Annotated in this window: 44 protein-coding genes and 2 pseudogenes; 25 read left to right on the forward strand and 21 right to left on the reverse strand. The window is 40.5% G+C overall.

The features are described from left to right. Positions 1–814: 814 nt before the first annotated feature. Positions 815–2,086, reverse strand: a complete 1,272-nt coding sequence (locus ACTRWE_RS07120) for a LysM peptidoglycan-binding domain-containing protein (protein WP_462879740.1) — start codon at positions 2,084–2,086, stop codon at positions 815–817. Positions 2,087–2,152: 66 nt separating this feature from the next. Next, entirely contained in the window at positions 2,153–3,016 is an 864-nt protein-coding gene (locus tag ACTRWE_RS07125; protein WP_462879749.1) for a LytR/AlgR family response regulator transcription factor, read from the reverse strand. 184 nt (positions 3,017–3,200) lie between these two features. On the opposite strand from ACTRWE_RS07125, the gene ACTRWE_RS07130 reads away from it, so the two are divergent. Next, entirely contained in the window at positions 3,201–4,481 is a 1,281-nt protein-coding gene (locus tag ACTRWE_RS07130) for an acyltransferase family protein (protein WP_462879741.1), read from the forward strand. A 133-nt stretch (positions 4,482–4,614) separates the two neighbouring features. Next, a complete protein-coding gene (locus ACTRWE_RS07135; protein ID WP_462879742.1) occupies positions 4,615–6,321 on the forward strand; it encodes a tetratricopeptide repeat protein in 1,707 nt (568 codons plus the stop codon). A 57-nt stretch (positions 6,322–6,378) separates the two neighbouring features. On the opposite strand, the gene ACTRWE_RS07140 is transcribed toward ACTRWE_RS07135, so the two are convergent. Continuing rightward, the gene (locus tag ACTRWE_RS07140) at positions 6,379–6,906 is read right to left on the reverse strand and encodes a sugar O-acetyltransferase (RefSeq protein ID WP_462879743.1); all 528 of its coding nucleotides are present in this window, start codon (positions 6,904–6,906) and stop codon (positions 6,379–6,381) included. Positions 6,907–7,068: 162 nt separating this feature from the next. Here ACTRWE_RS07140 and ACTRWE_RS07145 point away from each other — a divergent pair, with 162 nt between their 5' ends. The 5 genes from ACTRWE_RS07145 to ACTRWE_RS07165 all read left to right on the forward strand — a co-directional run bounded on the left by ACTRWE_RS07145 (position 7,069) and on the right by ACTRWE_RS07165 (position 13,991). Next, positions 7,069–7,833, forward strand: coding sequence for a DeoR/GlpR family DNA-binding transcription regulator (locus ACTRWE_RS07145; RefSeq protein ID WP_462879744.1), 765 nt, complete (start codon positions 7,069–7,071; stop codon positions 7,831–7,833). A gap of 46 nt (positions 7,834–7,879) precedes the next feature. Further along, positions 7,880–9,700: a glutamine--fructose-6-phosphate transaminase (isomerizing) gene (glmS, locus tag ACTRWE_RS07150; protein ID WP_462879745.1), complete on the forward strand. Its 1,821-nt coding sequence runs from the start codon at positions 7,880–7,882 to the stop codon at positions 9,698–9,700. A gap of 115 nt (positions 9,701–9,815) precedes the next feature. Further along, positions 9,816–11,006, forward strand: a complete 1,191-nt coding sequence (locus tag ACTRWE_RS07155; protein WP_013466252.1) for an alpha/beta hydrolase-fold protein — start codon at positions 9,816–9,818, stop codon at positions 11,004–11,006. Positions 11,007–11,107: 101 nt separating this feature from the next. After that, the gene (locus ACTRWE_RS07160) at positions 11,108–12,487 is read left to right on the forward strand and encodes a KAP family P-loop NTPase fold protein (protein WP_013466251.1); all 1,380 of its coding nucleotides are present in this window, start codon (positions 11,108–11,110) and stop codon (positions 12,485–12,487) included. A gap of 205 nt (positions 12,488–12,692) precedes the next feature. Further along, entirely contained in the window at positions 12,693–13,991 is a 1,299-nt protein-coding gene (locus ACTRWE_RS07165; RefSeq protein WP_013466250.1) for a DEAD/DEAH box helicase, read from the forward strand. Positions 13,992–14,083: 92 nt separating this feature from the next. Here the strand turns inward: ACTRWE_RS07165 and ACTRWE_RS07170 are convergent, their stop codons facing one another. The 3 genes from ACTRWE_RS07170 to ACTRWE_RS07180 all read right to left on the reverse strand — a co-directional run bounded on the left by ACTRWE_RS07170 (position 14,084) and on the right by ACTRWE_RS07180 (position 18,470). Continuing rightward, positions 14,084–17,305 (reverse strand): S41 family peptidase, encoded by a 3,222-nt coding sequence (locus ACTRWE_RS07170; protein ID WP_013466249.1) that lies wholly within the window; start codon positions 17,303–17,305, stop codon positions 14,084–14,086. A gap of 154 nt (positions 17,306–17,459) precedes the next feature. After that, complete coding sequence (locus ACTRWE_RS07175; RefSeq protein WP_013466248.1) at positions 17,460–18,047, reverse strand: homocysteine S-methyltransferase family protein; 588 nt, start codon at positions 18,045–18,047, stop codon at positions 17,460–17,462. Positions 18,048–18,224: 177 nt separating this feature from the next. Then, a complete protein-coding gene (locus tag ACTRWE_RS07180; RefSeq protein WP_008112798.1) occupies positions 18,225–18,470 on the reverse strand; it encodes a DUF3297 family protein in 246 nt (81 codons plus the stop codon). 300 nt (positions 18,471–18,770) lie between these two features. Here ACTRWE_RS07180 and ACTRWE_RS07185 point away from each other — a divergent pair, with 300 nt between their 5' ends. The 3 genes from ACTRWE_RS07185 to ACTRWE_RS07195 all read left to right on the forward strand — a co-directional run bounded on the left by ACTRWE_RS07185 (position 18,771) and on the right by ACTRWE_RS07195 (position 23,014). After that, entirely contained in the window at positions 18,771–20,360 is a 1,590-nt protein-coding gene (locus ACTRWE_RS07185; protein WP_013466246.1) for an alkaline phosphatase, read from the forward strand. Between the two features lie 11 nt (positions 20,361–20,371). Further along, a complete protein-coding gene (locus ACTRWE_RS07190; protein ID WP_013466245.1) occupies positions 20,372–22,165 on the forward strand; it encodes an alkaline phosphatase in 1,794 nt (597 codons plus the stop codon). 120 nt (positions 22,166–22,285) lie between these two features. Next, entirely contained in the window at positions 22,286–23,014 is a 729-nt protein-coding gene (locus tag ACTRWE_RS07195) for a hypothetical protein (RefSeq protein ID WP_013466244.1), read from the forward strand. Here the strand turns inward: ACTRWE_RS07195 and ACTRWE_RS07200 are convergent. From ACTRWE_RS07200 to ACTRWE_RS07240, 9 genes are all read right to left on the reverse strand, one after another. After that, positions 22,989–24,884, reverse strand: a complete 1,896-nt coding sequence (locus ACTRWE_RS07200) for a monovalent cation:proton antiporter-2 (CPA2) family protein (protein ID WP_013466243.1) — start codon at positions 24,882–24,884, stop codon at positions 22,989–22,991. The genes ACTRWE_RS07195 and ACTRWE_RS07200 overlap by 26 nt on opposite strands. Positions 24,885–24,986: 102 nt before the next feature. Continuing rightward, positions 24,987–25,826: a DUF4097 family beta strand repeat-containing protein gene (locus ACTRWE_RS07205; protein WP_013466242.1), complete on the reverse strand. Its 840-nt coding sequence runs from the start codon at positions 25,824–25,826 to the stop codon at positions 24,987–24,989. Positions 25,827–26,033: 207 nt separating this feature from the next. After that, positions 26,034–28,568: a TonB-dependent receptor plug domain-containing protein gene (locus ACTRWE_RS07210; RefSeq protein WP_013466241.1), complete on the reverse strand. Its 2,535-nt coding sequence runs from the start codon at positions 28,566–28,568 to the stop codon at positions 26,034–26,036. A gap of 275 nt (positions 28,569–28,843) precedes the next feature. After that, positions 28,844–29,689 (reverse strand): DUF4198 domain-containing protein, encoded by an 846-nt coding sequence (locus ACTRWE_RS07215; protein ID WP_008466776.1) that lies wholly within the window; start codon positions 29,687–29,689, stop codon positions 28,844–28,846. Positions 29,690–29,723: 34 nt separating this feature from the next. Then, positions 29,724–30,233 (reverse strand): DUF2271 domain-containing protein, encoded by a 510-nt coding sequence (locus tag ACTRWE_RS07220; protein WP_013466240.1) that lies wholly within the window; start codon positions 30,231–30,233, stop codon positions 29,724–29,726. Then, positions 30,233–30,865 carry a PepSY-associated TM helix domain-containing protein gene (locus ACTRWE_RS07225; protein WP_013466239.1) on the reverse strand — a complete coding sequence of 211 codons (633 nt, stop codon included), beginning with the start codon at positions 30,863–30,865 and terminating at the stop codon, positions 30,233–30,235. Before ACTRWE_RS07225 ends, ACTRWE_RS07220 begins: the two co-directional genes overlap by 1 nt. A gap of 82 nt (positions 30,866–30,947) precedes the next feature. Beyond that, entirely contained in the window at positions 30,948–31,343 is a 396-nt protein-coding gene (locus tag ACTRWE_RS07230) for a YbaN family protein (RefSeq protein WP_013466238.1), read from the reverse strand. A 142-nt stretch (positions 31,344–31,485) separates the two neighbouring features. Further along, positions 31,486–32,772, reverse strand: a complete 1,287-nt coding sequence (locus ACTRWE_RS07235; protein ID WP_013466237.1) for a hypothetical protein — start codon at positions 32,770–32,772, stop codon at positions 31,486–31,488. A 111-nt stretch (positions 32,773–32,883) separates the two neighbouring features. Continuing rightward, a complete protein-coding gene (locus tag ACTRWE_RS07240; RefSeq protein WP_008466785.1) occupies positions 32,884–33,369 on the reverse strand; it encodes a MarR family winged helix-turn-helix transcriptional regulator in 486 nt (161 codons plus the stop codon). A 415-nt stretch (positions 33,370–33,784) separates the two neighbouring features. On the opposite strand from ACTRWE_RS07240, the gene ACTRWE_RS07245 reads away from it, so the two are divergent. The 4 genes from ACTRWE_RS07245 (at position 33,785) to ACTRWE_RS07260 (ending at position 39,698) form a co-directional block, all read left to right on the forward strand. Beyond that, positions 33,785–34,639: a D-hexose-6-phosphate mutarotase gene (locus tag ACTRWE_RS07245; RefSeq protein WP_013466235.1), complete on the forward strand. Its 855-nt coding sequence runs from the start codon at positions 33,785–33,787 to the stop codon at positions 34,637–34,639. 16 nt (positions 34,640–34,655) lie between these two features. Further along, positions 34,656–35,201 carry a PH domain-containing protein gene (locus tag ACTRWE_RS07250; RefSeq protein WP_013466234.1) on the forward strand — a complete coding sequence of 182 codons (546 nt, stop codon included), beginning with the start codon at positions 34,656–34,658 and terminating at the stop codon, positions 35,199–35,201. Beyond that, on the forward strand, positions 35,191–36,741 hold the full coding sequence (locus tag ACTRWE_RS07255) for a PH domain-containing protein (protein ID WP_013466233.1): 1,551 nt from the start codon (positions 35,191–35,193) through the stop codon (positions 36,739–36,741). The genes ACTRWE_RS07250 and ACTRWE_RS07255 overlap by 11 nt, the downstream gene beginning before the upstream one ends. 143 nt (positions 36,742–36,884) lie before the next feature. Further along, a complete protein-coding gene (locus ACTRWE_RS07260; protein WP_013466232.1) occupies positions 36,885–39,698 on the forward strand; it encodes a TolB family protein in 2,814 nt (937 codons plus the stop codon). Between the two features lie 17 nt (positions 39,699–39,715). On the opposite strand, the gene ACTRWE_RS07265 is transcribed toward ACTRWE_RS07260, so the two are convergent. Together ACTRWE_RS07265 and ACTRWE_RS07270 are read right to left on the reverse strand one after the other, a co-directional pair. Next, entirely contained in the window at positions 39,716–40,879 is a 1,164-nt protein-coding gene (locus tag ACTRWE_RS07265) for a tetratricopeptide repeat protein (RefSeq protein ID WP_368485160.1), read from the reverse strand. A gap of 48 nt (positions 40,880–40,927) precedes the next feature. Then, positions 40,928–42,061 (reverse strand): PepSY-associated TM helix domain-containing protein, encoded by a 1,134-nt coding sequence (locus ACTRWE_RS07270; RefSeq protein WP_033103563.1) that lies wholly within the window; start codon positions 42,059–42,061, stop codon positions 40,928–40,930. Between the two features lie 272 nt (positions 42,062–42,333). On the opposite strand from ACTRWE_RS07270, the gene ACTRWE_RS07275 reads away from it, so the two are divergent. Both ACTRWE_RS07275 and ACTRWE_RS07280 read left to right on the forward strand, forming a co-directional pair. Next, on the forward strand, positions 42,334–42,948 hold the full coding sequence (locus tag ACTRWE_RS07275; protein ID WP_016899022.1) for a PQ-loop domain-containing transporter: 615 nt from the start codon (positions 42,334–42,336) through the stop codon (positions 42,946–42,948). A 65-nt stretch (positions 42,949–43,013) separates the two neighbouring features. Continuing rightward, on the forward strand, positions 43,014–43,802 hold the full coding sequence (locus ACTRWE_RS07280) for a PhzF family phenazine biosynthesis protein (protein ID WP_033103562.1): 789 nt from the start codon (positions 43,014–43,016) through the stop codon (positions 43,800–43,802). A gap of 52 nt (positions 43,803–43,854) precedes the next feature. On the opposite strand, the gene ACTRWE_RS07285 is transcribed toward ACTRWE_RS07280, so the two are convergent. Next, a complete protein-coding gene (locus ACTRWE_RS07285; protein WP_462879746.1) occupies positions 43,855–46,365 on the reverse strand; it encodes a zinc-dependent metalloprotease in 2,511 nt (836 codons plus the stop codon). Positions 46,366–46,657: 292 nt separating this feature from the next. Between ACTRWE_RS07285 and ACTRWE_RS07290 the strand changes: the two genes are divergently transcribed. The 4 genes from ACTRWE_RS07290 (at position 46,658) to ACTRWE_RS07305 (ending at position 54,058) form a co-directional block, all read left to right on the forward strand. Next, complete coding sequence (locus ACTRWE_RS07290; RefSeq protein WP_028834707.1) at positions 46,658–47,836, forward strand: efflux RND transporter periplasmic adaptor subunit; 1,179 nt, start codon at positions 46,658–46,660, stop codon at positions 47,834–47,836. A 13-nt stretch (positions 47,837–47,849) separates the two neighbouring features. Further along, positions 47,850–50,981, forward strand: coding sequence for an efflux RND transporter permease subunit (locus tag ACTRWE_RS07295; protein ID WP_013466226.1), 3,132 nt, complete (start codon positions 47,850–47,852; stop codon positions 50,979–50,981). 277 nt (positions 50,982–51,258) lie between these two features. Continuing rightward, positions 51,259–51,834, forward strand: a complete 576-nt coding sequence (locus tag ACTRWE_RS07300; protein WP_013466224.1) for a hypothetical protein — start codon at positions 51,259–51,261, stop codon at positions 51,832–51,834. Positions 51,835–51,985: 151 nt separating this feature from the next. Further along, positions 51,986–54,058: a S9 family peptidase gene (locus ACTRWE_RS07305; protein ID WP_462879747.1), complete on the forward strand. Its 2,073-nt coding sequence runs from the start codon at positions 51,986–51,988 to the stop codon at positions 54,056–54,058. Positions 54,059–54,122: 64 nt separating this feature from the next. Here ACTRWE_RS07305 and ACTRWE_RS07310 read toward each other — a convergent pair whose 3' ends face one another. After that, positions 54,123–54,596, reverse strand: coding sequence for a Dps family protein (locus tag ACTRWE_RS07310; RefSeq protein ID WP_008112861.1), 474 nt, complete (start codon positions 54,594–54,596; stop codon positions 54,123–54,125). A gap of 399 nt (positions 54,597–54,995) precedes the next feature. Between ACTRWE_RS07310 and ACTRWE_RS07315 the strand changes: the two genes are divergently transcribed. After that, on the forward strand, positions 54,996–55,205 hold the full coding sequence (locus ACTRWE_RS07315; RefSeq protein WP_033103559.1) for a hypothetical protein: 210 nt from the start codon (positions 54,996–54,998) through the stop codon (positions 55,203–55,205). Here the strand turns inward: ACTRWE_RS07315 and ACTRWE_RS07320 are convergent. Further along, entirely contained in the window at positions 55,202–55,807 is a 606-nt protein-coding gene (locus tag ACTRWE_RS07320) for a PGAP1-like alpha/beta domain-containing protein (protein WP_028834704.1), read from the reverse strand. The genes ACTRWE_RS07315 and ACTRWE_RS07320 overlap by 4 nt on opposite strands. Before the next feature lie 184 nt (positions 55,808–55,991). Then, positions 55,992–56,528 carry a YaeQ family protein gene (locus ACTRWE_RS07325; protein ID WP_033103558.1) on the reverse strand — a complete coding sequence of 179 codons (537 nt, stop codon included), beginning with the start codon at positions 56,526–56,528 and terminating at the stop codon, positions 55,992–55,994. Positions 56,529–56,790: 262 nt separating this feature from the next. Here ACTRWE_RS07325 and ACTRWE_RS07330 point away from each other — a divergent pair, with 262 nt between their 5' ends. From ACTRWE_RS07330 to ACTRWE_RS07345, 4 genes and pseudogenes are all read left to right on the forward strand, one after another. Then, a complete protein-coding gene (locus tag ACTRWE_RS07330) occupies positions 56,791–57,000 on the forward strand; it encodes an AlpA family transcriptional regulator (RefSeq protein ID WP_235420485.1) in 210 nt (69 codons plus the stop codon). A gap of 188 nt (positions 57,001–57,188) precedes the next feature. After that, entirely contained in the window at positions 57,189–57,365 is a 177-nt protein-coding gene (gene mads1 / locus ACTRWE_RS07335; RefSeq protein ID WP_033103556.1) for a methylation-associated defense system helix-turn-helix domain-containing protein MAD1, read from the forward strand. 20 nt (positions 57,366–57,385) lie between these two features. Further along, positions 57,386–57,499: pseudogene (locus tag ACTRWE_RS07340) on the forward strand (restriction endonuclease); the annotation flags it as partial. Between the two features lie 65 nt (positions 57,500–57,564). Next, positions 57,565–57,657, forward strand: a pseudogene (locus ACTRWE_RS07345) (restriction endonuclease); the annotation flags it as partial. Positions 57,658–57,671: the final 14 nt, after the last annotated feature.

Consider the following 57,671-nt stretch of genomic DNA (forward strand, 5'->3'; position numbering starts at 1 on the left):
TGAGAAAGCCCGACTAGAAATAGTCGGGCTTTTTTACGTCTGCAGGAAAGTGAAACCCCAAAGCCAAGACCCCATGCCGAACTCAGTAGTGGCCGCTCTCGTACATCCTATGCTCCATGGCATTCGTATTTCTATACATCAAACAAAACAGCGCGAAGGCGAGCCCCGCACAAGGCCGCCCCGACACAATAATAGTATCCCATTTGCTATGTGGCTCTCTAGCGCTGTGGGCACTACGACATTCTACTGCGTAGCGCACCGACTCCAAATACAAGCAAGCCCGACTCAAAAGAGCCGGGCTTTTTTACGTCTGCAGGAAAGTAAAAATATTAGCTATCAGCCGTCAGCTATCAGCTATCAGTTGCACAGTGTCAACCTGTACTTCGTAGCGTGGGTTGAGTATTACGAAACTCATGGGTAAAAGAACGCACCGACTACCTCAGAGTCCAATTCATCCCATTAAAAAACATAAGTGTACCTTGCTGTGTGGCTCTAGAGCGCTGTAGGCACTACGATATTCTACTGCGTGGTCACTACGAAGGAACGCGCCGACGCCAAATATGTGCAAGCTCGAATCTAAATTTATACCAATTCGCTTAATTAAGCGGTCTATTTTGAGGCAGGAAAAACGGGTTGATAGCTAGGCAATAAATTCGCTATTTAGTTGTTCTAAATGAGAATTTTTTAACACAGATAGCGACACGTTTAGCCCCGCAAAATGATTGAGTATTATTGCGGGTTGGTATTAGGTCTTTTGAAGGGTATATGGGCTGATAAATTCATCAGTCCATATATTTAATAATTAGCGAGGTCGTTAGCGATTAGATAAGAATACAGTAAGCTTTTTACCTATTTTTAAATGGTCGCTCGAAAGGTTATTCCATTGTTTTAGTTTAGTAATACTGACTTTGTAGTGACTGGAAATTTTCCATAAGCTATCACCCGATTTAACCTGATGTTCAATTTGGGTATCGGCTAATTGAGGGAGCACAAGCTTTTGGCCAATTCTAATGGTGTTACTTTTTAGATCGTTAAACGCTTTGAGTTGGCTAATACCCACTTTGTAGCGTTTCGCTATAACACTTAAGCTATCGCCACGTTTTACTGTGTAGTGTTGCCACTGACTATAATCATTGGAATCAAGATTAGCGAGCATGTCTTTAAATTGTGTTTGTTCAGCAACTGGGACAACAATGTGGGGCGCATCAATAATTGCTGGAAAGCGGATCACACCATGGTTTAAAAATTCAAGTTGCTGCCATTGCTTTTGGTTATCTAAAATAACAGCGTCATCAATAGGCAATACTGCAATTGTTGGGCTGTTTGAAATTGTAGGAAAAGCCATTTTTTGGCTTTTTAATAATTGTGCCGCAGCTAGTAATTTTGGCACGTACTGACTGGTTTGTTTGGGCAGTTTTAAATTGAAAAAATCAGTGGGTTTGCCTTGTTTTTTATTATTACTAATTGCTCTAAGTACACGACCTTCACCTAAGTTATAGGCTGCTATAGCGTGATACCAATCACCATCAAAGCGCCTGTGTAAATATTCCATAAAATCCAACGCTGCTCGGGTACTGTCTATTACGTCCTGACGTCCGTCATACCAAGAGGATATTTGCACTTTAAAATATTTAGCGATGGCAGGCGTTAATTGCCAAAGTCCAGATGCATGCTTGTGCGAATAGGCACTGGCATCAAAGTCACTTTCAATTAGCGGCATTAATGCTAATTCTATGGGTAAGTTCCGCTTTTCAACCTCTGTGGCTATATAATAAAGGTAAGGCTCAGCACGGCGACTAATTTCATCCATGTAATTTGGGTGCGATAAATACCATGCAATACGTTGCTGTACATCTGGGTGGCTAGAATTGGCAAATGTAAGCTGCGTTCTGATGCGTTGCCACACATCATCGAGTTTCTGAGGACTTAAGGGAGCTATTTGCTCAATATTTTCGTTTTGTTCTTTAACAACAATATTCGGGTTAGCTTTAATATCAGGTTGTGAAGATGGCTGTTCGGGTGTGGTTTCACAACCGGATAAAATTAACACTAATGGCAAAATGCGGATAAATCGATTTAAAGGCACGTACTAAACTACTCCGAAAAAATGAATGCGGCTAACCTAAAGTAGGTTAGCTTAACATAGCGTGAGTTAAGAATGACTTGTAGTTGAATTTAACAGTTCCTTAAATTGTTCTTTATAGCGACGTGACAGGTTTAGCACTTTGCCTGTAGTGAGCTTTACTTCACTATCGCCACTTGCTAATGGCGTGATTGATTCAACCGCGTCTAATCTAACCGCATGAGAACGGTGAATGCGGCAAAATCCTTGTGGCTCTAACTGAGTTATAAGTTGTGTCATGGTTGCACGAAAAGGGTAAATTCGAGCGCCAATATGTAGATTTACATAATTGCCATTTGATTCAAGCCAATCTACTTCTGCTACGCGAACAATAAATTCTTTTCCCAGCTTTTTTACCAGTAGCCTGTCTAAGCTTACATGTTCAGCAGTATCTTCGCCTTGACTGATCGGGGCTGCTTCACCTGTTAATTGGCTCACGACATATTGATAGGTTTTAATAACAATAATCAAAAATAAGAATCCCCACAAATCTTTGCGGTATTCATAAAGTAACTCAAACCACACTAACCCAAAGTCATATTGCATACCCTGCATGGTGTAAATGAGTTTGCGGATAGCGACCATAATACCAATATGTAATAACGAAAAAGCAATGCTCGCTACTAAGTACAGTAATATTGAATGAGAGATTTTTTGCCAATTAAAGGGCTTAGCTTTTAATAACCAAACTAAAGCCGGAAACAATAATAAAGTGCCAATAGCACTCGAGTATTCCCACACAAAGGGCTCCCAGAGCATAAAAGGAAGTGCGCCATCACGTTGGGCTTCCATAATATTTGAGCTGGCATTAATGGTGTTGTTTATAAAAATATAACTACATAAAAATAAAGCCGCGTACCAAGTTTGATAGCGCTGAAAGTGCGATAAAGTGATCATTATTATTGTAACTCTTTAAAAGACCGCAATTAGACTAGCAAGAGAGTGATAAAACACCAAGTTTATATCATCCCTGATATCCACCGTTTATCCCTATTGACTGTTTTATAAGCCTTTTGTGATTGCTTAACACAGTGTGTTGTCCATAGTTGTTATTAATTACTCATAAGTTAAATCTTCTATGAATCTTAAAATAGTCATTAAAAATACAACACGTACGCTATTAAAACCTTGGGTAAATGTGTTTAACCAAGGCGAAGAGTTACCATCTCGCCGTTATGATTTAGATTGGCTGAGAGTACTTGCCTTTGGCTTATTAATTTTTTACCACACCGGCATGTTATATAGTGAAAATTGGGGCTTTCATTTTAAAAGTCAGTACTTATCCAGCGGTATTGAAAGCATTATGCTTTTATTGTCGCCATGGCGAATGGGATTAATTTGGTTTATTTCAGGTGTGGCGCTGCGCTTTATTGTTGCGCGCTTTAGTCTAGGTATGTTTTTAACTACGCGAAGTGTAAAAATATTACTGCCTTTATTGTTTGGCATTTGGTTTATTGTGCCTATTCAGCTTTATGCGCAAATGAGCCAAGAAGCCAGTTTAGCTATGGGCTTTTGGCAGTTTTACAGCCAGTTTTTTGATTTAACCAACCCTTTATTCGAGCGCTATCAAGCAGGGATTTGGCCTCATGTCGATGTGAATCACCTTTGGTACTTACGTTCGTTATGGCAATTTACTTTATTGCTGGTGCTAGCAATGCCGCTGCTTCATCACGCTACTGTGCATACAATAATCACGCGTTTATGTGGGCGCTCGTTATTTACAGTTTTTATTGTATTGCTATTGCCGCTGTGTATTTTAAAACTGAGCTGGCCGAGTGATACTTTCCGATACCCCATGGGCGCGCTGTTCTTACTTTATGGTTACTTGCTTGCTTGGCAGCCTGCATTTTATAGCCAGCTACTTCGCCATTGGCGAGTGCTATTAGTGGTATTCACTTTAGGTTATATAGTTGTTGTGCTGTGTTACAACACGATTTGGCAAAACCCTGCTGCTAGCCAATGGCAAATTACCAGCATGGATATGCTGTATACTGCGCAACGATTAATGGGCGTGTTGTTAATGCTGGCACTAGCACAACGTTTTTTGAATCACGATCACCCTAAACTGGCTTTATTAAACGGTGCAGTATTCCCTTTTTATCTATTGCATCAAAGTGTGATTATTGGCCTTGCGTTTTATTTGTCGAAGCTGCAATTAGGTGGTTTTGTGGAGCCATTACTTATACTCAGCCTCACTTTCATTATTTGTTGGTTGGTGTTTATTGCTGCGCGCCGTATCGACTTATTAAGCCCACTGTTAGGAATTAAAGTCACAGGTAAATATAAAGCATGGCAAGTTAAAGTGGGCTTTGGTTGCGGACTAATATTGGTAAGCCCGCTGATCTTTAGGTTGATTTAGCATTAAAAATATAACTTAAAATATTTTATAAATGATTGGTTTTATGTGGTATGTGCTACAAAACTCGGTTAGATTAAAAGGCTACTATGTGGTTATACAACCTGGCAAAGCAAATTTATTTTAGGGATGATTGATGCGTTTTTTATTACTACTTGTTTTTTTATGGGGCTTACCTAGCGTAGCTTTTGCTACAGCAACACCTAATTCAACGCCTGTAAATTCTGCTCCTATTATAGCTAATACGCAAAATAGCCAAGATCTGATGTATCAGCAACTGTTTAGTATGCAAAGCCAGCTTGTTCGGCTAGATGAAAAGCTACAACAACAAAAATCACTCGGTAATGATTTTAAGACCTTAGAAGCGGCGCAGCAAGCACTCAAAGTTCAACTTGCTAACTTACAGACTAAACTCGAAGCGCAAGAAAAGCTGCAAACTAATCAGTTGAATGGGGTTGATAGGCGGATTTCTGACATAGCAAGTAATACTAATAAGTGGGGCTTGGCATTAACTATTTTTGGTTTGATTATCACGGTTGCTGCAATTGCTCTCGGTTTTAGTGCAAAAAACAGAGCGGTATACGAAGCCAAGCAGGCTGCTAATACAGCCTCAGAAAGTCATATGGAAAAATGGTTATTAGATAATAAAGATAAATTAATTTCAGAGACCAAAGTTGAGCTCGAAAAGGTGAGCTTTGAGCTAAAAGAGCGAGCCGAAAAGTTAGCAACAGAAGCGAGTGCTGCACTAAATAAAATTGAGCGTGATCTAATAGAAGAAAGTAAAAGAATTATTACCTCAAATAAAGGGGAAACAGGTAAAGATTTAAGTAAACACAACAAATCTCCTACAAGGGCTTCAGCTAAAGATTGGTTTAAAGTTGGTTTAAGTGCATTTGAAAAGGGTGAATACGATGAGGCTTTAAAAGCTTGGGCAAAAGTATTGCAGTTATTAGATCAAAAAGAAGAGCCCGAACTTTATGCTGTCACACTGATGAACCAAGGTATTACTTATGGTCAGCAAGGCAAGTCTGATGACGAGCTCAACAGCTACGCAACCTTAATTGAGCAGTTCAAAGACTCATCGAATGAAGGGATTCAAATCCAAGTGGCTAAGGCGATGGGTAATCAAGGCGTTACTTATGGTCAGCAAGAAAAGTTTGAAGACGCACTCAACAGTTACGCAAGCTTGATTGAGCAGTTCAAAGCTTCACCGAATGAAGAGATTCAAATTCAAGTGGCTAAAGCGATGTTTAACCAAGGTGCTACTTATGGTAAGCAAGAAAATTTTAAAGACGCACTCAACAGTTATGCAAGCTTGATTGAGCAGTTCAAAGGCTCAGCGAACGAAGAGATTCAAATTCGGGTAGCTAAAGCGATGTGTGGCCAGAGTGCTGTATATTGCCAGAAAAAAGACTTTCCCTCAGCTCTAAAATCGCACTCAATACTATTTAAACAATTCCGCAGCTCAGAAAATAATGAGATTAAAGAAGTAATAGCAGATTTACAGACCAATATTGCAGAACAAGCTTTAATTTATGAAACGCCAGAACAAGTTCTTACTCGTGTTGCAGAGGCAGAAAAATACTCAGATAACCCAGAGAACTTAGCCGTAATGCAGTTTATTCGTTTTTTACTTGACGATAAAACGATTGAAGAGGTGTTTACTGCCCTAACCAAAATCCCGACGGAAATGAAATTAACGTGGAATTTTGGTGAGATTAAAGATTACCTAACCGATAATTTTGAAGGTATAAAGCAACAACAGATTCAAGCTGTTGTACAGTATTTTGAGCAGCATAAAGATATTGAACAATTAAGGGTTGAATTAGGAATTAAAGGCTAGCTCAATATAAATTAAATATCGCCGTAAACGACGACCTTTAGGGCGGGCTTTAGCGTGTTAAATATCCTTGAGCTTTATCGCGGGGTTACCGGCAACAACAGTGTTCGCAGCCACGTCTTTGGTTACTACCGACCCTGCGCCCACAACAGTGTTATCGCCAATGCTAACACCCGCTAAAACGATAACTCCCGCCCCAATCCACACGTTATTGCCAATAGTAATCGGCGCAGTAAAGTTTTCTTTATTGAGTCGCTCTGTGGGGTTAACCGCATGAGATACTGCCAAAAGTTGAACGTTTGGGCCGATTAAACAATCGTCGCCAATGCTTATGGCTCCTTCATTTATTGGCGCATCCAACACAGTGCAGTTAATGTTTATAAAAGTACGATCACCTATATGTATTTGCGAGCCATAGTCACAATGAAAGCCCGCTTCAATAATTACTCCATCACCACAGTGTGAGCATAATTCTTTTATTCGCTTTAAATTACCTTTACTGGGGCTTTTATTAAATAAGCGGCAAATTTCGTGCACAGCTTTTCGCTGCGCTAGATTCTCTTTACTAATACTATTAAATGGCTGCATATCAATTTTGTTTAACTTAAATAATGGTGTCTAGCTTAACCTACTTTGAGCATGATGATAATTTGAATAAAACTGCGCTTTTTTTATGCATTCACTTGCCATTTATTATGTTTCGTTTAAAATCCCCTAACTTTCGAAACGAAACTTAATAGTAGTTACTTAATGACCAAACGAAACACCCAGCAACGCCGTCATCTGATCCTTAGCCAAGTAAATGAGCTTGGTGAAGTGGCCGTTGATATTTTAGCTGAACAGTTTCAAACATCAGAAGTAACTATTCGAAAAGACTTAACCTCGCTTGAAAAAAGTGGCTTATTGCTGCGCCGTTACGGCGGTGCTATTGCGCTACCAAAAGAGATTGTTAGCGATGAGATTGATTCTAAGCGCAAAGTGGCCATTGCCAAAGCGGCAGCTGCGCTTATAAAAGATCATAATCGCATTATTATAGACAGTGGGCGCACCACTGCAGCGATGATCCCTGAGTTGGCTACCAAGCAGGGGTTAGTTGTTATGACTAACGCGATTAAAGTGGCAACGCGTTTATTAGCACTTGAAAATGAGCCAACACTTTTAATGACAGGTGGCACGTGGGATCCGCATTCAGAATCGTTTCAAGGGCAAGTAGCTGAAAATGTTCTATGCTCATATGATTTTGATCAACTATTTATTGGTGCCGATGGCATTGATGTAGCGCGTGGAACAACCACGTTTAATGAACTTGTTGGATTAAGCCAAGTGATGGCTAAAGCGGCGCGCGAAGTTATTGTGCTGGTTGAGTCAGAAAAGATTGGCCGAAAAATACCAAATTTAGAATTACCGTGGCAAACAGTAACCACATTAATAACCGACAGTGGCTTAGCAAGTGATAAACGTGCAGCCATAGAGGCGTGTGGTGTAAAACTAATTTGCGCAGAAATTATGGAATAGCAACTACATCGTGAGTTGCTAGAATTAAAAAATTAATGGAGACACTATGTGTGGAATCGTTGGGGCTGTTGCAGAACGTCCAGTAAATAAAATCTTAGTTGAAGGCCTTAAGCGTCTTGAGTACCGCGGTTATGACTCAGCAGGTGTAGCTTTATTTGAAGGCAATACACTTAATACAGTTAAAGCAGTAGGTAAGGTTGTAAACTTAGAGTCAGCACTTGAACAAGCTGGTGTTAGCGGTCACACAGGTATTGCACACACTCGTTGGGCAACTCATGGCGGTGTAACTGAAGCCAATGCGCACCCACATGTTTCAAGCAATCAATTAGCGCTTGTACATAATGGTATCATTGAAAACCACGCAAGCTTGCGTGCAGCGCTTAAAGGCGACGGTTACGAGTTTTTATCAGACACCGACACTGAAGTCATGGTGCATTTAATTCATCAGTTACGTCAGCAGCACACCACTTTATTAGCGTCAGTTCAAGCAGCTGTTAAACAGTTTGAAGGCGCATTTGGTACCGTTGTGTTCGATAAAGCGAATGATAACGAAATTATTGTAGCGCGCTCAGGCAGCCCGTTAGTTATTGGTTTAGGCCTTGGTGAAAACTTTATTGCCTCTGATCAACTTGCATTATTACCGGTGACTCGCAGCTTTATCTTCTTAGAAGAAGGTGATGTAGCGCGCATTACTCGCGACACCGTAGAAATTTTTGATGCCGATGGCAACGCGGTTGAACGTGAGGTTGTTGAATCAAACATCACACAAGATGCATCAGGCAAAGGTGATTACCGTCACTACATGCTAAAAGAAATTTATGAGCAGCCACTTGCAGTACGTAACACCCTTGAAGGACGTTTAAACGATGACCGCGTAGCTATTGATGCTTTTGGCGATAGCGCACAGCAAATATTTAAAGACGTAAAACACGTACAGATTATTGCCTGTGGTACGTCATACCACTCAGGTATGGTTGCTCGTTACTGGCTTGAGCAATTTGCAGGTGTTAGTTGTAACGTAGAAATTGCCTCTGAGTTCCGTTACCGTCAATCGTTTGTACACGAAAATAGTCTGCTAGTAACGATTTCACAGTCAGGTGAAACGGCTGATACTTTAGCTGCACTGCGTTTAGCTAAAGAGCAAGGTTATATGGGGTCAATGACTATTTGTAACGTACCAGGCTCATCGCTTGTACGAGAATCAGACCTTGCCTTTATGACCAAAGCTGGTGCTGAAATTGGCGTTGCATCTACTAAAGCATTTACTACGCAGCTTGTTGGTTTGTTAATGCTTACTGCGTCTATTGCGCAAGAAAAAGGATTAGATCAAAGTACGATTGTTAACGCTATTAAATTGCTTCCAGCTAAATTAGAAGAAACGCTACTATTAGCTGATGGCATTGCAGACCTTGCAGAAGAGTTTGCTGACAAGCACCACTCACTGTTTTTAGGTCGCGGGTCGCAATACCCAATCGCAATGGAAGGCGCGCTTAAGCTTAAAGAGATTTCATATATTCACGCTGAAGCATACGCAGCAGGTGAGCTTAAACACGGCCCATTAGCGCTAATTGATGCCGACATGCCAATTATTGTTGTAGCCCCAAACAATGAATTGCTTGAAAAGCTTAAATCAAACGTAGAAGAAGTACGTGCACGTGGCGGCATCATCTATGTATTCGCTGATAAAGATTCACACTTTGAGTCAGACGACACAATGCGTGTAATCAACGTAAACCACGTAGATGACGTAATTGCCCCTGTTGTATATACAATTCCACTACAGTTGCTGTCGTACTATGTAGCGGTCATTAAAGGCACAGATGTTGACCAGCCACGTAACTTAGCAAAATCGGTTACAGTTGAGTAAAATCAAATGGTTATAGATTTTTATTAATGTTAAAAAAGCGCTTAAGGCGCTTTTTTTGTGCCTGAAACTCTGTTAGCTTAAGTAACTTATTATTTTATTCTCTAAGGGATTAGTCATGCGTTTATTAACCGTTATTTGTTTTGTTAGCTTTAGTATTTTTAGTTCACAAAGTGCCTTTGCACAATCTGGCACTAAACAGCAAAGTACAGATTACTCTCAGTACACACATACTATTAAATCGGTTGTTTTAAACGAAGAACGCACAGTTGTCGTGCAATTGCCTAAAAGCTACCAAGCTCAGCCAAATAAGGTATACCCAGTTGTTTATCGCTTAGATGGGGCGGGTAATATACCGCTTGCGAGTGCTGTTATTGAGCGTTTACAAAATGATAATCGTGCTCCAGAGGTTATTATTGTCGCTATTGAAAACACTAATCGACTTAGAGATTTTTATCCTACAGTGAATAAAGAGCCGCAAGGTCCTGTCGGTGAAGGGGGCGGCGCAGCAAAATTTTTAGCGTTCTTTGAACAAGAGCTTATTCCTCTCGTTAATAAAAATTATCGTACGCATGACTATAAAGTGATTGCTGGCGCCTCCGCTGGTGGTGTATTTGCGCTATATGCTTTGCAGGCAAATCCCGAACTATTTCAAGCGCACATTGCTTATAGCCCTGCGGTTTGGTGGAACTATGGCGCAATGGTAAAAAGCACAAAATCGTTTATAACTAAAACGAAAGAACTTAACAATTACGTTTACATTAATATTGGCGAAGAAGCCGGCATAATGCGTGAAAGGTATGATGAATTACAGCAATCACTGCAATCACATAAAGTGCCAGGGTTACGCTTCTCTAGTGATGCGTTTGATGGTATCTCGCATAACTTAACCGCTGCTGCTGGCGTATTTAATGCCTACTACAACTTATTTTTACCTAAACAAATGCCTATAAGTGCTTTAACTGACGATGTAGCCTCTATTGATGTTTATTACAAAACATTATCTCAACAATGGGGCGAGCAGATATCTCCACCAGATCGTGCTGTTAGATTACTTGGTTACAACCTAACGGACAGCAAGCAGTTTAACCTCGCTATAGAGGTGTTTAAGTACAATATAAAAAACTACCCAAAATCAGTCGATGCGCTTTCAGCCTTATCCTACGGTTATGAAATGCAAGGTGATACTCGTCAAGCGCTTGAAAATATGGAATCTGCTCTAGCAATTGCAAATGACTCATATCCTTATATAAATTACTTAAAAGAAACTAGGGCTAGGTTACAAGCAGAACTTAGTAATGGTCGCTAAAGCAGAATCTAAATAAGCTAGTTATTCTTAATAGAAGTTAAAGTTTGTTTATTTATGATTCAATGACGATATATCTATAAACAAAATCAGGAACTCTGAAAATGGCACCATGGAATGACGATAAGCTAAATAGAAAGGAAGATGCAAAGTATCTAACTGCATACTTACTCAATCGATTTACAATAAAAAAAGATGAGCCTTTTGTTTTAAATATTGATGCAGAGTGGGGGTTTGGTAAAACCTATTTTCTTACAAACTGGCGAAGAGATTTAAAATTTGAAGGTTGTGAAGTTGTTTATTTTAACGCTTGGGAGAAGGACTTTACAGATAACCCTTTGCTTGGTTTTATTTCTGCTATTGATAAAGAATTAAAACCCTTTTTTGATAAAAAGGCTAATGCAAGCCAAAAAACTAAATGGAATAAATTTAAGCTTGCTGCTGCTCCATTGCTTTTATCCTTTATAGCAAAAAGATTGACAGGCAACTCTCTCGATCAAATAAACGAATTAATTGAGAGTGATGGTGAGGAAAACAAAGCTTCTAATATAGATAAAAAAGATACAAATAAATTAGTTGAAGGGCTAACAACTCAAGCAACAAATATTGCTTTAGAACATCAAGATAGTATTGAAAGTAGTATTACTACTTTTAAGGTTAATTTAGAGGCGATCGCTAAAAAGGCGGGTAATGATAAAAAACCAATTTTTATATTCGTAGATGAACTCGATAGATGTAGGCCTAGTTATGCTATTGAACTACTCGAGACGATTAAACATTTATTCCAAATACCCCGCGTTTACTTTGTGGTAGCTACCGCCTCCGAGCAATTAAGTCATTCGATCAAGGCTATTTATGGTAATAATTTTGAATCTAAAAAATACCTAAATAGATTTTTCGATCAAATTTATCATCTACCGTCACCAAATCGCTTGTCTTACTCAGAGTACTTATGGAAAACAGAGCTTATTAGTGATGATAAGTTAATTGCTGTACATAATAATGGTAACGCTTATTTGTTGGCTCAAACTGCGGTTTTATGTGATGCAGGTTTACGTGATATTGAGCAGGCAGTTAAGATTCTTCAAGCTATTCAATTAACGACTAAAGAAAGATTGTATACATTACCATTAGCATTTTTAGCGATATTAAAAATAAGTAAGCCAGAATTGTATAAAATCACGATTCCAATGTGGAAAAATAAGTTTCGAACTGATACTAACCAGCAAAATTGGGATATATTTATTAATAAAATGAATAATCCTGAGTCGAATTTGTACTCAAAGGTAGCTTCGGAAGGTAAGATTATCAGTGTTATAAGTAAGTTATTAGGAAAAAGTGGAGTTAAATCTACAGAAATTCAAAGAGGTACTGAAGAACTTGGAGATATGATCTTACATGACTTTAGTTGGAATCAAAATCAAGAGTTTTCAATAATACATTACCCTGAGTTAGTTGAGCGTGCAGGTCACTTTGTATCTTAGAATAGTAGAGACCTACCAAAACAAGTCTTTTATGACAAAGTGTGGGATAAGCTCTTATCTAAAAATATCAGAAACCTGCTCGTAACTTGTTGCGCGAATCGCGCAGCTGTTATCCATAAAGAGATTTAAATCACTAACCCCTACTTAACGGACAGTAAATGCGCTAAAATTACAGGCTATTTTTAGTAATGAGCCCGCACCTTTTATGACCTCATCCGCAAATCCTAGTAATTTCAACGAACTTGGCCTTATTCCAGAGCTAATTGCTCGTTTGTCTGATCTTGAATACTCGCAACCTACGCCGATTCAGGCAAAAGCAATTCCAAGTATCTTGGCGGGGAGTGACTTAATTGCGGGGGCAAATACCGGCTCAGGTAAAACAGCAACCTTTGCTTTGCCTATGCTACAAACGCTATTTTTAGCGCAAGGTGCTAAAAAAGCAGCGAGCAAAGGCAACTTTGTAACAGGGCTTATTTTGGTACCTACTCGCGAGCTGGCAGTGCAGGTAGCCGATAGTGTTAAATCGTATTCTGCTAATTTTAATGGCGCCATTAAAACGGTGGCGGTATTTGGTGGTGTGTCGGTTAATACCCAGATGCAAGCACTTCGCGGCGGTGCTGATATCATCGTGGCAACCCCAGGGCGTTTACTCGACTTAATATCAAGCAATGCTATTAAGCTTGATAAAGTTTCAACCTTAGTGCTTGATGAAGCTGATCGCATGTTAAGCCTTGGCTTTACTGAAGAGCTTGCTGAGCTATTGGCATTAATGCCGGCTAAAAAGCAAACCATGTTGTTTTCAGCGACTTTCCCAGAGCAAGTCACACAATTAACACAAAAGCTGTTAACCAATCCTGTTGAAATACAAGTTCAAAGCAAAGACGAAAGCACTTTAGTACAGCGTGTATTTACGGTTAATAAAGGTGAAAAAACCACGGTTTTGGCGCATTTAATTAAGCAGCATAAATGGCGCCAAGCGCTGATTTTTGTCAATGCTAAAAAAGATTGTGAGCACTTAGCCAGCAAGCTTGAAAAACGCGGCGTGAACGCACAAGTATTCCATGGTGATAAAGGTCAAAGTGAGCGTACTCGCGTAATTGAAAAATTTAAAGCTGGCGAAATAGAAGTACTAATTGCCACCGACATTGCAGCCCGTGGTTTAGATATTGAAAAGCTACCAGTAGTAATTAACTTTAACTTACCGCGTAGCCCTGCTGATTACATGCACCGTATTGGCCGAAGCGGCCGTGCTGGTGAAGTTGGTTTAGCGTTATCATTAATTGATTATGACGACTTCCATCACTTTAGAATCATTGAAAAGAAAAACAAACTTCGTTTAGAGCGTGAAGAAGTAACGGGTTTTGCGGTAAACCAAGGCAATCTTGATGCAGCACAAGCACTTAAAAACGATAAGCCAATGGCAAAGCCTGAAGGCACAGGTAAGAAAAAGAAGAAAAAATCCAACCAAGAAGATGACGTATGGAGCGGCTGGAGAAAAAGATAAGCCTTAATACATATAAGTCATTAAACTCGAATTATTAAAAACCCTGCAAATTTGCAGGGTTTTTTTATTAGCTAATATTGTTATGCAGCAAATTAAAAATCAGTAGGTGCTGGTGGCACCACTAAAGGTTGCTTAGGGTTTTCTTTAAGCTCCTTTAATAACTCTTGTACTGCACGCTCTATTGATGGATCTTGGCCTTTATAAATAAGCTCTGGGCGGTCAATTACTTTAATATCTGGTGCAACACCTTCGTTTTCTATGATCCAGTTACCTTTTGTATCTAAAATACGGAATGTAGCAGCAATTACTTGCCCGCCGTCTACAAGGCTTGGGTTACCAGAAATACCAATTAAACCACCCCATGTACGGGTACCAATTAGCTTACCTAGACCAGCTTGGCGGAAGTAGTAAGGAATTGCGTCACCACCAGAACTTGAATAGCCATTTATTAGCATGGCTTTAGGACCATTGTGTGCAAACTGCGGTGTTTTAGTTGGCTCTACACCACGGCGTTTCCAATAGTTAAGCGGTTTACGCGCAAGCCAGGTGATCATATGCTCAGGAATAAAACCGCCGCCATTGTAACGGTCATCAATAATCATGGCATCTTTGGTTGTTTGCGGCATGTAGTTTTTAAACATGGCGCGGTTGCCCTCATAGGCTGTATTTGGCAGGTGCACATAGCCAATACGCCCATTTGATAGCTTATTAACGTAGGCTGCACGCGAATTAACCCAGTCTAAATAACGTAGGCCTTGCTCACTTGCTATCGGTTTTACCGTTATTTGCCATGCGCCTTTGCTACGCGGCTTGTTGTTTAGCACTAGCTCTACTTGCTCACCCTGGGTGTTTTCAAGGAGTTCGTAAAAGTTAGCAACGTCTTTTACCGAGCGGCCATTTACCGCAATAATATAATCGCCGTTATGTACTTTTACGCCTGTGGTGCCAAGCGGTGAACGGAAATCGTCATGCCAGTTTTCACCTTTAAAGATTTGTTCTATTCTTACATAACCAGATGGGTCGCTTGCAAGCTTAGCGCCTAATAAACCATGGTTTTTACGCTCTGCTTTTGGCATATCACCCGACTGCACATAAATATGGCCAGAGTTAATTTCACCGGCAATTTCGCTAAGAACATAATCAAGGTCGCTACGATGGCTAATGGCATCAGCCATAGGTTGGTACTTTGCTAAAATAGCATTCCAATCTTGACCGTGGTGGTTTTCATCGTAGAACCAGTCACGCAGTGTACGCCAACCCTCAACATACATTTGTTGCCACTCTGCTTGCGGATTAATTTTAAGCGTCATTTTGCTTAAATCGAGCTTATTTGCGTCTAGGTCTTGTTTTGGCTTAGGTTCAATTAAGCTGTAACCGCCACCTGTATGTACAAGTAGGTGTTCGCTATTGCTTGAAATAGTGTAATTACTAACGCCTTTGGCGACTGTTTCTAGCTCACTGTTGTGATCGGTGCCTATTAGCTGTAAACCGCCATTAGCAAGAGTCAGTACGCCGTCTTTTACTGCGGTTAAGCCACGGTAATCGCCCGCAGGGGCATTAAGTGCGGTAACACGTTGCATAAAGTCATTGCTTTGCAGTGCATTTTTAACTTTTTTGTCGTCTTCTTTTTCATCTTCTTTATCTTGGACAATCGTGGCTTCGTCACTATGTAAGGCAATAAGCGGTTTAACGCTATCGTTTACTGCAGCTGCATAAATACGGGTTGCTCGATTAAACATGTAATCAAACTCGTAGCTACTAAATGCCAGATTAAAGTCGCGCTCTGAGCTAAAGTAAAGGTATTGACCATCAGGCGAAAAAGTAGGGTTTTGCTCATTACTCATTTCGTCTGTTAAGCGCGTTACCTTTTTCTTTTTAAGGTTGTAGTGCCATAGCGAGGCATAACGGTTTTCGTTATTTTTAACAAATACAATGTCTTGGCTGTTAGGCGACCAAGTATATTGAGTAATGCCATCTTCGTCGTAAATACCGGTATCAATTTTGTGTTGCTTGCCCGATTTTGCATCTAACCACCAAAGTGTGTTGTTTTTATCTGAAAACAACAATTTAGAGCTATCTGGTGACCAAATGGGCGTAAAGCGCCAAATAGTGCCATTGCTAGTGAGTTGCTTAATAGCATTATTTTTACTGCGATCTTTTAAGTAAATTTCGTACTCGCCGCTTTCATCGCTCATGTAGGTTATGTAGCGCCCATTTGGTGACCAGCTTGCATCTATTTCGCGGCTTTTTTCTGTGTAAGATAAGTTGCGTGTAGGCCCTTGTTTAATTGGTACACTAAACAACTCACCACGGGCAGTAAATACAGCACGTTTACCATCGTGAGAGAGCGACATAGAATCAATAAAATCGCTAACATTTTTGCTATACGGCATTGCGTATTGGCGCACGCCAGCAATGTTAATGCTTAGCTTAGCGCTTTTTTGTGTTTTTGCGTCAAAGCGATATAAATAACCGCCGTTTTCATAAACAATCGCATTTGGGCCAGCTGAAGGCCAAAGTACGTCAAAGTTTTTATAGTTGGTAAGTTTTTTTGGTTCGCTGCCTTTGCGGTACTGGTAAAGGTTTAGCGTGTAATCACGGTCAGACACAAAGTAAATATTGTCACCGACCCAAGTTGGTTGCTGGTCGGTTGCACGGTTTGTAGTTAGTTGTTCTGAGGTGTTTTTTTCTAAATCATAAATCCATACATCTTGCGCACGACCACCACGAGTACGTTTCCACGTACGAAACTCTCGGTCAATTGGCGTATAAACATATTTGCTGCCATCTGGAGATAGCATGCCGCCACCAGTTTCTGGAATCGCTAATGGCTGTTCAAGTCCGCCATCTGCAGGAACCATGTAAGGGCGGCCCATACGTTTTCCCCATGGTGTGCGGTTAGCTCTAAATACCACATTTTTACCGTCGGCGGTCCAATCTAAAACGCGGTAATCAAAACCTCCACGCGGTGGCATTGGGCCAACGTCATTATAATAAGTAAGTTGTTTTAGGTTTGAACCGTCACTGTTGATCACATAAATTTGTCGGCTACCGTTATACTCGGCTGAAAATGCAATGCGCTTACCGTCAGGGGAAAACTTAGGAAATGTTTCAAAGCCAATATGGTCGGTTAAGCGTTTGCTTTCGCCTGTTTGCGTATTCGCAATATAAATATCGCCACTGTAGACAAAAGTAACGGTTTGGTTATGAATATCTGGAAAGCGAAGTAAACGAGTGTCTTTAGTCTCATAGGCCGATACACTCGGCGCGATTGCTGCAGCCAAGGCAAGAGCCAATGTTGTTAGTTTTTTCATGGGATTACGTCCTATATTAATAGCGATCCCATCATAACAATAAGGTGCAAAATAGCGATGCACTTACGATAAAAGGTCTGTTACAAAATGTGAATAAAAAAGGTTGGCATTAAAATGCCAACCTTCAAGGGAGTGCTCTTTTTAAAGCGTAAAATTAATGTACGTGGTCGTGCTCTTCCTCTTGTGCAATACCTAACCAAGTGATCGCGACTGGTGGGAATGTAAGTTCTAGTTCACCTTCAATTTCTAAGTCTTCTAGGTGAACTTGCACAACGTGTTGGGCTATTGGGTCGGCTACGTAAGCAAACTGACCATTTTTCGCTACTGTCATACTAAACTTCATGCCTTCAGGCATAGTTGTTACATCTTCTTGTGTAATATCAACTTGACCTGCTAGCTCCCAGTGTATGTGATCGTCGTGCGCATGCGCCTCAAGCACGTTTAAAAAACCAAGGCTGTCTAAAACTAAAAAGTGCTCACCGTTGGCAGAAAAAGAGTAAGAAATAGCGCTTGCGCCATCAGCTAGTTGCCATTCAAATTCTTCCAAGTGAAAGGGGACACATGCATAGCTGTTAACAGTAATTATTTCAGCGCCAGCATCTATAAAACCTTGGTGTGCTTGGGTTACACATTGCGGTGCTTCTATTAAAGCTTGCGCACTCCACAGTGGCTGTGAAAACGGCGCGCCCATGCGTTTGAGTTCACGACCCATGCCGCCATCTAATATTATTAACTTGCTCATAATGGACTTCTATACGTCTAAATAATTAAAGCTATTCAAACATACTTTTTGAAAATTCATAATGAAACTTCATCAGGTTGAGTATGAAAAAAGTTCAACATGTTAAAGCTGTTTTTAAAAGGCACAAAAAAAGCGACTACCCAGTAAGGTGTCGCTTTTCTTTTTACAAGTAAGCTATTACTTGTAAAACGCTTCTACAGTGCCTTTTACTTTCATAAGTAATGGCTGGCCGCGACGGTCTAGCGCTTTAGGTGCCGCTACTTTTATCCAACCTTCGCTGATGCAGTACTCTTCAACGTCAAAACGCTCTTTACCGTTAAGTGTAATACCGATTTCATGTTCAAATACTTCTTCTACATAAAATTTGCTACGTGGGTTAATAGACAGTTGATTAGGTAATTCTGGTTTGTTTGTATCAGTCATAATAGTGATCTGCGTTGAATTAATTATGCGCTATTGTAGGCAATAGCAAGCTTAGGCTCAAGCAAGAGATCAATAAACTAATATATTGTGATGTGCTTTTATAGAGCTGTTACATATATTATGAGAAGGGTTAAGCAGTCGATGGAAATACAAAGTAGGTGTTATTGATATAAAATTTGGCTGTCACCTTCTTGTCATTAAAATTACCTTTATTAGTAACATCTATTTCCTATAGTGCAGCGGTTGATGTTTTTGAGCTCACAGTTTTTAAAAATAACCACTACATAATGGGAATTACGGATGAAAATTAAAAAAGTCGCTGCGGCAATCGCACTCACCTGTGCGTTTAGTGCCGTTAGTCATGCCAATGTTCTACCGCAAAGTCAAAAAGACAGCAGCTGGTACAGTGCCGCACAAACAAAACTAACAACTAAAACAACGCAAGCACAAGCGGTTAAAAGCACCAAAGCTAAAAATGTAATTTTATTTGTTGGCGATGGCATGGGTATTTCTACCTTAACAGCGGCGCGTATTTTACAAGGTCAACGAAACAACCAGCTCGGTGAAGAAGGCTACTTAAGCTTTGAAAAATTCCCGTATTCAGCACAAGTTAAAACCTACAATGTTGACGCACAAACGCCAGACTCTGCAGGCACCATGACGGCCATGATCTCAGGTGTAAAAACCGATGTGGGTGTTATTGGGGTTGATGAAAAGGTTGAACGAGGTAACTGTGCAACGGCTATCGGTAATGAGTTATTAACAGCCACGGAGCTGGCTGAAATTAAAGGCTTAGCTACCGGTGTTGTTTCAACTGCACGTATCACTCACGCAACACCGGGTGCAACGTATGCTAAATCGGCTGATCGCAACTGGGAAGATATCTCAGACATGCCTGAGGCAGCAGTTAATGCAGGCTGTGAAGATATTGCCTCACAGCTAGTTAACTTTGAAAAAAACCTAGAAGCGCGTTTTATAGGTACCGATGTTGATGGCTTAGACTTTGTAATGGGTGGCGGCCGTCGTCATTTTTTACCTAAAGATGCATCGGCAAATTCAAATGATGCAATGAGCGCCGTAGAAGGCGATCGTACTGATGAGCGCAACCTTGTTACTGAATGGCAAACACAATATCCAAATGGCACTTATGTGATGGACCAAGCCGGATTTGATGCTATTGCCGATGATGCAACCCAAGTCTTTGGCTTATTTAACGAATCGCACATGCAATACGAAGCTGACCGTGCCAACGATATAGCTGGTGAGCCGTCGCTTACCGATATGACAACTAAAGCGATTGATGTACTGGGTAAAAACGAAAAAGGCTTTTTCTTAACCGTAGAGTCGGGCCGTATTGACCATGCTCACCATGCGGGTAATGCTTTTAATGCACTTAACGACACTATTGAATTTGCAAAAGCCGTTCAAGCTGCCGTTGATAACACCGACCCTGAAGAAACGCTTATTTTAGTTACAGCCGATCACAGCCATGTGTTTACTATTGCAGGTTACCCGAAACGTGGTAACCCAATTTTAGGTAAAGTGGTTGGTGTTGGCCAAACTACACCAACGCTAGCTGCTGATAACATGCCATACACCACAGTAGGTTATGCAAATGGCCTCGGTTTTAGAAACTTAGTTGATGAAACGGATGCAGATGCAAGCTATGAAACAGCTGCGGTTGCAGGACGTGTTGAGCTAAATGGTGTTGATACAAATACGCCAGGTTTTCACCAAGAGGCTACTGTTCCACTTGGCTCTGAAACGCATGCAGGTGAAGATATTTCATTGCATGCAATGGGCCCAGGTGCTCACCTTGCTCAAGGTGTTATAGAACAAAACGTTGTATTTCATTTAATTAATCAAGCTCTTGAACTAACTCAGCAATAATGGCGGCTCACATGAATAAATTAACAGTACTTTCTTTAGCAGTAATGGTCGCATTAACTGGGTGTTCGAGTGATGACGACAAAAACAGTAATAATATTTTAGCGGTAGATAACCAAATCGCAGTAGGCTCAGCACAATGTGTTAATGGCGGCGTAGAAACGCAAAGCGGTGTTGATACCAATACTAATGGGCAATTAGAGAGCAACGAAGTAACGCACACTAACTTAGTATGTAACGACCCAGCTACCTCATTAACGAGTGAACAGCTCGCTTCATTAAGTAACAATGCTTGGTTTAGCGACGCACAAACTAAACTTGCTAGTGCGCAAGATGCAGCAAGTAAGGTAGTAACAGAGTCAGGTAAAGCGAAAAACGTGATCTTGTTTGTTGGTGATGGTATGGGTATTTCTACCATAACGGCGGCGCGTATTTTAGCGGGGCAGTTGCAGGGTGAAATGGGTGAAGATCACCAATTAAGCTTTGAAACTATGCCGTATTCTGGGTTTGTAAAAACTTATAACGTAGATGCACAAACACCAGATTCTGCCGGTACGATGACAGCAATGGCCTCTGGTGTAAAAACCGATGTGGGTGTAATTGGTATTGATGAAGCGGTTGAGCGTGGTAATTGTGCATCAGGCAAAGGGCATGAGCTTGTTACTTCGTTAGAGCTTGCGGAAATTGCCGGTAAATCTACCGGTATTGTTTCTACGGCACGTATTACCCATGCAACGCCTGCGGCAACTTATGCTAAGTCGGCTGATCGTAACTGGGAAGATATTTCAGATATGCCAGCTTCAGAGTCAGCCAATTGTGAAGATATTGCTTCACAGCTGGTTAATTTTGAAAAGAACTTAGAAGCCCGTTTTAGTGGTGTTGATGTAGACGGAATCGAAGTGGTTATGGGTGGCGGGCGTCGTCATTTTTTACCTAAAGATGCAGCCTTTAATTCTGCAGATGCGGTGAGTGCTGTTGAAGGCGACCGTACTGATGCGCGTAATTTAGTGACAGAATGGCAAACAACTTACCCGACTGGTACTTACGTAATGGATCAAACTGGGTTTGATGCCATTAGCGATGATGCCACAAAGGTATTTGGTTTATTTAACGAATCGCACATGCAATACGAAGCAGACCGCGGTAACGATATCGCTGGTGAGCCTTCGCTATCGCAAATGACCGAAAAAGCTATTAATGTTTTAGATAACAATGATAAAGGCTTTTTCTTAACAGTTGAGTCGGGCCGTATTGATCACGCCCACCATGCGGGTAACGCTTACAATGCATTAAACGACACTATTGAGTTAGCGAATGCAGTAAAAGTGGCGATGGAAAATACTAACCCAGAAGAAACACTAATCGTGGTCACGGCCGATCACAGCCATGTGTTTACTATTGCGGGTTACCCTAAGCGTGGCAACCCAATATTGGGTAAAGTGGTTGGTGTAGGCCAAACAGAGCCAAGTTTAGCTGCCGATGATATGCCTTATACTACGGTTGGTTACACTAATGGTGGTGGCTTTAGAGACTTAGGCAATGAAACCGATGCAGATGAAGGATATAACTTTGCACCCGTTACAGGGCGCGTTGATTTAAGCAATGTTGATACTACAACGCCGGGCTTTCACCAAGAAGCACTTGTGCCACTATCATCAGAAACCCACGCCGGTGAAGATGTAGGTGTGTATGCAACCGGACCTGGTGCCCACTTAGTGACTGGAACTAATGAGCAAAGCTTTTTGTTCCATGTTATGGACTTTGCCGCAGATTTTGTAAAAGCGGCGGATGAAAAAGTAGCGCAATAAACCTTGCGATATAAAACAACCCGCACACTGTGCGGGTTTTTTTATGTCATTAAACTGCCATTATTTTTGGTTATGTTAAAGGCAATTAAGCTAAAAGCGATTAACTAAAGAGATAGCCCAATGAAAAAAGTATTTTTAATAATGAGCGCATTATTTAGCGCAAGCAGCTTTGCTGAGCAGTGCGATATAAATCCACAGGTATTAAAAGCCACTTACACTATTATTAATAAGGCTCCACAAGCGCTTAAAAATAATAAGGAAAACAGCCAAACTCTCACCCTTTGGCGAAATGAGCAACAAGTGGCGCACCAAAGCCAAGTTATAACAGAGCTTTGGCAGCATACGAGCAACAATCAAATACGGCCTATTCGTTATTTTAATGCGCAGCAGCGCGGTATTGAATATCAGCCCTCAGAGGTGCAAGGAGTGCAAAACTGGAGTGCAAAAGTACAGCTGGTAGATAATCATCTTATTGAAAAAATGACATTAGTGAGCACCGAAGGCGAAGGCTGCAACGAAATAAAAAATTACAGCTTAGAAGAAAATAACTCTCAGTATAACTTGGCATTTTTTACCCATTCAAAACTAGTAAAAACATTTAGTATTAGTAACCTAGCGAATAAAGCAAGCACGTCACTTAGCTTAGACGCGGTGCAAAATGACACACCAGCGATTAAGGCTCAGTTTGCAAAATGGGATAACTTTCAAACCACCGACTATGCCGACATTGGCGATAACGAAAGCGACCCATTTTTAGCAAAAATGATTAACCTAGGCTTTATAGAGCACGGCGCCACCGGTTTTTATAATCCTCAAGGTGATGCTATTCAAGGTGGACATCATCATTAGGTCGTTTTTTGGGCTTAGCAGAGTCTTCTGTTAAGCCATTTTCATAATCGTTTGCATCACAGGTATTTAAATTTTGCTGTGCTTGCTTATCTTGCTGTAATACCTGTTTTAAATCTTCCATACGTTGGCGTACTGCAACGCCGTAGCTGGCATCATCTCCCCAAAGCTCAGAAAGTTGTAACACAGATGCACGGTCATGATCCCTAAATAATTTACCAGCACGCTCAGCGTCTTCTTTGCTATTGCCAAGTAGCTGCAGTGATTCTATGGCTAAGTTAATGGCTGAGTCGACGGTTTCGCGGTTAAACGCATCCACTTTTAGATTCAGTAGTTGATACGCATGGCGACGATCGATTGCGCGCGCCACTATTTTTAATTGTGGGTAGTTTTTATGTGCCAGCTTAATAATTTCAATGGTTTTATCTGGGTTATCAATCGCAACAACCAGCATTTGTGCAGTATGTGCACCAGCAGCTTCAAGCAGTTCTTGGCGAGCAGCATCACCGTAAAATACGGTGTTACCAAAGCGGCGCAGCAGTTCTATTTGGCTTGGGCTGTGATCAAGTACGGTAATTTCGTAGCCTTGTGCATGTAATAAACGCCCCATTATTTGCCCAAAGCGGCCATAGCCCGCAATAATTACGTGTTTAGCGGTATTTATTTGTTCTGGTTTATCAAACTCAGGCTTAGTGCTACTACTGCGTTTTTGTATTTGCTCATACAACATCAGTAATAAAGGGGCTATCAACATAGATACCGCAACCACTAAGGTCACTAGACTGGTTTGTTCTGGGGTTAAAATACTTAATGTGGTGGTCACGCTTAAAAGTACAAAAGCAAATTCACCACCTTGTGCTAGTGCCAATGTAAACAATAGTTTTTGCTTTGAGCTAATTTTAAATGTGACAGCAAGGGCAAACAAAATGCAGGCTTTAATGACAATTAATAAGGCAACTAAAGCAACCACGGTACTAAATTGATTAAATAATAGCTCAAAATTAATTGAAGCCCCTACAGTGATAAAAAATAGTCCTAGCAATAGGCCTTTAAAGGGCTCTATGTCGGCTTCTAATTCGTGTCTAAATTCACTTTCGGCCAATACTACACCGGCTAAAAAAGTACCTAAAGCAGGTGATAGGCCAATACTGTGCATTACAAGCGAAATAGCCACGACTAAAAACAATGCAAAAATTGTGAATATTTCACGCATGTGGGTTTGTGCTATGTATCTAAACAGTGGTGCCGACACATATTTACCGCCAGCAATGATAGCGGCAATAACGCCAACAGAGACGCCTACTTGTTGCCAAACAGGCCAGCCTGCAATGATTGAATCGCTAATTTGTTTTGAGCTACTTGGTGCAGCAAACGCGAGTAAGGGGAGTAGCGCTAAAATAGGAATAATGGCAATATCTTGAAATAATAAAACCGAAAATGCATTTTGCCCAGCTTCTTGCTTTAACCAGCCTTTTTCTTCGAGGCTTTGCAATACAATCGCGGTAGAAGAAAGTGCCAGCATTAAACCAATGGCCAATGCGGTTTGCCAATGCATGGTAAAAAACCAATAACAAAAGGCAAAAATAACCGCCGCAGTTAGCACCACCTGTAAGCCACCAAGCCCTAAAATAGAGTGCCGAAGCTTCCATAGTCGTGAGGGTTGTAGTTCAAGTCCGACCAAAAATAGCATCATCACTACGCCAAATTCGGCAAAATGCATTACATCGGTTTGATCCCCTACGACTCCCAATGCATAGGGACCAATCAGTATGCCAGCAATTAAATAACCCAGTACTGATCCTAAGCCAAGTCGTTTGGCAATAGGAACAGCCACAATGGCGGCGGCTAAATAAATTAAAGCTATTTCTAACACGCGTTTATCCTAATAATTTCAAGACATTTAGCATGGCTTAGGTGTTAGTAAAATACAATAACTGATGTAGTGAACAGCCATTTATTTCGCTTTATTAGTGTATTAGCGGTCTAATTTTACAGTGCCTGAAATATTATCAATACTGACATCACCCGAGCCTGCTTCTGTAATAGTCAGCGCTTTAGCATAATTAACACGAATATCGCCAGAGCCATCTTCAATCGTCACGCTTGAGCCAATATGTTCAATCAACATATCTCCTGAGTTATCGTCTACGGTGACTGCGCCATTAATATGTTTAATAGTTATGCCGCCCGAGCCATCTTCAATTGCGACATTACCACTGACATTATCAATATCAATGCTGCCTGAGCCATCATTTAATGCTAAATCGCCGACTACATTTTTTACGTAAATACTGCCCGAGCCATCGTCAATATTTAAGTTTTTAGCACTATTAATATCAATATTGCCAGAGCCATCTTTTACATCAATATTGCTTTGCATAGCGTTAATAATAATATCGCCTGAGCCGTCGTTAATATCTAAATTTAGGGTGTTAGGTACGGTAACAACTAAATTGATACTTGGTGATTGCCCGCTGTAAAAGCTAATCCCATTATTACTTTTATTTTGTGCAACAAGTTTTGCTTGTGTACCGCTTTTCTCAAGGGTGAGTTCGTATTCATCGTCAATGTCGGCGGTGTAAATGATGGCATCAACGCTAATATTGGTTGCAGTATTAGAGCCCTGAATATCGAGCGAACCGGCACCACTTAATATCGTTATGTACTCAAGGTTATTGCTTGGTAGTGAAAGCTGCTGGGTTTGTTTAACTGATGCGACACTGGGCGATATGTGAAATACACAACCGCTGAGTAATAAAATGCCGCTAATTAGTGAAACGGGCTTAGTGAAGTTGAATAGAGTTGATGCGCTCATGTTTAGTCCTTTGATATTGATTATTTTAGTTAATATACAAAGTATAGAGCAAAATTGAGGCCGAAATGTAAGTTGTTGTTTTATATGAGATGGCAGCAGTAGTTAAAAAGTTAAAATGCCAAAATATGGTTAAAAATACTAAATGTTAATAAAAAGGATGCACACTGCATCCTTTTGTAATTACTCTATTGTTAATGGGCGTTTTACTTAAAAATTGTAAGTAATGTTACCGTATAAAAAGCGCCCATCTAAACTGTAGGGTGTGTAAGGCGTGTACGGAAATATTTGGCCAAAGTTAGAGTAGCCAATATTATCTACCGTTGCTTGAGGGTACTGATCAAATAGGTTATTCGCACCTACTGCAAACTTCCACGCTTCGTTAGGACGATAAGCGACTTCTAAATCAGCAATCCATTTAGCATCTAAATATTCATCACCCTCGCTGGTGGTTGAAATATCTGCCACTTCCCCATAGCGAGTTGCACGCAAGGTTGTTTGCCATTGGTTAAAGCTCCAAACAGCCGATAGGTTTAGTTTGTTATCGGGTGTGCCTTGCTCAAAACGGCCTACTTCACGACGGGCAAATACCACGTAGTCATCGCCTAAAGAATTTAGCTCGCTCGGGTTTGCATCTACATGAGTCACTTCGGTATCGTTAATGTTTGCCGCCGCATTTAAGCGCACATCACCCAATGTATTTAAATCAAGTGTGTACGTTGCCACAATATCAACACCTTGCGTGCGCGAATTGATGGCGTTGGTAAAGTAACGAACACTTTCGGTATTTAGCTTGCCAGCATTCGCTAGAATTTGCTGCACAGCGTTACCGCTTAAGTTTTCAGAGAGTACAATCCGGTCATCAATATCAATGCGGTACGCATCAACTGTTAAGCTAAAGCCACCTTGAGTGTAAACAAATCCAGCGGTAACGTTAACTGAGTCTTCTGCATCGAGCTGTTTTGCACCTAACGCTTGAGCTGCAGGAGCAGAGCTTGGGAATAGACCAACTTCAAAAGGCTGGTTATTTTCGAGAATAGTCGATATTTGACGGTACGAGCTTTGTGCAAGTGACGGCGCACGAAAGCCAGTACTTGCCGCACCACGTAACGATAGGTTGTCGTTAATACTGTAACGCATGGCTAATTTTGAAGTAAATGTGTTACCAAAATCGCTATAATCTTCATAGCGACTGGCTAAAACAACATTCCATTTATCAGTTAAGTAAGTATCAAATTCAGCAAATACAGCAACATTATGACGACTTTCATTGGTTGCGCTTTGCGGCCCAAACCCAGGAAGCACTTGCGCACCGCCAGCAGCAATTGGGTTGCCGTTGTTATCAAGCGCAGTAATATAAGAGGCTTCCTCGCCTTGCTCTATTTTATAGCTTTCACGGCGGTATTCAGCACCAATAGTGAAAAACACATCATCGGGTAGACCAAAATCAACGCTGGTATTGGCATCAAAATTAACTAAAAATTGATCGTAAACCATGGCGCCGTTATCAAACTCAGTTTGGCTATTAGTACCTAAAGAAGTATTGAGGCTATTTACAACGCCTAAACCAAAGTCATTTCGGCCGTAGTTGGTGCTTACATCCCAAGTCCAGTCGCCACTATCGCCTTGTAAACCAAGTGCCAGCGAGTAATCTTTTACGTCGGTAGCAATTTGTGGCAAAAAGCCATTAGGGTATAGCTCTAAAACATTGCGGCTGTCTTTTGCACGACGGTAAAATCCGCCCGAGTTACCTTCACGCTCTGAATAGCTACCAAACGAATAAACATTAAAGCCATTCTCTAAATCGTATCCCATATTGTAAAACAAAGCGTAGTCTTCCAGCGCTGCTTTACCAAAACGGTGATTGTAGCGATCAATTGTAAATTCGCGTGGGTCTAGGCTGCCATCATCTAGGCGGCTGTATTGTTCGCGCGGATCAAAACCAGAGCGTTGAGTTGAGTCGTTATCACGGTATTCAATTGATACATTTACAAAACCATTGTCTGTTAATGAAAAACCTGAGTTTGCGCTAATTGTGCGGGTACTACCGTCGTTAACGTGACGATCGTCGCCTAAATTAAATGCAAGGTTGCCGTTATCATCCGCATAAGTGCTATTTAGTTGCGGTACACCGGCCATTTGGCTGTCGTATTGGCCATAAGTTACGCTAACACTGCCGCCTTCGGTGGCATCTTTTAAAACAATATTGATTACTCCCGCAATGGCGTCAGAGCCATATTGTGCTGCAGCCCCATCGCGCAGTACTTCAACACGCTTAATTGCAGAGGTTGGGATCATGTTTAAATCAACCGCGGTAGAGCCGCGACCAACCGTGCCCCCTAAGTTTAATAACGCACCAGAGTGGCGACGCTTACCGTTAATAAGGACTAAGGTGTGATCGGGTGCAAGGCCTCTTAAAACCGCTGGGCGAGCATGATCGGTGCCATCAGAGAGTGTGGCACTTGGGTAGTTAAAGCTCGGGACTTGGTTAGCGAGCACTTGGCTAATTTCAAGTTGCCCCGTACTTGCCATATCGTCACTGCTAATAATATCTACAGGCACAGTACTTTGCGCAATACTACGCAAACTGCGACGCGTGCCTGTTACTGAAATTACTTCGATATTTTCTTCGACTTGGTTAGTTTGCTCAGCCGCATTAGCAGCTGAAAAAGAGGCGCTAAGTGCGGTGGAAATAGCCAAGCTAAGTGCTAATTTTTTATTAGCTGATAAATGCTGAAAAGTCATTAAGCGTGCCTTGAAGATTTTGAAAAGGGCGCATCATATATAAGCGGCTAGTGCATCGCAAAGATCTAAATTGACTAAGTTATTCAACTATTTTCATAAAAATAAGTGATCGGAATAATAGATTGAAACAGGAACAGACAAGGAGGCTAAAATATAGGATTATGCTTATTTAGGCAGCGAAAATGACTAACTTGGTTTAAAGCTTTGCTAAAGGGTTTAAATTATAAAGAAGCTACAGGCCAAACGATTAATGTGGCCTGTAGGGAATTAAAAATTTATTCAGGTGCTACTTCAAGGGTGGTAAATAATACATAGCGGCTGGCGTCTACATCTTTTTCGTTTACTGTCACTTTTTGAGAGGTTTCGATTAGGTATAGGCCTGGCTCTTTCCACGTTGTGCTAAACATGCCGTTTTTGTCGGTCGTTACTTTTATTTCGCCACGTTCGTTACGGTAGCGTGTATCACCTTTTAAAATGCTGACTTCAATGCCTTCGCCAACCGGCTTTCCATCGCTTATTAGCTGAAAGCGCGCTTGCTCGCCAACAAATAAATCGTTTGGATGCGTTGGGCCGCTAAGCTCTAAGCCTTGACCTAATTGTGCTGGTTTAGAGGTACCATTATGACTAACAAAGGTATCAACAGTAGAGATGGTTTTAATTGTAGTGATGTCGCTGGCGTCTTTAGGTAGATTGGCATCTGCTTTTTTGGCGAATACACGGCTTCGCTCACCTGCTGCATTTTTGTAGAATGTCATGTACATAGGTTTTTGCGTCATCGCAATATGATAGGTGCCTTGTTGCTGAAGTTTTACTGCAGCAGAGCTTTTGCGTTGTAGGTAGTAGGCACGAATGGTATCGGTAACTTGCTCGCCATTTGGGGCAAGTGCCATAAGCAGAGTATCGTCGTATTCAGCGCCTTTTGTGCTTGGACGAAATGCTTTATCAGGTGCAAAAATTTCGTTAGAAATACTCGCATCAATCATTACATAATGGGCTTTATCCCCTGATAGCGAGGTATGCGAAGGTAGTAACCAGCGGCCATGTGCACTTGCAGCTGTTGATACCAGCGCTGATAAACTCAGTGCGCCAATGAGTGCTGTTTTTAATAAATTAACGTTCATTATTTTTCCTTTAAATTTGAATGATAAGTAGGGACTACCTAGCGGATACAGTGACAAAGCTGGTTGAAAATTCGTTTTTGCCATCAATGGTTATTTTTCCTGATTGGGTTAAATCAAGTTCAATACGGCTGTAATCACGCCCGCCTTCTTCACGAACAACTTCAATATTTAACAGGTATTTTCCTGCGATAACTGATTTGCCATTAAGATCGTTTCCGTCCCAATTAATGGTATAAGTGCCTGCGCGTTTGGTTGCGCTACTAACCCCATCGAAGTTTGCATCACTTTTACCTGCTTTACGCCACCATTGGCGTAGGTCTTTAAACCATTCCGCTTTTTGTACCCAAAGCGCTAAAGTTGTGACATGTTTTCGCTCTGGTGTTTCGAGCCAAACTGCAACATAAGGGCGATGATAGGGCTGCACATCTAACTCAGGTAGAGTTAATTCGATTTCTAATTGGGGCGATTGCGCTGCCACCGAAGTGTGAAAACACACGGCAATTAACAGCAATACGGTGCTAATTAAAGATTTAAACTTGAACATTAAAATACTCCTTTAATTTGTGGAACCCAGCATAAATAAATAACCAATGGTGTTGCGATTCCTAATACGGTTATCCATATTCCTGCTAAGCGTTTTTTTCTGTTTTGAAATAAAATAATCATGCCGGTGATGGCAAATAGAATCATCAGCACCGCTGATATATCAATAACCCAGCTCCATACTTCTCCTGAATGACGACCTTTGTGCAAATCACTGATAACACTTAAAAACCCCCCGGTTTGATAATCGAGTAACAATTCGCCACTGATAAAATCAAACTCTGCATAGGCATAGCCTGCTGGTAATGGGTAGTCGAGCATAACCAGTGAATCTTGCTTTTCCCATTCAATGCTTTTTACTTTATTAAGCCCATAGTGTTTGGCTAAGTAAGCTTCAATTTGGGGGTAAATAGCAGGCAGGCTATTTAATTGTGTATTTGCTTGAGTAAGCAGATCTTGGGGGATTTGGACCGTAATTTGGCCATTGTTTTTATCGTTTTTTAACCAGTCAACATGGTTTAGCACTATACCGCTTACACAAAATAGAATAAGTAAAAAAAACAAAGCGGTGGAAATATAGATATGTAGAGTACGACTTGTACTATATAAAGTGCGTTTATTAACAAAGGGCATAAAAGGTACAAACTTATTTAACTTGTACGGATGATAATGATTTGCATTAGCTGTTACAAATTTATTTACCAAACTTTACACTTTATTTTTTAGGAGGAGCTGAGGGCTTAGAAATTAAGTAAGCCATAACCAGCACTTCAACAACAGCCACTAGGGCAATAATCCAAGCTGGAGGGCTGTTGTATAATAAAAATATAAAGCCTATTAGCATACCTATACCTGCAGCATACTTTGCCTTTACAGGAACCACTTGATGGGCGCGCCAATGTTGTAATGTTGTACCAAAGCGAGGGTGGTTTAATAGCCAAGATTCAAGCGCCGCGGATGAGCGAGCAAAACACGCTAAGGCTAAAATTAAAAACGGTGTGGTTGGCATAACGGGTAATACAACACCAATAATGCCGAGTAATACACACAGTAGCCCCAGCAATTTAAAGCCAAAATTTTTATAATAAATAAAAACGTTTTTTATGCTCACTTTAGCTCTTTTTTAATTAATTAAACGGTAAAAGGGTAAGCTAATTAAAAGGTAAAATGAAGAGAAAATGGCTTAGTTGCATGTTATCAACTAAGCCATTTAGGGTTAGCAAAGGAAAAGAATTTCCTGATTGCACTACCTATTAAAAGTAATAGCCTAAATTAATATTAAAACGGCGCTCGGTATCGCCATCACCAATAATGGTACCGCCAATAAAGGGTTGATTGCGGGCTTGTACGAAATCAACATAACTAAAGAATCCGCCAGCAGTAATGCTCATACCGGTTACATTCATCCAAGTATTGGCGCTATTATCTGACTTGTTGTAGATGATCCCATAGTCGTTATAAAACTGCAGGTTGGTAACTGGGCCCCACTCTATTGCGTAGTCATAGGCAATATTAAAGTTGGTCATTGTGGCTTGGCTCGATACACTGTCATAATAGTCAAAAGCACCCACCGCAAAGCGGTTATTACCATCGTCTAAGTCGTAGTCATATTCACCGTGTTGCAATTGAATATTCCAGTTATTAATGTTGCTGTTTAAGTGAACAGCCCACGCACTGTAATTACCAGCGCGGTCTTCACCGTCGTGAAGTCCACCACTGAGTAACGATACCCCGATGTCAGTGGTGATATTTTTACTATGCTCAAGCTGATAAGTAGCGCGACCAGCAAAGGTGTTGTATTCACCAAGTTGCTTTGCAGGCTCGGCATAGGTGCCTTCATCTGCAGGGCGACTACCAACAATATCATAAGAGTAACGATGATTTTTGTCTGATGCTGAGCCATCAACTCCACCCAGTTCATCATTTTTGAAAAAGCCTAAATCAAGTGTCCAGTTGTCTTTAAGTTTACGCTTAGCAACCACACCTAAATCAAAATCATCTTCTAGGCCAACATAGTAGTTAGTGCTAAAAAAGTAGCTGTGAGAATTATAAGGACCGTTACCAAACGACACGGCTGTTATGCCTGCCTGAGCTTCCCAGCCATCAATAAATTCGTACCCTAAGTAAGCGTACTTTACGACAGTCATATAATCGTAAAAGCGTATTTCACCATTGACTGAAATGTCATTAATTTCGCCAGAGACATTTAACCGGAAAATATCAAAATCAAAGTCACCACCGCGATCTTCATTGTCTTCATCGTAAGAGTTTATACCGTAGTTAGCGCGAATAGCACCTCCTACCTTTATTCCAGATGATTGCTTTTCTTGCTGTGCAGTGTCTGTAGAAGTAGCTTGCAACTGTTTACTAACTTGGTCTACTTGCTGAGACTTTTTTTCAGCGAGTTTGCTTTCAAGTTTATCTACTTGTTGCTTTAACTGCGTTAATTGGCTTTGGAGAGGTTGAAGGTTTGATGCATAAGAATTGCTAGCAACACCACTTAAAATTAATGCGAGTGTTAGTTTTGAGAGTTTAGTCATAATAGCCGTTTTGATTGTGATTAAAAAAATAAAGGCGCAACGATGCGCCTCTTAGTGTGGAAAAAGGAGAAAATGGCAGACTAATTTAGTTTATTGTTTTTATACTGCGTTTTATTCTTTAGTAGAAGTTTGAAACAGTGCGCCTACTTCTAAAAGAGGAGAGGCATCTAGCTTATCTGCATCCATCATTGCGGCAATACGTTGCATTGATGAAAGTAGTAGGCTCTGTTCCCATTCAGCAAGCGCTGAAAATTTTTCGATAAAGTGTTCTTGCAAGGGCTGAGGCGCTTTTTCGAGTAATTCTTTACCTTGTTCAGTAAGGTATAAGCTGACCCGGCGTTTGTCCATTTGACTACGAACGCGTGTTACCAAATTCTTGCTTTCTATTCGGTCAAGAATATTTGTGACAGTTGCCGGACTTAAATTGACGTTTTGCGCAATACGACTGGCGGTAATACCATCAGTTTGAGACACTTCTTGCATAATAAGCAGTTGTGGTCCAGTTAAACCCGCTGTTTTATTAAGTTGTTTTGAATGTAAGTCAATCGCACGGATCACCTTGCGTAAAGAAACTAGTAACTCGTCATATTTTTGCATTTGTTTGTCTCATGGAAGGCGAATCATTTGCCGTAATCATGAAATGTTACACATCAAATAAATTGAATTCAAATGATATATGTTATTTCAGCCTGCTGTTATTAGTTTTTATTGGTTTTTATTAATTTGAGCAGTAATTAAAATGGTGTTTATTATCTTTATTTTATTAAAAGTTAATAACACTCTGTTTGCTAAGGCTGCGCACCTTACGTAAGTTAAAAGCGATACGCAAGCCACAGGTTTAAAACTTTAGTCGTAATTGAGCCGTTGATGTGGCATAAAAATATAGTAACTAACTCAATTTAAATAACTATTCTATGTAGCTTATGCTTTAAGCATGCATTATTGTTTGTGTACAGTAACCTGAACTCAGGTTAAGTACTAAAAAATTAGTCTCAGTGTTAAAGGAAATAAAATGCAATTATCACCCTCAGTATGTATTGAGCGTACACATAGCGGTTTGGAATTTATTAGTATTAATAGTCGCCAATGTAAGGCGAAGATATTTTTACAAGGTGGGCAAATAACTGAGTTTACACCCAAAGGAAAATTGTCACTATTGTGGGTGTCTGGGGATGAAACCTTTAGCGAAGGGAAGGGCATTCGTGGTGGTATTCCTATTTGCTGGCCTTGGTTTGGTCAACATGAAAATAAAGACTTTCCAGCACATGGTTTTGCGCGCACGCACGTATGGCAAGCCGATGAAGTGCATGAAACCGAGAACGAGATTACTGTTAGTCTTAAATTACCAATGAAGCAGATAGATTCTACCTTTTGGCCTCATCAATCTTCTTTAAGGGTTGAGTTTATTTTATCTGAGCAGTTAGAGGTGCGTTTAACCACCTTTAATTTAGGTAACACCCCATTTAGTTATACACAGGCGCTGCATTCTTACTTTCCAACTGATGATATTAATAATACTCGCGTAACAGGGCTGCAAGGGGCGCAATACATAGAATTTGGCCAAGGGCCTTATCAGCAAAGTGATGTGGTTGGTTTTACCCGTGAAACCGATATGGTTTATACCCAAGCCGCCGCTGTGCAAACTATTGAAACTCCTCAAGGGATGATCAGCGTTAGCAGAGAAAACTCGCGCTCGTGCGTGTTATGGAATCCATGGATTGAAAAATCAAAGCGACTATCAAATTTTGCCGATGATGATTATAAAAGCATGTTATGCCTAGAGGCTGCGAATGTACTTGAAGATGCGGTTTCGCTTGAGCCAAAACAAAGTCATACCCTAGTAACAACAATTAAGTGGCTTGGCTAAGCCTACCATACGCGTAATGGAGCAAAGTGTGTTTACTAATCAACAAATAACCGACCTACCGCAACATAAAAGCATAGTGTTTGAGCCGCTTGCGGACAAAGCATTGTTGCATGCACAATTGAATTGGTTGTTATTTTTCATTCCTTTTTGCTTAGTACTAGCGGCTGTTTGCTATTTTAATACAGACTTTGCTGCTATGGCGCAAGGTTACTTATTGGTTGCTGTTCCGCTATTAATTTTACTGTGTATGTTATATAGCGTGTTCAGCATAAAATTACAGGGCAGCGCGTTGCGTACCCACGATATTGCTTTTAAAAAAGGCATTATTTGGCAGCAGGTGACAATTTTACCGTTAGCGCGTGTGCAGCATATTGAAATACACCGTGGGCCCATAGAGCGAAAGCTTGGTTTAGCCAGTTTAAGACTTTATAGCGCCGGCGGTATGAGTGCCGATTTACAAATTAGCGGCCTGACCCACGAAAAATGCAAAAATATTCGTCAGTTTGTACAAAGCTATCGCCACGATGAAACCGCAAGCGAGGCAGCTGCCAGTGAATGTTGATGCTGCGCAAATAACGTCACCTTCACTTAATTGGCAAAAAGTGTCGCCTTGGGCGCTGGCTTATTTTGTAATGCATTTTAGTGTGCGCTTCATAAAAGACGGCTTATTTAATTTACTGCCCGTGTTGGTGGTATTTGTTACCCAAGTAGAAAATAAACTATTTTGGGGGCAAGTTGGGCTCGCGGTTGCTTTGACTTCATTGCTTGCCTATTGTTTTTTGTATTACCGTAGTTTTCGTTTTTGTATTACTGACGAGCATGAAATTTTATTAAACAAAGGCGTATTTAAAAAAGAGCGACTTACCTTAAAATTTTCTCGAGTGCAAAACGTAAATATAGCTGAGCCATTTTACTTTACCCCCATAGGGTTAGTTAATTGTATTTTTGATGCGGCAGGCAGTGTGGCTCAAGAAGCTGTTTTGCCAGGGGTAACTAAAGATTACGCGCAACAAATGCGTAAACGAGTGTTTGACTATAAAGCGCAGCAGCAACCATCAGTAGAGCTCGCTGATACAGCGCAATCTCATATTGAAGAGCAGAGCGAAAATAGTTTAGTTATCACCAATAAAGAAATTGCTAAATTTGGTTTAATGTCGAATATGGCCATTTTAGCACTTGCGGCTATTGCCCCTTTTATGAATGTGGCCATCGACTTTTTAGAGCAGCAGTTCATAACAAAAATAGAGGGTTTTTATCAGCAAGAGCTCGGTATGATGGCTAATGCAGCTGTGTTTGCGGTTATTACTTTAATTATTATGTTGGTATTTATTGCGGTGTTTTTATCGGTGACTATGTCGCTCATTCGTTTTTATAACTATCAGCTTTACTTTAAAAATAATAAATTCAAACGTATTGCAGGGCTGTTAGAGCGTCATCAACTATCAATTAGTTTAGACAAAGTACAGTCAATCGTTATTAAGCAAAACCTAGTTGCCAGGCTATTAAAACGCTTTACTGTGGAGTGTTTGCAAGCCAGTAGCGGCGGTGCTGCAAGCATGGCGAAAAAGAATAAACAAACCTTAGTGCTGCCTGTGCTCACGCAGGAGCAAGTTGATAATGTGTGTCAGTGGATTTATCCGTGGTTTGACAGTAAAAAGCTGGCATTCAATGCGGTAGAAAGGGCGTTGTTATATAAAAACACGGTGTTTTATGCTTTGCTACCGAGCGTTGCTTCTGGTTTTTTTATTAGCTTTATGCAACTTAATATATTAATTGCATTAGCATTATTCTTGGTATTAGCCGCGTTAGTGTTTTTATCTTATAAACGTTATGGGTATTACCTTCATCAACAAGATGGGCGTTTTTATATGGTGGTACGCAAAGGTATGATTGGCGTGCATTACCGGGTCTTTGAGCTGTACAAAGCACAAAGCGCTCGCAGTGTGAGCACCTTTTTTATGCGTCGTTCTGGCTTAAAAAGCCTGTATATACAACTTGCTGCAGGCGGTGCGTACGTCCCATATTTAAAACAGCAAGATGCTGACTTTATTATAGATTTTACACTTATGCAGGCTGAGTCAGACCCTCGCAGTTGGATGTAACTTCCTTTGTTCAAAACTCAGATTAAATAATAAAGCGGGTGTAAATACACATTTGCACATGCTTTATTACACTTTTTTACTGCCCGTTTTTTCCATTTGATAATACTCTAAGCATTATCAAATGTACTATTTAAGGGATTATTGTGAAAAAGTCACTCATTGCATCAGCCTTATTATTGGCTGCACCTAGCTTTGCTGCTGATTGGCAAACCATTCATACCGAGCATTTTAATGTTCACTTTAGTAGTGAGCATACTGATTTTGCTAAATCGACTGCTGTGGAGCTGGAAATTGTTCGCACTAAAGTGCTTGAGCAACAAAACCGTGCGCTTGATAAAATCGTCGATGTGGTGGTGTTTGACCCTCTAAATGCAGCGAATGGCTTTGCCTTACCAACCTCTAATAATCCTGTTATGGCGCTTTTTACTACGCCACCGCAGTCGGATACCGTGATATCAAATTCATCGGGTTGGCAGCAATTGTTGGTGCTGCACGAATATATTCATTTAGTTCATTTAGCGCAGCCAACCCGTAACGACTGGCAGCAAAAGATTCGCGGTGTATGGGATATATACGATTTAACCTATGGTGATACACCGCGCTGGGTAGCCGAAGGGTACGCCACTTTAATCGAATCAAAAATGACAGGTCGAGGGCGCTTATTTGATAACTATGCTGAGGCAATACTTAGAGAGTTTGCTCAGCAGGGAGCGCTTCCCACCTATGGGCAACTAAATAGCGATGAGGGCTTTATGGCGGGCTCTATGGCATATTTAATGGGAAGTCGTTTTTTATATTGGCTAGAGCAAAATTACTCAGAGCAGCTACTCGATAATGTATGGGTTCGTATGCGGGCGGTTAAGTCTCGAGATTTTGACGACGCATTTTCTGGTGTATTTGGGCAAAGCGCTGCAAGGTTATATCGTCGATTTATTGCAGAGTATACCTATAAAGCGATGCAACAAGAGCAAACCGAATCACCACTTAATAGCAAGCTTTGGTTAGAACTTGATTTATACGCTAGCAATCCAGCTCTTTCAAATGATGGTAGCAAAATTGCGATAGTTGAACGTGATGAAAAGAGTAAAACAAAACTAATAATTTACAGTACAGAAGACAACACCAAAGCACGAGATAAGTTTACTAAGGTGCAAAAGGAGCTCCTAGAGAACGATAAGCAAGATGTTCCTGATACCCCGCCAATCGTGTTTAAGCGCGAACAAAAACAAGTACTAAATCAAATTAATCGCGCAGGTATTGCTAACCCGCAATGGGTAAATAACAACACACTTTATTTTAATGCCTACAGTAGTGAAGGATCGGGTATTTATAACAAAGTGTCTGACATTTTTAGCTACAACACCGACACTGGCAACATAGAGCAACTTACAGAGCTGGCCGGTATTCGCCGTTTTAGTGTTACCCGTGATGGTGAAACACTTTACGGTGAGCAAATAAGAGCTGGGTATTCTGAATTAGTAAAAGTCGATCTTAATACGCAAACTATAACGCCGCTTTTCAGCAAGAGCTTAAAAACCACGTATGATTACCCGACGCTTAGCCCCGATGAAACAAAATTAGCTTATTTATCAGCGTCATTAAACGAAAATTGGCAATTGTACATACAAGGTGTGGGCGGTGACACTAGAGAGTCAGTCCCAATGCCTAACGGGTATCAATACTTAAGCCAACCGAGCTTTAGTCAAAACGGGGAGTCTATCTATTTTGTTGCTGGCCTAAATAATAAGACTGATATTTATAATTATCATATAAAAAATAACACCCTCACCCGCTTAACTAACGGGCAAGAAGCGCTCGCATACCCGATTGAGGCTGAAGATGGCTCACTACTTTACTTCTCCATTAATGCCGATGGCCCTGATGTAAAAACGCTAACAATAAAAAGCCGTACAGTCGTAACTGATCTCGCTGTAAACAGTGAGGCTCCATTGTTGATGGTAAATAAGCATACCTTGCCACCGGCAAAAATATATACCGATGAGATAGCAGAACAAAGCGATTACGCAGTACTTGAGCAGCGAGCGACGTTTGCCTTGGGATCACAGTATTATTCAGCGTCAACCAGTTTGCTAAGTGTAGGTATAAAAAGTAGCGACTTATTAAAACAACTTGATTTACAAGCGGGTTATAACATTGATTTGCATGACGGTGCATTACATGGCGGCTTTATACAAGCAAAATACAATGCGTTAAATACAAAGTTTAAGCTTGCGCTATTTGATTATAATTTGGATACATCACATCAATATCAACCTAGCTTAAACGCTGATATTGATGCCCGAGGTGGTTTTGCTTCAATAAACCATCCATTGAAATTTGGCCAGCTTCAGTTAACCCCAGAATTGGCCTATAACTATACAGATTATAAAAATAGCCATAAAAATTGGACACGGTTGAGTATTGCTCAAAGCTGGCAACATGACCGCCAAGCATTTGCTATTGGGCAGAGTATTTATGCCAGCATTTATGATGGGCAGAATCACAGTAGTCATTGGCAAGGTTATGACTTGGCAGCAAAAATATTTGGTAAAGCGTTTGATATACCACTTTTTGTTAACTTTGAGCAAAAGCAAAGAGATGACAGTAGCCTGACATTAGGTGGATTCAGTTCTAATTTAATTAATCAACAGCAAAGTAGTGAATTTGTGCTTGCTGCTGAACTGCCTTTTTACAGTGCAACTGCAGAGCGTTATCAAGGTTATGGCGGTGGTATTAGCTTTAAAGAAGGCATGCCTTGGCTTTATTACAAGCAACATCAATTAGATAGCAACGTTTATGCACAAAGTTACGGCTTAAAGTACCAAGGTGACTTTAGCTTTGGTATGGGGCCTGCGGGCGTTAATGACTTAACCTTTGATATGGGGTTGTCGCGAGTAGAAGGTGACAGCTTTGAAGATGAAATGCGCGCGTGGTTAAGCTTTTACTATTCATTGTAAAAGCCTATTTAGCTAAGTTACTTACTCGCTTTTAAGGACAGTAACTTAGCTTGATATACATTTAACTTTTGCTTGTCTTTTTCGAGCTCTATCGCTTTCTCAAGTAATTTTTGTGTTTGGTGATTTTTTCCTTGTTGATAGCGAATTTTAGCAAGCTCTAAATAAAGTTCTGCAATATACGGCGCTTTTGTTATGGCTTGTTCAATATGCTCTGTAGCGGTATTAATTCGTCCTGTTTCTAGGTCATTTTTTGCAATAACTAAAAGTTCATAAGGATCTTTTTCTACTTCAGCAAGTCGGCTTGCTAATTGTTCAACAAGTTGCTGATCACCAATTTGTTTGGCTAAAACTTGATAATTACTAAGTAAATTTATATTTATCAGCTTATTATCTAAAGCAGTTTGGTAAATAAGCTGTGCACTTTTTAAATCGCCAGCTCGTCGATGTAAAATTCCAGCCATATTAAATAGTTCAGGATCATAAGGGGTGTATTTATTTGCTTGTAAAATAAGAGAGTACGCTTGATCAAGCTGCTTATCTAAAAGCGCGTCAGCAGCTAAGTTACTATAAAATTTAGAGATTAAATCATTATAATTAGCACTATCAGAATACACACTACCTCTGGTTGGGAAGTAGTCTATTAAGGTTCCTGGGCGAAAAAAAGTGATCACATTTTCTTCTTTTTCAGGCAGTTCCTCTTCTGGGGCATAAACTTTAGTTCTAAAATGGTTTGCTACATAAACCAAGTTATCTTCCTGTGCATAAACTGGCTCGCTAGTCATTTCTTGAAAGCTGGTTTTAAGCCCTAATGTTTGTGCATAACTTTGGGTAAGAACAGCAAGGCTGATACAGTTACCTTGTGCAAGGTTGAGAGATTGAGATGATGTAAGCGTATCGCCATGATACTTAAAATTAGAGAGCTGATTTTCAAGGTAGTTATAAATAATACGGTCACTACGAATATTAGCTGTTTGTTGTTTTGTTACGAAGGCTAAAAAGCGTGCTTTTTCTGCCTCGGGAAGTTCAAATATAACCTTTTCAGAAGGTGTGGTTTGTTGTACAAATAATGTGTGATTAATTAATGAACTTAATTGTACGCGCTGAGTTTGCGTATTGATTTTGCTGCTGCACCCCACAACAAATAAAAAAGTTAAACTTATTATTACCTTGAACATATTCATTAACTCACTCCCTCGTTGGTTTCACTTTACAAGGGAGTGATTGTTTTATCAAGCATTCGCGCTTCGTCGTTGAGTTAAGCGATTTTTGTGTGATTGCTTTTTACGTTTACGGCGTGTGAGCCATAAATAAAAGCCTGTACCAGCGAGCCATACAGGGCTAAGGCCAACAATACACCATAGTATTTTACTGATAAGCCCAGCAAAATAACCAAAGTGTAGTTTTCTAAAACTGTCTATTACTTGCCAACCAGCACCAGCTTCTCGAATATCCCAGTTAGCGATGTGTTCACCTGTTTGCTTATTATAGGTTATGGTATTGGCATATTCACTGGTAAGTGGGTTACTGGTATTTACTTCGCCATAAAGAGTGATATTTTCATCGGGCTCTCGTGGAAAAACTAAAAAAGTTGTATTAAAAGTGGGTATTTGCAGCTTGCTATCATTAAGAATCCGCTCAAAAGAGATGTCGTCACTATATAATTTATTTGTAATAGTGTGGTGCTCTTCTTCTGCGTGTTCTATTACTTCGTGATACCACACTGCACCATTAAAATAACCACCTGTAATCGCTAAAACGATAAGAATAGGTGAGCCTAAAACACCGGTCATCTTATGAATGTCACTGAGTACTATTTGTAACGTTGCGCGCCAGCGTACGCTAAATAGTCGCTGCCAAAATTTGCGGTAAATAATTAAGCCAGTAATACCTAAAGTTAATAAAAATAAAGCAAAAAAGAACCCTAATACGGTGCCTGTTTGCCCTGGTAAACTTTTTAAGTCGTTAAGTAAAAAGGTGTAATGGAGCTCTAAAAACCAGTCGGTAAAATAATGAGTTGTGCTTACGGGTTCTGATAAAACTTCTCCTGTGTATTGGTCTAAATGCAACTTATACCAATCGTCAGTGCCAAGCTTAACCAAATAAAGCCGGTCGGCGGTGGTGTTATTAAAAAGCTCCCAGCTTCCTACTACATACTCAGGAAAGGCTGCTTCGGCTTTATCTATTAATGAGTCCATAGGTAAGCGAGCAGCTTGCTGCTGTACCACAAAGTGTTTGTCAGGCATCAGTAAGCCGTCTATTTCACTTTTAAACACTAAAACACTGCCAGTAATGCTAATAACAATTAACGGAATAATGGCAATTAGCGCCAACCAACTATGAATTTTAAACAGTGTTTTTCTCATTATTTTAGCTTGTATATTAAATTACACGTATGCGCATGATAACAGTTATCATTTGTATTGCAATTAGTTGAAGTGGCGTGCTGTGAAGTTTTAGTAACGGTTTTTGTATACTCAAGTTGCCATCACTAAAAACTAAAGTAAGCGTTAAGCTTGTATAAAACCTAGCCAGCCCTACAATGCGCGCACACAAATAAAGCCTTTAAAAACAGATGTTTAAAAAATGTTTTATTTCTTCCTTTTTATTAACAACAATGTAACGAGCGAGGTTTGCTTTGGCGTATTATTTGCCTATTTTGTCAGTGTTTATTTTGGTTTTTAGTTTTTTACCGCTACTTAATAAAATTATTAAAAACCGCAGTGTATCGGGTGTATCACTGCTAATGATGACATTTGGTTTAGCGCAAAGTGTGTACTTTATTAGCTACAATCTTTATTTTGCTCGCTTTTATATTGCCTTGCCGTTTTTTGCGACAGGATTGTTGAGTGGTTTAATTTTATACTTTTTTGCCCGTTATAATGCCGCTAAACGTCAGAAGCTGCAGTTACTTGGCATGCTTAGCTTTTCGTTATTACCTTTTTTGTTGCTGTTAAACCCTAACCTAGATACTGCCTCTGTGCTAAACGGCTTAACTTATGTGGGCTTAATTATGAGTTCGGTTCGGGTTATGCCACAAACCTATAAAACACTGCGAACAGGGAATATTAGTAACCTGAGTGCGCGCTATTTTAGTTTGCAATTTATAGCAGGTATCTGTGGTTTGTTTGCAGAGCTAGCCATGCCAGTGCAAAGTACTTCGCATATATTAATGTTTATTATGATATTGCTAACTAATGCGCTGCAATTTGCGTGTATGCAGTATTATCGCGTACGTCCTGTGTTGGCATAAAATTATAGTGACCGTTAATTTCATTTGTGGCACTTTGAGTGACCAATAAATAAAAAGTGCCCACTATGAAATTAACTATCCATCAAATCGATGCGTTCAGCAGTGAACTGTTTAAAGGTAATTATGCTGCCGTGATCCCATTGGAGTCTTGGCTTAGTGATGATCTTATGCTGAATATAGCTTCGGAAAACAATGTGTCTGAAACCGCTTTTACTTGTCAGTCGGCAGATGGAAGCTTTTCGATACGTTGGTTTTCGCCATTAATGGAGATTGATTTTTGCGGCCATGCTACTTTAGCGGCGGCCTATGTGCTTTGTGAGCAACATAGTATATCGCAGGTGTGCTTTAGCGCAGAGGCGGTGGGCAAACTGATTGTTAATAAAAATAACGATGGCAGCTTTGCTATGACCTTTCCTAAACAAGCCCCTGAAGAGGTTCAGCTCATCCCTGATGCTCTATTAGCTGGCCTGTCTATACAACCTGTTAAAGTGCTGAAAAACCGCCAAGCTTATTTTGCTATTTATGATAATGAGCAGCAGGTTGTAGATCTGAAAACAACCAATGAACAACTAAAAAAATTAGCCCCATTAGATGTGGTTGCAACAGCACCGAGTGTTGAGTATGACTTTATTTCTCGTTATTTTTGGCCTGCCAGTGGGGGTGATGAAGACTTTGTAACCGGCTCAATTCATACTGGGCTTGCCCCTTATTGGGCAGGGCAGTTTGGAAAAAATTCTCTCAGTGCTTATCAAGCCTCACAACGAGGTGGGAAGCTACACTGTGAAGTGGGCAATACAACAGTGACATTAACGGGTCATGCCGTAAGGTACCTTAAAGGCACTATTTACCTTTGAGTTAGTGTAAAAAAGGCCACGTATGACGTGGCCTTGGTTTACTCAGTGTTATTTATGCTTCTAGCGCTTTGCTAATTAAGCGGTCGATATATTTTTTATGTGCTTTGGTTGCGGTATCAGCGCCCCATGCAACCTTTTTATCGGCTATTTGAGTTAGCTGATATAGCGCGGCTGTTTTCGCTAAGTTATCGTATTTACTTGCTTTTTCTAGGCCTGCAATCGCAATTAACTGATTAACATATTCAATCTGTAAATTATGACTGACTGAATTAGCGGTTTTACTATCAACAAAGATACTTGCAGTTAAATCCTCCATAAATTGCGTAAGGCTGTATTCATTACCATATAAAGCAGTATCTGAAATACGCAGTAACACAGCAGGATGTAGTAGTTGCGCTAGTACACTCTTTTGCATACCTAAAATCATTTTATGCGGTTTAGGGTCTTCGTTTTTACCGTAATGATTAAACCCACGACGCTGCTGCTGCATAAAGTTATACAATGGCTGCATGCTTTGCAGTACATTTGGAGCAAACACATACTCAGCTAAAATAGCCATTGCTTGGGTTTGACGCTCAAGTGGTACCGGTGTAAAAGGCTTTGCTGCATTTTCATCGCCCACGACGGCACGCTCTACATACACGCCACCAATTTGACGAGATACCACGCCTGCTTGTGCACGATACTGGCCAAATAGGCTGTTAGCTGAAGTAACAAGCTGTTGGTAAGACTCACCTTTTACTGTAGCTTTGTCTTTAAGTTCTGCAAAGAGTGTATTGATCAGTGCCATTCTATCTGCGCCGTAAGCTGCAGGGTTAGACGACAAGTCACCTATCATCACGCGAGGGTCTATGTGGCGGCCAGGGGCACGCATGTCGTCGGCATCGTTACCAAAGGAAAGCGCATGTTCGCTTGAGCGAGCGAGTATTTTATCAAGGCGAGCTTGCTCTGCAGCTTCATCTTTAAGCGCTGCGCTGTAGCCGTAATTTATTGCCCAATCATCGTATGGACCTGGTTTAGTTTGGAAAATATCGCCTTGAGTCACACCCGTTGGCGCTATATTTGCTGGCGCATAGTCCATTACCGAGCCGGTAACTATGCCTTGGGTTTTACTTTTGTCGTGAACTTCTTTCTCATCCCACAAAATAGAAGACTTCATGTTGTGATTAAGACCTAGAGTATGCCCTACTTCATGTAAAACCAGCTGAGTTAAGCCTTGGCGTAACATTTGGGTATCTTCAATATCAGCGCCATTTGCTAAGCCCTTGGCCATTATTAGGCTTTGCTGTAATTCATGACCTAAAGAGCAATTGAGTTCTGAATAGTTGGTTGGCTGTGTATGGCTCATCGTGCCTTGAGTATACAGTGTGTCGTATATCCAGCGGTTTTTCATAAATACAAACTCAAGCATAATGTCTGAGCCTAAAATTTCACCGGTTAACGGGTTCGCTAATGCTGGCCCATACCCACCAAACGGTGGTTTGGGTGATGAAGTCCAGCGTAGTACGTTATAGTTAATATCGCCGGCATCCCAATCGGCATCGTCAGGTTGTATTTTCACTTCAAGTGCATTTTTAAAGCCTGCTTTTTCAAATGAGGTGTTCCAAGCAAGTACGGCATCACGCACGGTGTCACGCCATTCAACCGGTGTGGTGTTTTCTATCCACCAGGTAATCGGTTTTACTGGTTCTGAAAGTGCAGCGTTTGGATCTTTCTTTTGTAAATCCCAGCGCTTAATGACATCTTGGTATGGCGCCCAGTCGGTTGACGTCATTTTATCAAACTGATTGGTGAAATAACCAATACGTGCATCATCAAAGCGAGGTTGGTAATTGTTTTCTGGTAAAGCCACAAATGAATGTTGTACTTTTACCGACACACTTCGGGGGTCGCTTACAGCACCTGAACCTCGAACGGTTGGGCTGCTATTGGTAAAAACATAATCAACAACCACATCTAGGTTGTTAGGGTATGGGCGCTGTTTGATGATGCGTGATTTTTTATCGTCTAATTTACCTACTTTAAAACGCTTTTTAGCATTTTTATCGTTCGGGTTAGGCGTAGGAGATACTTTATGTAGCGCTTCACTTAAAAAAAGCTTATTTACATTAAAGGCTATTTTACCTTCTTCTTGTTTTTCTATTTTTATACTTGCAAGCACGGCTTCGCTGATATTAGCTTCACTGGCTTTGGCAAGTGCGCTATTTTCGTTAAATAAGTAGCGAGGGGTTTTACTAATAATATCAATACGATCAAAGTATTTTCTAAATTCAATCAGCTTTGTTTCACGATACGACCCACGAAAATGACCCGCATCAGTCGCACCATCAATGGTATGTGCAAAATAAACAAAAGGCGTATCGAGCTGTGATTCGTTTATCACCATTAAGTGATCGCCGGTTTTTTCATCTTGGTAAAGATTAAAAATACCCGCAAATTCGATTTGCCCTTTAATCATTTCAGTTAATGTTTGTGGTTTCTTTTCTTCTTTTTTTTCTGCTGCAACAGCATAGCTGCCACTAAGCGCTATACTCAGCGCCAAGGTAAGTGTGGTTAATTTCATCGTTTAGTCTTTTTTAGTTGTTAATGTAATTTTACTGTACGGTGTGTCATGCTTTTTCGCACAGTATGATTAATAAATACTAACCTAAAGTGATTAGCTTTATGATTTATAATGGTAAAAGATTGTAACAATACATTTATAAAGCGGCTTAACAGTGCTTTTGACTTACCTTTTATTTGCTGAAGAAGACCTTATTTATACCTTTTTGTAACAGTTGCTTACAAATGTCACGTTAATGTTTCATTAAGCTTTGGTATCATAGTGCTAATAGTAATTTGGGAGAAATAAACAGATGCAAGGTAATGTACTTAGATGGGCTTTTCCATTTGTAGCACTGGCATTAGGTGTTGCTGGTTTTGTTGCAATTAATGCGATTGCAAAAGAGTCAGACAAAAAAGAAGTCATAGACACTCGACCAACGGTGCAAGTTGAAGCCGTTTCCGCTAACGATCATCAAGTTATCATTAATAGTTATGGTGAAGTGCAGCCACTAGAAAATACCCAACTTTCAGCGCAAGTGTCAGGTGAAGTAGTCAGCTGGCATCCAAGCTTTGTGGCGGGTGGTGTTGTGGGTCGCGGCGAAACCTTATTTACTATTGAAAAAGATAACTACGAGGCTGCGGTATTGCAAGCTGAAGCTGAACTTGCCCGCGCTCAAGCGATGTTAATTGAAGAGCAAGCGCAAGCCAAAGTCGCAGAAGACGAAGCAAAACGTTTCCCAAATAAAGCACGTACAGATTTATTTTTACGCAAACCACAAGTGCTGAGTGCGCAAGCATCAGTTAAGTCGGCGCAAGCAGCATTAAAAAGAGCCCAACGCGATTTAGACAATTGTGAAATCACCGCACCTTACGATGCATTAGTTGTTAGTCGGAATGTGGGGGTTGGCCAGTTTGTTAGTATGGGCGCTCAAGTTGCCGAGCTGAATAATATTGAAACCGCTGAAGTGATTATTCCGATTGCAGGTTTTGACAGTGTGTTTTTACCTGAGCGCGTTAAAGGGGTAACGGCAACCGTTATTAAAACAGGATTCAATGGGTTTACTCGCCAAGCAGTAATAGACCGCGATTTAGGGATTGTTGATAACGCGACTCGCATGAGCAGTTTAGTGGTAAGAATTGAAGATCCTTACGGACTGACTAATCAGCAGCCTGCAATTAAATTTGGCACTTATGTACAAGTAAACTTTGCCGGCACTATGCTCAATAATATTTATCGTTTACCGCAAGAGTTAGTAAATAACCAAACCGTGTGGATAGTTAATGATGAGCAACAGTTAGAGCCGCGTAAAGTAAAAGTGATTCGTGAAGAAGGCGAATATTTTTATATTAGCGATGGCTTACAGGCCAACGATAAGCTCGTTACCACCTTACCGGAATACCCTCAAAAAGGCATGGCAGTAAAAATAGCCGGTTTAACAGAGACTAAAAATACAGATGCAGCAGAAAATGCATCCACTGAAAAACTTTAAGGTAGGGTGAGTTATGAATAACACAGAACAGCCCAATACAACCAAACAAACAGGGTTAATTGCTTATTTTGCTAACAACTCTGTTGCTGCCAATTTAATGATGTTTTTTATTATTGTAATGGGGCTTATAAGCTACTTTACCATTCAGCGACAAATGTTCCCTAATATAGAAGTTAACTATATTACTGTAAATGCAAACTACCCGGGGGCGTCGCCACAAGAAATTGAAGAAAGTATCTTAATAAAAATTGAAGAGTCGCTAAAAGATATAACAGAGATAAAAAAAGGGGTATATCGCGCTTTTCGTAATGGGGGTTCTGCCAGCCTTGAAATTAATACTGACGCAGAGCTTACCGACGTTCTCGATAAGGTAAAACTGCGAGTAGATGGTATCGCGACTTTTCCTGCAGGAATGGAGCCGGTTACCATTAGCCAAATAGAGTTTCGCCAAGATGTAATTGGTATGACGCTCGTGGCTGACCTACCGCTAAATGAGCTTAAGCCAATCGCAAATCAGGTTGAAGATGAACTCTTGCAGTTATCGAATGTATCTTTAGTGGTAAACGATGTGCCACTGGATGAAATTGCCATAGAAATAGAGCCCGACACACTGCGCCAATATAATTTAACTTTATCGGATGTAGCAAATGCGGTACGTCGTTATTCGGCTAACTTTTCAGCCGGACAATTAAAAACTGATGCGGGTGTTATTTCGGTTCGGGTAGAAAATCAGTTTTATTCTGGTGAAGAGTTTAGGCAAATTCCGGTAAAAATTGGCGCCAATGGTGCCAAAGTGCTGCTACAAGATATTGCTATAATCAAAGATCAGTTCGTTGAAGGTGAGCGTTACTTTAAATTTAATGGCGAAAACGCGGTTTATTTATCGGTAAAAGCCACCGAAGATCAAAACATTATTCCGGTGGCCGATTCGGTTAAAGCGTATATTGATCAAAAAAATAAAGAACTGCCATTGGGTGTACGTATAGAGCCGCTAATGGACTTTACTTACTATCTAAATGCACGCTTAGACATGATGAAAGCTAATTTGCTGCAAGGTGCAATTTTAGTCGCTATTATGCTTTCGTTATTTTTACGTTTTAAGCTCGCACTGTGGGTAATGATTGGTTTACCAGTGTGCTTTTTAGGTGCGATGATGCTGATGCCGTTATTTGGTATCACAATTAATATTGTGTCTTTATTTGCCTTTATTATGGTGCTGGGGATTGTGGTGGACGATGCCATTGTCATAGGTGAAAGTGCCTACACCGAAATAGAAAAAAAAGGCGGCGGTGTTGTTAATGTGGTTAATGGCGCTAAACGAGTGGCAACCCCTGCCACCTTTGGTGTACTAACAACCATTGCGGTATTTGCGCCGTTTACGCTTTCAAGCGGCCCTGAAAGTTCCTTTTTTATAGGTATTTCAGTGGTGGTGATTTTATGTTTAATATTTAGCTTGATTGAATCTAAGCTGATATTACCGGCGCACATTGCGCATACTCACTTTTCTCCTATTAACCCTGACGGTTGGCGAGCACGCTTTAATAAGCGCTTTTTTGGCTTTGTAAATGGGCCGTATAGGCAGTTTATTGTTAATTGTATAAAGTGGCGTTGGACGGTGCTGTTTAGTTTTATTGCGCTACTAATTTTCACCTTTGCGTTAATATCGTCAAACCAGGTGAGAATGATCCCATCGCCTAAAGTGCCGCATGACTTCCCGCAAATTAATGTTGAGATGAACGATAACGTATCAGACATTCAAACTATTAATGCTATTCGCCAAATCGAAGCCATGGTGCTTGAAATAGATAAGCAAACCGAGCGCGAAGAAGGGCAAAAGATGATTCGCGATGTATTGGTATTTAACCAAGGTCGTACAGAGGCGCAGTTATTAGCGCCATTGGTTGATGAAGATTTACGCCCTTATAATGCCTTTGAGCTTTCGCGCCGCTGGCGTGAAGCGATGCCTAATATTGCGGGCGTTAAATCGTTAACTATTCAGGATGATGTTGGCGGTGGAGGTGGCGGCGGTAACGGTGAGTTTGGTTACTTGCTGTATGGCTCTGATATCGATACATTGAATGAAGCAGGGCGTCGCTTTATTGGATTATTGCAGCAGCAAGAAGGCTTATTTGATATAAGCTCTACCATTGACCCTGCTAGCAAAGAAGTACAAATGAGCTTAAAACCAGTCGCCTTTGACTTAGGGTTAGATTTGGCCTCAATTGCAAATCAAGTCGGTGCCAGTTTTTATGGTGGCGAGGCGCAACGTGTTATTCGTCGCGGTGAAGAAGTACGGGTGATGGTACGTTACCCTAAGCTTACTCGCGAAGCGTTTTCATCGCTTAAACACGCGGTTATCACTACGCCCCAAGGCAAAGAAGTATTGCTAGGAGATGTGGTTGAGCTAACTGAAACCCCTGGTATTAGTTATATTCGTCGTGAAGGCGGTTATCGCACTGTTTATGTGTATGGCAACATTGATGAGGAAGTGATTGAGCCAGGCGAAGTGGTTAAGCAAGTAAAAGAAAATTTACTACCACAACTGTTGGACGAATACCCAAGTGTTAAGTCAGAACTAGGTGGCGCAATTGAAGAGCAACAAGCGCAAGCTAATGAGCAATTGTTATTTTTTGCTGGTGGTATGATTTTAGTTTATATATTACTTGCCGTGCCGTTAAAAAGTTACTCACAACCTCTCATTGTAATGTCGGTTATTCCATTTAGTTTAACGGGGGCAATATGGGGTCATTTTTGGTTTGGTTTAGATATTAGCTTAATGTCGGGCTTTGGTTTAATTGCTGCTGCAGGGGTGGTTATTAACGACTCCTTAGTGATGACTGATTTTATTAATCAGGCGCGTCGAGCTGGTATCAGTATAAAAGATGCGGTTATTGAAGCAGGCTGTGCACGCTTTAGGCCCATATTACTTACCTCAATTACGACCTTTGCAGGGGTATTGCCGATTATGTTTGAGACCAGTTTACAAGCCAAATTTGTAATACCTATGGCGGTAGCTCTGGGCTTTGCGGTTATGTTTGCAACACTGATCACCCTTATTTTGGTGCCGTGTTTGTATATTATTTTAACCGACATAGGCGCGCTATTTAAGCGCCCGTTCGCAAGTAAAAAAGCGAGCGTAAGTTAACACCACCCAGATCATGTAGCTGAAAAAAGCCAACCGTTTATAAAGCGGTTGGCTTTTTTGTTTTATGCTCATTAGTGCAAACTTTAGTATTGTTTTTAAACTCTGGTTACATTCTTTTGTTTGATTATTGCAACATTGCGAATTACAATCAGTCGGTATTGGTATTACACAATGGTTTTTAGCCTAATACTTTAGTTAACGCATATTAGCTCATGAGCTAGTTTGCCTGTTGAAAGCCATATGTTATGGGCGACGTTTGACTCTTTAAGGTGTTGCAGTGTTTATACATTCATCATTAACATGTGGAGAATGGTTAACTATTGGTTGTCTTGGGCTCGATCAGTATAGCCAGCTCTTTGTTGGTGATACGGTTAGTGTGAGCTTTTACGATGAGCATGGCGAATTAACTCAGCTAGCGTTTGATTATGAAATACTCTCTCCAGAGCAGGGCGAACCGCATGCTTGGAGTTTGCTGGTGGTTGAGCATATTAATATGCATATTCCGCTTGTGTGCGCTGGCAGAATGACAGAGCAAGGATTGGTGGTTGCGTACCGACATAACAAAATATTTGCACTTGAAAGCAGTGGTATTTGTAGCGCGGTGGTTCACTTTAATCGCGCTGAAAAAAATAAAAAATTAATCACAGTCAATAGCCTTGGATACGACGCGGTTTATCCTCAAAATGGCGATATGTACAGTGCGGGCACCAAAGTATTACAGCCAAAAACAGGGCATATATACCAGTGTAAGGCATGGCCATTTAGTGAGTTTTGCCGTGTGAATGAGAATAGCGCTATGTTTGAGCCAGGCGTTGGTGAAAGCTGGGCGATGGCTTGGCAGCAAATACAGTAAATCAACTTCCCTTAGGTATAACGACAACAATAAAAATTCTCGTAGTTTTTAGTTATCGAATTTATACCGCTTTAGCCCACTCAACTATGAGTGGGCTTTTTTATTTTTATGATAAACTGATCGCCATTGTTATTTTTTAAGCGGTTTTTTTGTGTCTTCTTCTGATTATTCTTTAAGCTTATTACCTAATTTCCCTGTTGCTAAAAAGCAAGCTCATGCGCTGACTACTCATGCTAAAACACGCAGTGATGATTATTATTGGATGCGCGATGATGAGCGACAAAATGCCGATATACTCGCACATTTAGCGCAAGAAAATGCCTATTGTGATGCACAATTAGCTGCCATTAAGCCACTACAAAATACATTATTTGAGGAGCTTAAAGGTCGTATTGTAAAAGACGATAACACTGTACCGGTAAAAGACGGCCAGTATTGGTATCACTCAGAGGTTCGCGGAGATGATGAATATGCGCGTCATTATCGCAGCAGCAGTATGGCAATGGCTGATAAAGAGCTACTACTTGATGTTAATGCACTTGCCAATGGCTATGAGTTTTATGAGTTAGGGGAAGTGGCGCTGAGCCCCAACGAGCAATTAATGGCTTACTCTGAAGATACCGATGGCAGACGGATATACACAGTACGGTTTAAAGATTTAAGCAGCAATAAAATGCTCGACGATGTACTTGAGATTACCGAGGGGCAAGTGGTTTGGGCGAACGACAATAAAACCGTATTTTATGTAAAAAAGGATTTAAAAACCTTATTAGGTTATCAAGTTTTTAGACATGAACTAGGGACTGAGCAACACCAAGATGTGCTGGTATACGAAGAGCAAGACAGCAGCTTTTTTATGGGCTTAGGTAAAAGTCGTGATGAAAGCTTAATTATTATTGATTTAGCGAGCACAGAAACTAACGACATGTGGGTGCTTGATGCCAATCAACCGCAAGGTGAGTTTACCGCTTTAATGCCGCGCGAAGAGGGGCATGAATTTGATATCGATAAGCTTGGTGATACTTTTTATATAGTGACTAACTGGCAGGCCAAAAACTTTAGATTAATGACCGCAACAAGCGACACCATTGCTGATAAAAACCAGTGGCAAACACATACCCCTCACCGTGAAACTGTATTATTAGAAGGCGTTGAACTATTTAACGACTTTTTAGTGCTTAGCGAGCGCGAACAAGGCCAAGCACGCTTTGTTGTGGTTAATCAAAACGCCGAGCGAATGAACCTTGAGTTTGATGATCCTTGTTACTACGCCGCTATTGCGATGAACCCAGAGCCAAGTGTAACCCATGCACGCATTTACTATTCAAGCTTAACAACGCCAGGCTCGCTCTATAATGTTGATTTAACCACAGGCGAAAAAACCTTACTTAAACAACAAAAAGTACTCGGTGGTTTTAACGCAGAAGACTACCAGTCAGAGCGACTTATGATAAGTGCCCGTGATGGAGTAAAAGTACCCGTGTCGTTGGTATATCGTAAAGATAGCTTCAAAAAAGATGGCTCAAATCCGTTGTTTCAATATGGTTATGGCGCGTATGGGATCACCATAGATCCTAGTTTTTCGAGTACGTCACTGAGTTTACTCGACCGTGGTTTTGTCTATGCGATTGCGCATGTGCGTGGAAGCGAAATGCTAGGACGTTCATGGTACGAACATGGTAAAAAACAGCATAAACAAAATAGCTTTAATGACTTTATAGATGTAACCAAAGCGCTCACAGAGCAAGGATACGGCAACAAAAGTAAAGTGTTTGCCTCTGGTGGCAGTGCTGGGGGGTTATTAATTGGAGCTGTGGTAAATCAAGCGCCTGAGCTTTACTGTGGAGTGGGCTGCCATGTGCCATTTTTAGATGTGCTCACCACAATGTTAGATGAAAGCATTCCGCTTACAACAAATGAGTATGATGAATGGGGTAACCCAAATGACCCCCATTTTTACGACATTATTGAAGCGTATTCACCGTACGACAATATTAGTGCGCAACACTACCCCAATATACTGGTGACAACCGGTTTGCACGACTCACAAGTACAGTATTGGGAACCAATGAAATGGGTGGCTAAAATGCGTGAATATAAAACCGATGATAATATTTTAGTGTTTAAAACCGACATGGATGCAGGGCATGGAGGGGCATCGGGTCGCTTTAAGAGCTTAGAGGAAAAAGCGCTAGAAATGGCCTTTTTTATCGCTTTGTCATAGCCCGTAAATGATTGTTACAAAAAAGCCTCAGTAATAACTGAGGCTTTCTATTTTTTAAAATAACTTAATCTAGGTAGGCTTTTAACATCCACACTAGTTTTTCTTGCTCTTTAATGTAGTCACTCATTAATGACGCGGTACCTTCATCATCAGCTTCAGCGGCTTGTGCAAGAATATCGCGCTGCATTTTAATTAAGCTGCTGTATCCGGCAAGTAAGTTCTCTACTGCGGTTACGCCGTCGCTGATCCCTTTTGCTTCTTTAATTTCACTTACTTCTAAGTAATCTGAAAACGCATGTAGCGGTGCACCATCAAGCGTTAAAATACGTTCTGCGATTTCATCTACTTTTAACAGTAGTAAGTTATAAATTTCTTCAAACTTTAAATGTAATTCAAAAAAGTTTCGGCCTTTAATATTCCAGTGAAAACCGCGCGCATTCATATATTGAATTTGATAGCTGCTTAAAAGCGTATTCAGTGACTTAATAATATCTTCACTTTTTGTACTGTTTAAACCAATTGCATTTACTTGCGACATACATTGCTCCTTAAAGAACCGTTTTATGAATTTGTTTACACCTTGCTCAATACAGTCAGTATTACCTAAGATGGTGTATTAATAAAATCGTTTATACATATTGGTGTCATAGCTAAAAGCTATCACCGTAGCTCGACTTTTTAAATAAGTTAGCTAACGCTGTTCAATAGATATGGGTTGTGTTTATAAAAATACTACCTTGAGCAGCGAAATTGTTTATTTTGTGAGTACAAAATATGATCTAAAACAAGCTTTTGACAGGCGCAGCGCACACTTATTTTATTTATTGATGTAGGTCAAAAAACGCTCATAAGTAAAGCGCATAATCACTATAACCCAACTTGATAGAGATCACTTTATTGAGTTAAGGGGCTACTTGATTAGATGCGGAGAGAAATTATGGAAGCTAAAACACGTAAAGAAAATAAAGCTGAACTCATCGTTATTGGTATTGCTTTGCTAGGGTTTGTATTAGGGTTAGTTGCGCACTTAGCGGGTGCAAGTTTTGCAAACTCTGATGCCCTTGGCTATATTGCTGCACCAATGCCCTTAGTGCTAGGTATTATATTTTTGATCAGCTACAAAGTGGCGGCTGCAGCCGAGGACTAAATGTCCTCATTCAAGCGCTCAAGAATATAATTAACGACTTGGCGTGAGTAAATCATACTGGTATGGCTTAAGTGAAATACCTTATGTTCGGCCATACCCTTTAGCTTGGTTTCATCTAATAATACGGTGCCATCAGAGCGGCTGCCTTTTACAATGAGTGGCATTAAGCCAATCGGTAAGTCGCCGGCAATGCTATATAGCTTGGCTTTAAAAGGCCAATCACCATTCTTAGAGAGTAAAAACTCAACGCTATTTTTTAATAATAGCTCGAACCCTTTTTGCTGCATTTTTTCAGCAATATGGCTGCCAGTATGTGGCGTTCCTAAGGTGATTACCTTTTCAACATGATGACTTGGCGCTGAGTTTGCCTCTAAATAGGCGCGAGCAACTAAGCCCCCCATAGAGTGACACACTAAAGCAGAAGGCTCGTTGCCAATAAATTCATCTATTTGCGAAAAAATAGCATCCCGATTAGGGTCACGCGTATTGTAGGTAAGGTTTAAAACTTTCACCCCCGACTCCTCCAAGCGTGAGCACAACGGGCGCATAACCAAGCCAGACATATATAAGCCATGTAAAACAATAACGTGTTTAACTTTCATACGCCCCCTAATACCAATTTTATTAAAAACATGATCATTCTAGCGTATTAAATAATCCGCTACCTACGTTAAAAATTATTTATATAGAACAACTATATGTCACAATTTTCGCCTTGTTACCGACTTATTTACTTGTCGCTATAATAGATAACTAATTTAATGCAATTGGTATAACCTATTCTAGTTACATTAATTGCTGAGGTTTTATCTCAATGTTAGTGGTGTCGGTATTAACCCAAACTTCACCATCTTGAATGGTAATAGCCAATTTAATATTACGATCAACCAACGCAGCTAATAACTGAGTAGCAGCATAATCAAGGCTAAAAATGCTTAAGTTTTTAAACTCGTACAATTTAGGCTGATGCTTTTGCCACCAAATAGCTTGGTTATTCTCGCCATAGGTATATAAAATTACTTTTTTAGCTTTATTACAGGCTTTTTTAAGGCGCTTTTCATCTGGTAACCCCAGCTCAATCCACAGCTCTATTTCTTCACTGTAATTGACATGCCAAAGCTCCGGCTCATCATCAGCGCTTAACCCTTTGGTAAACTCTAAACCATCACAGCTATTAAGTGCAAAAGCGAGTAAGCGGATCATCAACCGCTGATCTGTTTCTGATGGGTGTTGTGCCAAGGTTAAATTAAAATCTTGGTATACGTGACGGTCCATATCGCTAAGCGATAACTGCGCCTTCATGATGGTAGATTTGAGAGCCATAGTGTCTTATATGAAAAAATTTGCGTCAGTATAGCGCAATAATACCCAAACCACCTCAAGATACAGCGCTCAGCGTTTATGAAACGCCCAAGGGTTGGTTTCAAAGCGATTGATACTGCGTTATTGATTTTAACAATAGAACCACTATTATTTTCAATCAATGCCTTGGCTAAATCGCTTTTAATTCCAACTGAGACTCAGGTCTTAAGGTGGTTTGGGTATAGAGACTTGCCAGTTAAAATTATATACTCTGTAAAGTTAGGTGCTAATAACGAACCTGAGAAATTCCACGCGTTTAATCAAATTAAAAGAAGTTATTCAAAAAACATCACTTGGCCATTCAAGTATTTATAAGTTTATTTCTGAAGGCACATTCCCAAAGCAAGTATCGCTTGGTGCTAAATCTGTAGCCTGGTTAGAGTCAGAGGTTGATGATTGGATAATGGAGAGATTAGGGGAAAGAGATAACTAAACCCAGAACTGTCTTATAAGCTGGGAAGTCCAATCTATATAAAAGAAAATAACATAAAGCTCGGGCTTAATACCCGAGCCTTTATACCGCACTTGCCAATAGCGTTAATAAAAGTGTTTTACAGTATTAAATTGACCATTCCGCAATTTTCTCATACTCTACTTTTGTTCACAGTCAGAGATAAATCAATGAGTGACGAAATACTAACAATCCAAGAGCTTGCGGTTTATTTAAAGCTTAATGAAAAAACAGCTTATCGATTAGCGGGTGAAGGAAAACTGCCTGGCTTTAAAGTAGGTGGCTCATGGCGTTTTAAGCGTGAAGATATAGAAGCCTGGATAGAAAAACAAAAGGATAACGGGTGATCCTAAATTACCAAGAGTTTATGCGGCCCTTTCTTCAGAACGCGTATAAAGCTCATAACAACGGGCAAGTTAATGAACTTAAATTACGTAATGTTATTAACCAGCTCGCTGAGCAGTTTAACTTAACAGATGAAGTGCACACCGAAACACAGCCAGGTGGTAAGCAGTCTGTATTAGAGAACCTGTTGGCTCAGCTGATATACGAGACTTCTTTGGCGCTCTTAACCTTAAAAAAGCGCAAAAAGGAATATTTATTACCATCTCAGACTTTACCCCATCAGCCATGCAAACAGTTAAAGACCTAGG

Source organism: Pseudoalteromonas sp. G5_S1_54_S4 (genome assembly GCF_054968565.1).

Excerpts from the sequence above, each read along its gene's own strand:
- ACTRWE_RS07235 (WP_013466237.1), bottom strand. The coding sequence starts at position 32,772 with ATGACTAAACTCTCAAAACTAACACTCGCATTAATTTTAAGTGGTGTT.
- ACTRWE_RS07315 (WP_033103559.1), top strand. The coding sequence starts at position 54,996 with ATGGAAGCTAAAACACGTAAAGAAAATAAAGCTGAACTCATCGTTATT.
- ACTRWE_RS07220 (WP_013466240.1), bottom strand. The coding sequence starts at position 30,233 with ATGTTCAAGTTTAAATCTTTAATTAGCACCGTATTGCTGTTAATTGCC.
- ACTRWE_RS07270 (WP_033103563.1), bottom strand. The coding sequence starts at position 42,061 with ATGAGAAAAACACTGTTTAAAATTCATAGTTGGTTGGCGCTAATTGCC.
- ACTRWE_RS07210 (WP_013466241.1), bottom strand. The coding sequence starts at position 28,568 with ATGACTTTTCAGCATTTATCAGCTAATAAAAAATTAGCACTTAGCTTG.
- ACTRWE_RS07240 (WP_008466785.1), bottom strand. The coding sequence starts at position 33,369 with ATGCAAAAATATGACGAGTTACTAGTTTCTTTACGCAAGGTGATCCGT.
- ACTRWE_RS07180 (WP_008112798.1), bottom strand. The coding sequence starts at position 18,470 with ATGACTGATACAAACAAACCAGAATTACCTAATCAACTGTCTATTAAC.
- ACTRWE_RS07165 (WP_013466250.1), top strand. The coding sequence starts at position 12,693 with ATGACCTCATCCGCAAATCCTAGTAATTTCAACGAACTTGGCCTTATT.
- ACTRWE_RS07160 (WP_013466251.1), top strand. The coding sequence starts at position 11,108 with ATGGCACCATGGAATGACGATAAGCTAAATAGAAAGGAAGATGCAAAG.
- ACTRWE_RS07265 (WP_368485160.1), bottom strand. The coding sequence starts at position 40,879 with ATGAATATGTTCAAGGTAATAATAAGTTTAACTTTTTTATTTGTTGTG.
- ACTRWE_RS07135 (WP_462879742.1), top strand. The coding sequence starts at position 4,615 with ATGCGTTTTTTATTACTACTTGTTTTTTTATGGGGCTTACCTAGCGTA.
- ACTRWE_RS07190 (WP_013466245.1), top strand. The coding sequence starts at position 20,372 with ATGAATAAATTAACAGTACTTTCTTTAGCAGTAATGGTCGCATTAACT.
- ACTRWE_RS07205 (WP_013466242.1), bottom strand. The coding sequence starts at position 25,826 with ATGAGCGCATCAACTCTATTCAACTTCACTAAGCCCGTTTCACTAATT.
- ACTRWE_RS07225 (WP_013466239.1), bottom strand. The coding sequence starts at position 30,865 with ATGCCCTTTGTTAATAAACGCACTTTATATAGTACAAGTCGTACTCTA.
- ACTRWE_RS07175 (WP_013466248.1), bottom strand. The coding sequence starts at position 18,047 with ATGAGCAAGTTAATAATATTAGATGGCGGCATGGGTCGTGAACTCAAA.
- ACTRWE_RS07325 (WP_033103558.1), bottom strand. The coding sequence starts at position 56,528 with ATGGCTCTCAAATCTACCATCATGAAGGCGCAGTTATCGCTTAGCGAT.
- ACTRWE_RS07130 (WP_462879741.1), top strand. The coding sequence starts at position 3,201 with ATGAATCTTAAAATAGTCATTAAAAATACAACACGTACGCTATTAAAA.
- glmS (WP_462879745.1), top strand. The coding sequence starts at position 7,880 with ATGTGTGGAATCGTTGGGGCTGTTGCAGAACGTCCAGTAAATAAAATC.
- ACTRWE_RS07320 (WP_028834704.1), bottom strand. The coding sequence starts at position 55,807 with ATGAAAGTTAAACACGTTATTGTTTTACATGGCTTATATATGTCTGGC.
- ACTRWE_RS07285 (WP_462879746.1), bottom strand. The coding sequence starts at position 46,365 with ATGAAATTAACCACACTTACCTTGGCGCTGAGTATAGCGCTTAGTGGC.
- ACTRWE_RS07140 (WP_462879743.1), bottom strand. The coding sequence starts at position 6,906 with ATGCAGCCATTTAATAGTATTAGTAAAGAGAATCTAGCGCAGCGAAAA.
- ACTRWE_RS07195 (WP_013466244.1), top strand. The coding sequence starts at position 22,286 with ATGAAAAAAGTATTTTTAATAATGAGCGCATTATTTAGCGCAAGCAGC.
- ACTRWE_RS07290 (WP_028834707.1), top strand. The coding sequence starts at position 46,658 with ATGCAAGGTAATGTACTTAGATGGGCTTTTCCATTTGTAGCACTGGCA.
- ACTRWE_RS07250 (WP_013466234.1), top strand. The coding sequence starts at position 34,656 with ATGGAGCAAAGTGTGTTTACTAATCAACAAATAACCGACCTACCGCAA.
- ACTRWE_RS07280 (WP_033103562.1), top strand. The coding sequence starts at position 43,014 with ATGAAATTAACTATCCATCAAATCGATGCGTTCAGCAGTGAACTGTTT.
- ACTRWE_RS07145 (WP_462879744.1), top strand. The coding sequence starts at position 7,069 with ATGACCAAACGAAACACCCAGCAACGCCGTCATCTGATCCTTAGCCAA.
- ACTRWE_RS07215 (WP_008466776.1), bottom strand. The coding sequence starts at position 29,689 with ATGAACGTTAATTTATTAAAAACAGCACTCATTGGCGCACTGAGTTTA.
- ACTRWE_RS07155 (WP_013466252.1), top strand. The coding sequence starts at position 9,816 with ATGCGTTTATTAACCGTTATTTGTTTTGTTAGCTTTAGTATTTTTAGT.
- ACTRWE_RS07170 (WP_013466249.1), bottom strand. The coding sequence starts at position 17,305 with ATGAAAAAACTAACAACATTGGCTCTTGCCTTGGCTGCAGCAATCGCG.
- ACTRWE_RS07310 (WP_008112861.1), bottom strand. The coding sequence starts at position 54,596 with ATGTCGCAAGTAAATGCAATTGGTTTAAACAGTACAAAAAGTGAAGAT.
- ACTRWE_RS07295 (WP_013466226.1), top strand. The coding sequence starts at position 47,850 with ATGAATAACACAGAACAGCCCAATACAACCAAACAAACAGGGTTAATT.
- ACTRWE_RS07245 (WP_013466235.1), top strand. The coding sequence starts at position 33,785 with ATGCAATTATCACCCTCAGTATGTATTGAGCGTACACATAGCGGTTTG.
- mads1 (WP_033103556.1), top strand. The coding sequence starts at position 57,189 with ATGAGTGACGAAATACTAACAATCCAAGAGCTTGCGGTTTATTTAAAG.
- ACTRWE_RS07185 (WP_013466246.1), top strand. The coding sequence starts at position 18,771 with ATGAAAATTAAAAAAGTCGCTGCGGCAATCGCACTCACCTGTGCGTTT.